General features: G+C 55.4%; 36 protein-coding genes and 1 tRNA gene. 27 read left to right on the top strand and 10 right to left on the bottom strand.

What is annotated here, in order from left to right:
- Positions 1-203 precede the first annotated feature (203 nt).
- The 10 genes from AAAU26_RS11360 to AAAU26_RS11315 all read left to right on the top strand — a co-directional run bounded on the left by AAAU26_RS11360 (position 204) and on the right by AAAU26_RS11315 (position 10,710).
- Positions 204-482 carry a hypothetical protein gene (locus AAAU26_RS11360; protein ID WP_055187087.1) on the top strand — a complete coding sequence of 93 codons (279 nt, stop codon included), beginning with the start codon at positions 204-206 and terminating at the stop codon, positions 480-482.
- Between the two features lie 61 nt (positions 483-543).
- Entirely contained in the window at positions 544-1,932 is a 1,389-nt protein-coding gene (locus tag AAAU26_RS11355; RefSeq protein WP_158400753.1) for a relaxase/mobilization nuclease domain-containing protein, read from the top strand.
- 337 nt (positions 1,933-2,269) lie between these two features.
- Positions 2,270-3,235, top strand: coding sequence for a helix-turn-helix domain-containing protein (locus AAAU26_RS11350; protein WP_158400752.1), 966 nt, complete (start codon positions 2,270-2,272; stop codon positions 3,233-3,235).
- 141 nt (positions 3,236-3,376) lie between these two features.
- The gene (locus AAAU26_RS11345; protein ID WP_097776306.1) at positions 3,377-3,973 is read left to right on the top strand and encodes an MptD family putative ECF transporter S component; all 597 of its coding nucleotides are present in this window, start codon (positions 3,377-3,379) and stop codon (positions 3,971-3,973) included.
- Positions 3,937-4,725 (top strand): energy-coupling factor transporter transmembrane component T, encoded by a 789-nt coding sequence (locus AAAU26_RS11340; protein WP_431834293.1) that lies wholly within the window; start codon positions 3,937-3,939, stop codon positions 4,723-4,725. The genes AAAU26_RS11345 and AAAU26_RS11340 overlap by 37 nt, the downstream gene beginning before the upstream one ends.
- Complete coding sequence (locus AAAU26_RS11335; protein ID WP_097776308.1) at positions 4,722-6,188, top strand: ABC transporter ATP-binding protein; 1,467 nt, start codon at positions 4,722-4,724, stop codon at positions 6,186-6,188. Before AAAU26_RS11340 ends, AAAU26_RS11335 begins: the two co-directional genes overlap by 4 nt.
- Positions 6,189-6,314: 126 nt before the next feature.
- Positions 6,315-8,099 carry an ABC transporter ATP-binding protein gene (locus AAAU26_RS11330; protein ID WP_158400750.1) on the top strand — a complete coding sequence of 595 codons (1,785 nt, stop codon included), beginning with the start codon at positions 6,315-6,317 and terminating at the stop codon, positions 8,097-8,099.
- Complete coding sequence (locus AAAU26_RS11325) at positions 8,100-9,848, top strand: ABC transporter ATP-binding protein (RefSeq protein ID WP_098923950.1); 1,749 nt, start codon at positions 8,100-8,102, stop codon at positions 9,846-9,848.
- 75 nt (positions 9,849-9,923) lie between these two features.
- Positions 9,924-10,349 carry a winged helix-turn-helix domain-containing protein gene (locus AAAU26_RS11320; RefSeq protein ID WP_097793460.1) on the top strand — a complete coding sequence of 142 codons (426 nt, stop codon included), beginning with the start codon at positions 9,924-9,926 and terminating at the stop codon, positions 10,347-10,349.
- A 139-nt stretch (positions 10,350-10,488) separates the two neighbouring features.
- Positions 10,489-10,710 carry a hypothetical protein gene (locus AAAU26_RS11315; protein ID WP_015564162.1) on the top strand — a complete coding sequence of 74 codons (222 nt, stop codon included), beginning with the start codon at positions 10,489-10,491 and terminating at the stop codon, positions 10,708-10,710.
- Between the two features lie 122 nt (positions 10,711-10,832).
- Here AAAU26_RS11315 and AAAU26_RS11310 read toward each other — a convergent pair whose 3' ends face one another.
- On the bottom strand, positions 10,833-11,189 hold the full coding sequence (locus AAAU26_RS11310; protein WP_227619303.1) for a helix-turn-helix domain-containing protein: 357 nt from the start codon (positions 11,187-11,189) through the stop codon (positions 10,833-10,835).
- A gap of 426 nt (positions 11,190-11,615) precedes the next feature.
- Between AAAU26_RS11310 and AAAU26_RS11305 the strand changes: the two genes are divergently transcribed.
- The 8 genes from AAAU26_RS11305 to AAAU26_RS11270 all read left to right on the top strand — a co-directional run bounded on the left by AAAU26_RS11305 (position 11,616) and on the right by AAAU26_RS11270 (position 16,857).
- Complete coding sequence (locus tag AAAU26_RS11305; protein ID WP_005939514.1) at positions 11,616-11,840, top strand: hypothetical protein; 225 nt, start codon at positions 11,616-11,618, stop codon at positions 11,838-11,840.
- Entirely contained in the window at positions 11,830-12,156 is a 327-nt protein-coding gene (locus AAAU26_RS11300) for a helix-turn-helix domain-containing protein (RefSeq protein WP_187156305.1), read from the top strand. The genes AAAU26_RS11305 and AAAU26_RS11300 overlap by 11 nt, the downstream gene beginning before the upstream one ends.
- A gap of 414 nt (positions 12,157-12,570) precedes the next feature.
- Positions 12,571-12,816: a hypothetical protein gene (locus tag AAAU26_RS11295; RefSeq protein WP_097783479.1), complete on the top strand. Its 246-nt coding sequence runs from the start codon at positions 12,571-12,573 to the stop codon at positions 12,814-12,816.
- Positions 12,794-13,783: a ParB N-terminal domain-containing protein gene (locus AAAU26_RS11290; RefSeq protein ID WP_158400747.1), complete on the top strand. Its 990-nt coding sequence runs from the start codon at positions 12,794-12,796 to the stop codon at positions 13,781-13,783. Before AAAU26_RS11295 ends, AAAU26_RS11290 begins: the two co-directional genes overlap by 23 nt.
- A complete protein-coding gene (locus AAAU26_RS11285) occupies positions 13,780-14,577 on the top strand; it encodes a DUF6551 family protein (RefSeq protein WP_097781979.1) in 798 nt (265 codons plus the stop codon). The genes AAAU26_RS11290 and AAAU26_RS11285 overlap by 4 nt, the downstream gene beginning before the upstream one ends.
- Positions 14,577-14,993, top strand: a complete 417-nt coding sequence (locus tag AAAU26_RS11280) for a type II toxin-antitoxin system PemK/MazF family toxin (RefSeq protein WP_227619302.1) — start codon at positions 14,577-14,579, stop codon at positions 14,991-14,993. The genes AAAU26_RS11285 and AAAU26_RS11280 overlap by 1 nt, the downstream gene beginning before the upstream one ends.
- A complete protein-coding gene (locus AAAU26_RS11275) occupies positions 14,965-15,126 on the top strand; it encodes a hypothetical protein (RefSeq protein ID WP_158577575.1) in 162 nt (53 codons plus the stop codon). Before AAAU26_RS11280 ends, AAAU26_RS11275 begins: the two co-directional genes overlap by 29 nt.
- A 117-nt stretch (positions 15,127-15,243) precedes the next feature.
- The gene (locus tag AAAU26_RS11270) at positions 15,244-16,857 is read left to right on the top strand and encodes a recombinase family protein (protein ID WP_158400746.1); all 1,614 of its coding nucleotides are present in this window, start codon (positions 15,244-15,246) and stop codon (positions 16,855-16,857) included.
- 188 nt (positions 16,858-17,045) lie between these two features.
- Here AAAU26_RS11270 and AAAU26_RS11265 read toward each other — a convergent pair.
- Positions 17,046-17,121 (bottom strand) — tRNA-Ala (locus AAAU26_RS11265).
- 349 nt (positions 17,122-17,470) lie between these two features.
- Between AAAU26_RS11265 and AAAU26_RS11260 the strand changes: the two genes are divergently transcribed.
- Positions 17,471-17,983 (top strand): nitroreductase family protein, encoded by a 513-nt coding sequence (locus AAAU26_RS11260; RefSeq protein WP_227619301.1) that lies wholly within the window; start codon positions 17,471-17,473, stop codon positions 17,981-17,983.
- Between the two features lie 41 nt (positions 17,984-18,024).
- Here AAAU26_RS11260 and AAAU26_RS11255 read toward each other — a convergent pair whose 3' ends face one another.
- Entirely contained in the window at positions 18,025-18,399 is a 375-nt protein-coding gene (locus AAAU26_RS11255) for a TIM-barrel domain-containing protein (RefSeq protein ID WP_227619300.1), read from the bottom strand.
- Between the two features lie 98 nt (positions 18,400-18,497).
- On the opposite strand from AAAU26_RS11255, the gene AAAU26_RS11250 reads away from it, so the two are divergent.
- From AAAU26_RS11250 to aspS, 4 genes are all read left to right on the top strand, one after another.
- Entirely contained in the window at positions 18,498-19,121 is a 624-nt protein-coding gene (locus AAAU26_RS11250; RefSeq protein WP_227619299.1) for a sugar transferase, read from the top strand.
- Positions 19,122-19,133: 12 nt separating this feature from the next.
- Positions 19,134-20,066, top strand: a complete 933-nt coding sequence (locus tag AAAU26_RS11245) for a glycosyltransferase (RefSeq protein WP_227619298.1) — start codon at positions 19,134-19,136, stop codon at positions 20,064-20,066.
- Positions 20,067-20,069: 3 nt separating this feature from the next.
- The gene (locus AAAU26_RS11240) at positions 20,070-21,077 is read left to right on the top strand and encodes a glycosyltransferase family 2 protein (protein WP_227619297.1); all 1,008 of its coding nucleotides are present in this window, start codon (positions 20,070-20,072) and stop codon (positions 21,075-21,077) included.
- 96 nt (positions 21,078-21,173) lie between these two features.
- A complete protein-coding gene (aspS, locus tag AAAU26_RS11235) occupies positions 21,174-22,508 on the top strand; it encodes an aspartate--tRNA(Asn) ligase (RefSeq protein WP_158397149.1) in 1,335 nt (444 codons plus the stop codon).
- A gap of 302 nt (positions 22,509-22,810) precedes the next feature.
- Here the strand turns inward: aspS and AAAU26_RS11230 are convergent, their stop codons facing one another.
- From AAAU26_RS11230 to AAAU26_RS11200, 7 genes are all read right to left on the bottom strand, one after another.
- A complete protein-coding gene (locus AAAU26_RS11230) occupies positions 22,811-25,387 on the bottom strand; it encodes a heavy metal translocating P-type ATPase (RefSeq protein WP_227619296.1) in 2,577 nt (858 codons plus the stop codon).
- Positions 25,388-25,427: 40 nt separating this feature from the next.
- On the bottom strand, positions 25,428-25,778 hold the full coding sequence (locus AAAU26_RS11225) for a metal-sensing transcriptional repressor (protein ID WP_227619295.1): 351 nt from the start codon (positions 25,776-25,778) through the stop codon (positions 25,428-25,430).
- 237 nt (positions 25,779-26,015) lie between these two features.
- Positions 26,016-27,494, bottom strand: coding sequence for a glutamate synthase subunit beta (locus AAAU26_RS11220; RefSeq protein ID WP_227619294.1), 1,479 nt, complete (start codon positions 27,492-27,494; stop codon positions 26,016-26,018).
- A 13-nt stretch (positions 27,495-27,507) separates the two neighbouring features.
- Positions 27,508-32,043 (bottom strand): glutamate synthase large subunit, encoded by a 4,536-nt coding sequence (gltB, locus tag AAAU26_RS11215; protein ID WP_227619293.1) that lies wholly within the window; start codon positions 32,041-32,043, stop codon positions 27,508-27,510.
- Positions 32,044-32,318: 275 nt separating this feature from the next.
- Positions 32,319-33,920: a hydroxylamine reductase gene (gene hcp / locus AAAU26_RS11210; RefSeq protein WP_227619292.1), complete on the bottom strand. Its 1,602-nt coding sequence runs from the start codon at positions 33,918-33,920 to the stop codon at positions 32,319-32,321.
- Positions 33,921-34,045: 125 nt separating this feature from the next.
- Positions 34,046-35,398, bottom strand: coding sequence for an NADP-specific glutamate dehydrogenase (gene gdhA / locus AAAU26_RS11205; protein WP_217209519.1), 1,353 nt, complete (start codon positions 35,396-35,398; stop codon positions 34,046-34,048).
- Positions 35,399-35,692: 294 nt separating this feature from the next.
- A complete protein-coding gene (locus AAAU26_RS11200) occupies positions 35,693-36,523 on the bottom strand; it encodes an Mrp/NBP35 family ATP-binding protein (RefSeq protein ID WP_174235897.1) in 831 nt (276 codons plus the stop codon).
- Positions 36,524-36,724: 201 nt separating this feature from the next.
- Between AAAU26_RS11200 and AAAU26_RS11195 the strand changes: the two genes are divergently transcribed.
- From AAAU26_RS11195 to AAAU26_RS11180, 4 genes are all read left to right on the top strand, one after another.
- Complete coding sequence (locus tag AAAU26_RS11195) at positions 36,725-38,305, top strand: oligosaccharide flippase family protein (protein WP_227619291.1); 1,581 nt, start codon at positions 36,725-36,727, stop codon at positions 38,303-38,305.
- Positions 38,306-38,427: 122 nt separating this feature from the next.
- The gene (locus AAAU26_RS11190) at positions 38,428-40,326 is read left to right on the top strand and encodes a nucleoside-diphosphate sugar epimerase/dehydratase (protein ID WP_158403716.1); all 1,899 of its coding nucleotides are present in this window, start codon (positions 38,428-38,430) and stop codon (positions 40,324-40,326) included.
- Positions 40,327-40,384: 58 nt separating this feature from the next.
- Positions 40,385-41,683, top strand: coding sequence for a diaminopimelate decarboxylase (locus tag AAAU26_RS11185; protein WP_227619290.1), 1,299 nt, complete (start codon positions 40,385-40,387; stop codon positions 41,681-41,683).
- A gap of 48 nt (positions 41,684-41,731) precedes the next feature.
- On the top strand, positions 41,732-42,127 hold the full coding sequence (locus AAAU26_RS11180; RefSeq protein ID WP_158400733.1) for a hypothetical protein: 396 nt from the start codon (positions 41,732-41,734) through the stop codon (positions 42,125-42,127).
- Positions 42,128-42,292: the final 165 nt, after the last annotated feature.

The raw sequence follows: 42,292 nt of genomic DNA, 5'->3' as shown, positions 1-42,292 counted from the left end.
AGGTCTACGCCGCCGACATGGAAGATCTGCGGCAGCGTCTGGATGAACTGATTGACATTGGCAAGCAAATTCTTTCCCAGCTGGCAGAGCTATAAAAATTCCCGCAGTTGGAGGACTGCGGGTGTACATATAATGTTTGACATCCTTGCAAGGTAGTAGTCGATACCTTTATAATAAGGGTGAACAGAAAGGAAGTGCCCGATATGATGTCTATGCTGAAGAAAATTGTTCTTTTCCCGATTTCTCTCTTTGTGGCGTTTCTAGCTCTGATGGCAAGGTGGCTGCTAACCCTGTCCAGCTATGTAGTTGCTCCGCTGATGCTCTACATCTTCGGCTGCGGCATCTACACTGCTTACCGTCAGACTTGGAATCAGTTCTTTATCCTGCTGGTGGCCGAGTTCATCTGCTTCATCCTCTTTTTCGGTGCAACTGCCATCACCGAGGGCATCGGGCGGTTCAGTGAGTGGTTGGCCGAACTGTAAGGAGCATTTTCAACCTTTTGCCGCCTTCGGGCGGCTTTTTCTTTTATGGGGGTGATTTAGCATGGCCGCAACACGGCTGATCGCGCTGCACAAAAACAAAGGCAAGTCGGTTGCGGCCTGTCTGAAAAGCCGTACAGACTATGTACAGAATCCCGACAAGACTGAGCATGGCGAACTGATTAGCAGCTACGAATGCAGTCCTTTGACGGTGGATGAAGAATTTATGCTGTCCAAACGGCAGTATGAACTTGTCACTGGGCGCAGACAAAAAAGTGACGTGATTGCCTATCAGATCCGGCAGTCGTTCAAACCCGGCGAGATCACCGCCGAAGAAGCCAACAAGGTGGGTTATGAGCTGGCAATGCGTTTCACCAAAGGCAAGTATGCGTTTATCGTTGCAACCCACACGGACCGGGAACACATTCATAATCACATTATCTACAACTCCACTGCGTTGGACAGCACCCGGAAATTCCGGGATTTTTTATTGTCCGGGCTGGCTGTGCAACGGTTGAGCGATCTGATCTGCTTAGAGCATCAGCTTTCCGTCATTGAGATAAAACCCTATCGGGAGCGGCAGAAGCGCACACTTTATTCGCCCAAAGAAAGCAATCGTGACTGTCTATGCGGCGTGATCGACAACATTCTGGCGGAAAAACCCAAAGACTACGAAGATTTTCTGCAAAAGCTGGAGCAGCAGGGATACGAGGTCAAGCGAGGGAAATACACCTCCGTCAAAGGCACACGGCAGAAACGATTCATCCGGTTCCGCACTTTGGGTGCAGGATACAGCGAAGAAGAACTGAAAGTGGTTATCTCTGGAGAAGTCGAACACCATCCCCGGCAAAAGCAGAACCGCATCGTACCGGAACAAAAGTTTCAGATGCTGGTGGACATTCAGGCAAAGCTGGCCGAGGGAAAGAGCATGGGGTATGCTCGCTGGGCAAAGCGATATAATCTGAAAGAAATGTCCAAGACGCTGATTTTCTTACAGGAGCATAAAATCGGCAGCATTAAAGAAATGCAAGAACGTGTAGATGCAGCAACTGCTCGCTATCACGAGTTGGGCGATTCCATTAAAGCTGCAGAAGCGCGCATGGCCGAGATTGCCGTGCTGCGGACGCACATCGTCAATTACGCCCGGACACGTCCGGTTTATGATGCCTACCGCAAAGCCGGGTACAGTAAGAGATTTCTGGAAGCCCACCGGGAAGAAATCACGCTGCACAAGGCGGCGAAGGCAGCATTTGATGAATCCAATTTGAGAACGCTTCCCAAGGTCAAAGAGTTAGACGCGGATTATTCCAACCTGCTGACAGAAAAGAAAGCACGCTACCCGGACTATCGAAAAGCGAAAGAAGAAATGCAGGAGCTTCTTCGTGCAAAGAGAAATGTAGAACTGTTCTTTGCAGAGGAAAAGAGCAGCGCAGAAAAAACGAAGTCCCGATAAATGAAGATAGCCTAGGATTCTTCCCTCGTGGAAGAGCCCTAGGCTATCTTTTTTGTTATAAAAGTGTTTAGAACAAACGCGCAGCCTGCATCGGCACGATGCAGAACAAATGGGGTTTGGGCACAGCCCAACAAGCATTTTGCAAAGCAAAATAGCATTTGTATAGACGAATGCCCTGCTTGCTATCGAAAACCTACCTTAAAAGGCCACGGCTGAACCTCCATTCATGGTGTGATCCATCATGGCTCTGGCTACACAAGGAATACAAATTGACTTTTCCGGGTTGGTGTTGTAAACTGTTATTAGCTTTAGCTAACCATAAGGAGGGCGCTCATACATGACAAATCAATACATGAATAATCTTTATCGTGATCTGCTCTCTAATTCACCGCAGACGATCACCATAGATATTCCGACAGACATGGGAACCGGTCAGATTTCGCAGATCGTCACGAAACAGGGAGCAGTTGTTTCAGACTGGAGAATGAATTACTTTTCGGATATGAACGTGCAGGGAGTGAGCAGTGAAGAATACATACAAATGCTGTTCTGCTTCAATGACGGTGTTTCCTGGAATATTGCAGACAACCGGCAAAGTGCCAGCATACAAAAGGGTGAATCCTGTATTTATCGCGGCCACGGGAAAATGGAATATCTGTGCTATTCTAAAAAGAGCGATTTCCTTTTCAAAAATGTGAAAATACCTCTATCCTATTTCTATAAGATTCTGAATGACTACTTTGAGGCTGGTGAGATCGAGGTCTATCAGAAAAAATTATTGGACGGCATATCAAAGGTGAATATCACGCCCTATATGGAACACATTTTTGCGGAGCTGCAAGACTTCACGCAATATCGCGGCGGGTTGGGATACCTGTTTCTGGAAAGCAAGGTCTTTGAGCTGCTATCGGTATATTTGAGCGAGGTCCTGGAGCTGAGTATTCTCGCGTCAACCTACGTTGCAATTTCCAGAAGTGACCGGGATTCCATCATAGAGGCAAAGCGAATTATTGACAGCCAGCTTGCCCTGGCTCCGAGCTGCGAGGAATTGGCGCGGCAGGTCAATATCAGCACTTCAAAATTGACGAAGGGCTTTTCCTCCCTGTTCGGAACATCGGTTCATGCGTATGTCATCGACCAGCGGTTAGAAAAGGCAGCAAGCCTGCTGTTAGAAAGTAATTTGAATGTCAGCCAGGTGGCTATACTGGTGGGATATTCAAAAGCGAGCAATTTCGCAGCGGCGTTCAAAAGGAAATACGGAGTGAATCCGAAAAACTATAAAGCAAAAGCTACGATTGGATAAATGCAAAAATACTGATTTTGGGTAGAATAAAATTGGTTTTGGGTTGGAATCGTGGGCGCAAATTGCTATTATATGTGGTGTGATTAGAGGAAGCTAACCACACCACATTTTCATTTTCTCAGAGATAAGGAGGATACTGGTATGAGTTCCCAGAAAAAAAGTTCCCGGCTTGAGGGAAAAGATTTAATTACTATCGGCATCTACACCGTCATCTATGTCGTGATTGTTATGCTGGTGGCGATGCTTGGCTTTATCCCCGTTTTTATTCCGCTGATGGCGGTGCTGTGCCCTTTGATTGGCGGCATCCCCTATATGCTGTATGTTACAAAGGCTAAAAAATTCGGGATGACTGCAATCATGGGTTTCCTGATTGGCCTAATCATGGTGTTCTTCGGCAACGGCTATCTTACTATGGTAACTGGTCTTGTTGGCGGCCTGTTGGCCGACGTGATTCTGAAAAAGGCGGACTACAAAAGTGCAAAGAGTACAGTTCTTTCCTGCGGCGTGTTCAGCATCTGGGTGTTTGGCAACTTTGCTCCCATTTTCCTGAACCGTGAAAGCTATATGGTAATGTTGACTGAAGGATACGGCGCTGAATATGCAGCTACCCTTAATACATATATGCCTATGTGGATTGCGCCTATTCTGCTGGTTGCCTGCTTTGTGTTTGGCCTTGTCGGAGGTATGATTGGGAAAGCCATTTGCAAAAAGCACTTCCAGCGTGCCGGTATTGCATAATGGCGCGGGAAATTCTGCTCAGCAAAAAAACAGAACAAGGGCTACGGCTCGATCCGCGTACAAAACTGTTGCTCATCTTCATCATAAGCATTTTTGTCATGGGTGGAACAGGCGGAGAAGCTATGGGGCTGATCCGCCTTGTTCTTTGTACGGTTCCGGCTATATTGCTGCTTACCTCGAAACAATGTGCAAAAGCTGTGGGCTATATTGCTATGTTTTCTGCTTTTTATGCTGTTCAAATTTATGTTTTGCCGCACCTTACGGGAATATTGAATTTCCTCGTTCTGTTTACAACAGGATTCTTCTGCCGAATCCTTCCCAGTGTTGCGATTGCTGCCTATGCAGTGAAAACAACAACGGTCAGTGAATTGATTTCCGGCATGGAAAGAATCCATATGCCTAAAGAAGTGACGATCCCCTTAACGGTCATGTTCCGCTTCTTTCCAACTGTCATTCAGGAGTCAGAAGCAATCAGTGACGCTATGAAAATGCGTGGGATTAAACTTGGAGGGAAAAAACCTTCAAAAATATTGGAGTATAAGCTGATCCCGATGATTACCTGCTCCGTGAAAATCGGTGAGGAACTTTCCGCCGCGGCAATTACCCGTGGCCTCGGCGCTCCTGTCAAACGCACAAACATTTGCCAGCTTAAATTCAGTTTTGCCGATGTGGTGCTGATCTTGTTTTGTTGCTTTGTAGTGGTTTGGGCGATTGCTTCCCCGATAATTTCCGCAGGAGGGATTTTGCCATGATAGATTTTCAAAATGTTTCTTTTTCTTATGGTGAAGAGTCCAGCGGCGGAGGGATTAGAAATGTCAATCTCACCATAAACACAGGGGAATTTGTTTTACTCACGGGAGAATCCGGCTGCGGGAAAACAACGATTACCCGTTTGGTAAACGGGCTGGTGCCTCATTATTACGAAGGTAATTTAGAGGGCGATGTCCTTCTGGACGGAAAAAGCGTATCAGATACGCCGCTTTATGACTTGGCTGCTATGGTGGGATCTGTATTCCAGAATCCCAAAAGTCAGTTTTTCAACGTGGATACGGATAGTGAATTAGCCTTTGCCTGTGAAAATTTAGGCTATCCCCAGGAAGATATCCTGAAAAGGATTGACCGTACAGTTTCCGATTATCATATTGAAGATTTGATGGGGCGGAGCGTGTTTGCTCTGTCCGGGGGCGAAAAGCAAAAAATAGCCTGTGCTTCATCAAGTGTATTGCTACCGGGAATTATGGTCCTTGACGAACCATCTTCTAATCTGGATATGGCTGCTATTGATGACCTGCGGCAGGTCTTGAGCCTCTGGAAAAAGCAGGGCAAAACAATTCTGATTGCAGAACACCGCCTTTACTACCTTCACGATCTTGCAGATCGTGTGCTGTATGTAAAAGATGGGGAGATTGAACGGGAATACACGCCTGCTGAATTTGACAGTTTATCGGATAGCACTCGAAAAGAAATGGGGCTGCGGCCGTTTTCTCTCTCGAAGTTGAAACCCGCGAATCAGTATCAGGCGCATACAGCTAAACTGATGGAATTTCAAAATTTCTGCTTTGCGTATAAAAAGCGGGAACCGGAAAGCCTCCATATTCCGAGTGCTGAACTGCCTGTTGGAGAAACGATTGCCATTATCGGCCTGAATGGCGCTGGAAAATCTACTCTGGCCCGCTGTATTTGCGGACTGGAAAAGAAGTGTGGCCTTTTGCAGGTTGACGGGAAAACCCTTGATTGGAAAGCCCGGCTCAAACATTGCTACATGGTAATGCAGGATACCAGCCATCAGCTATTTACCGAAAGCGTGACGGATGAAGTGCTTCTGAGCATGGACAACGAGGATGAAACTGTTGCAGATGAAATCCTTAAACAGTTTGATCTGCTGGAATATAAAGACAGGCACCCGCTTTCTCTTTCCGGCGGGCAAAAACAGCGGGTAGCGATCGCATCTGCCATTGTGAGTAACCGGGAGATCATTGTGTTTGACGAACCAACCAGCGGGCTTGATCTCAAACATATGCGGGAAGTTGCGCGGAGTTTGAAGTCACTCGCGGATCAGGGCAAAACGCTTCTTGTTATTACGCATGATCCGGAGTTGGTGATGGCGGGATGTTCGTATGTAGTCCATATGGAAAAAGGGCAAATAAAAGAAAGCTATCCATTGGACGAATCCGGCAGTAAAAAGGTTTTGGATTTTTTTCGAATCCGCCAGTGAATTTTAGAAATTATGAATGTCAGGGCCGCCTTGACTGGACAGAAAGATAATGATAAGAGGCCGCTTTACTTTGGCGGCCTCTTGTTTTTGAAGCACAGACAGTACGGCTTAATATAAGGAGGGCTTATGTTCAAAAAAATCTTTGAGTACGCAGGGCCATATAAGAAAAATATGTATGTGGCCACGGTCGTTGTACTGGTCAGTGTTCTGCTGGGTGTTTTTCCCTTTGTGCTGGCATATCAGGTAATTGCACCGCTGGTCATGGGGGAGGCAATCACTGCTTCCTTTATCATCCAGCATGTCATACTGGTCTTGGTATGTCTGGTGCTGCAAGCTCTTTTCTATGGCTGGGGCCTGAATCTCTCTCATAAAGCAGCTTATGACACGCTGCTCCGCCTGCGGACGGCTCTGCAAAAACGGTTTGAAAAACTGCCGCTGGGTGTTATTCAGGACAAAGGCACTGGCACCGTGAAAAAGCTGTTCGTGGACGATGTAGACAGTCTGGAAGTTCTGCTGGCACACTCTATGCCGGAGGGCATCGCCAACCTGATGGCTCCCATTGCAGTTTATGTGGCAATGTTCTTTGTAGACTGGAAGCTGGCACTGTTATCTTTGGCATCCATTCCACTTAGCTTAGTTGCCATGATGACGATGTATTCCGTTGGTATGAAGAAAATGGGACCTTACTATATGGCCGGGCAAAAGATGAACAATACCATTATTGAGTACATCAACGGTATGGAAGTCGTCAAGGTTTTCAATAAAGACGCAGATTCTTACGAACGGTTCCGCAAAGATATATCAGATTATCGGAACTATACACTGGCATGGTATAGGGCGGCATGGCCGTGGATGGCGATTTACAGCAGCCTGCTTCCTTGTACCATCATCCTGACCCTGCCTGTGGGTGCATGGTTTGTCCTCTGCGGCTGGTCGACTCTGCCCAATTTGATTTTGGTGCTGTGTCTTTCTTTGAGTATCGGTATGCCGCTGCTGAAATCTCTTGGCTTTCTGCCAACCATGCCCCAGCTCAACTATAAAATCTCCGCATTGGAGCAGGTGTTGGATGCGCCGGAACTTCAGCAGACGGATGATAGATTCCATGGAATAGATGACACCGTTACTTACGACCATGTTTCTTTCGCTTACCAGACAACACAGCCCGGCCCGGATGGAAAGCCCGCAGTGGTTGAGGATGAAGTTCTCCATGATATTTCCTTTACGGCAAAGGCTGGACAAAAAACTGCTCTTGTCGGTGAATCTGGCTCCGGCAAGAGTACCTTGGCAAAACTGCTGATTCACTATTATGACCCGCAAAAGGGCAGCATTTCCATCGGCGGACAGAAACTTTGCGATATGAGCCTTGAAGCATTGAACAGTCGTATCTCCTATGTGGCGCAGGATCAGTATTTGTTTAATACTTCTCTACTGGAAAACATCCGGCTCGGTCGGTTGACTGCAACGGATGAAGAAGTAATAGAGGCCGCAAAGAAAGCTCAGTGCATGGAGTTCATTGAAAAACTTCCGCAGGGCATTCACTCCATGGCAGGCGATGCGGGAAAAATGCTCTCCGGCGGTCAGCGTCAGCGTATTTCTCTGGCGCGAGCAATCTTAAAGGATGCCCCCATTGTAGTTCTTGATGAAGCAACAGCCTATGCTGACCCCGAAAATGAAGAAAAGATGGAAGCAGCCATTGCAGAACTTGTAAAAGGCAAGACCCTCGTGGTGATTGCTCACAAACTGCCCGCCATTATGAATGCCGATCAAATTTGTGTCATCGACCACGGAAAATTGGTAGCAGCGGGTAAGCATCAGGATTTGATTCGCTCCTGCCCTGAATATCAGAAATTGTGGAAAGCCGCACAGGACAGTGCCGAATGGAAAGTACACACTGCAAAGGAGGGAGCCTAAATGTTTGCGATGTTTTCAAGAATTTTGAAACTCTCCGGCCGTTATAAAGGCCGTATTCAAGGTGCATTCGTTTGTGCGTTTTTGGAATCCATTTTGTCAAAAATGCCAATCGTTCTTGCCTTTGTAGTTTTAAGCCGCTTTGCAGCTGACACACTGACCAGCCAGACTTGCCTTTATATCGGCCTTGGACTTGCCGCAGCAGTGTTGGTGCAAATCCTTGTTCATTACCTCAGCGACAGCCTGCAAAGTGCCGCAGGATATTTGATGTTTGCGGATAAACGCATGGAACTGGGCAGCCATCTGCGGAAACTTCCGATGGGCTATTTTACTTCCGGCAACATTGGCAAAATCAGCTCTGTTCTTAGCACGGATATGGTATTCATTGAAGAAGTCGCTATGAGTACGCTGGGCAACATGATGGGCTATCTGCTGTCCTCCTTGATTCTGCTGGTATTCATGTTTTATTTGAACGTACAGCTTGGTTTGATTGCTGCCGCCGTCACGGTTCTGGCATGGCTGGTGTCAAAAGGAATGAACAAGGTTTCCCTGCGGGAAGCCGCAGAGCGGCAGGAGCAGAGCGAACGGCTGACCGATGCGGTTCTATCCTTTGTGGAGGGCATTGGCGTCATCAAGAGCTACAACCTGCTGGGCGAAAAATCAGAAGAATTGACTGACAATTTCCAGCGTTCCAGAAACACCTCCCTTGCTTTTGAGCAGAAAATGACACCATGGACAATGAGTCTGAATATCCTTTACGGCATTGGTATTGCGGCGATTTTCGGCTTGTCGATTGTATTGGAACAGCGCGGCGCACTTCCGCTGGCCTATGTGCTTGGTGTTCTGCTGTTTGTGTTTGACCTCTTTGGACCGCTGAAAGCTCTTTATGGGGAAGCATCTCGCCTTACCGTTATGAATGCAGCTCTTGACCGCATTGAAGCAGTCCTGAATGAGCCTGAACTTCCCGACACGGGCAAGCAGCATCTTCCTGCACAGGCACAGCCGGGACAGCCAGAAGTTCAGTTTAACGATGTTGTATTTGCTTATCAGGACAAAGAAGTTCTGCATCATATCAGCTTTGCCATGAAGAAAGATTCTATGACTGCTTTAGTCGGACCTTCTGGCAGCGGAAAGTCTACTATTGCCAATTTGCTGGCTCGGCTTTGGGATGTAAAATCTGGCAGCATAATAATAAGAGGTATGGACATTCGGAACGTGCCTTTGGCAGAGCTGATGGAGCAGATCAGCATGGTATTCCAGCGAGTGTACTTATTCCAAGATACCATTTACAACAATATCAGCATAGGCAAACCGGACGCCACAGAGGAAGAAGTCTATGCAGCTGCTAAGAAGGCCCGCTGCTATGATTTCATCATGGCGTTGCCTGATGGATTCCAGACCGTAGTTGGTGAAGGCGGTGCTACACTCTCCGGCGGTGAAAAGCAGCGCATCTCGATTGCACGCTGCATCTTGAAAGATGCCCCTATCATCATTTTGGATGAAGCTACCGCAAGCGTAGATACTGATAACGAAAGCTATATTCAGGAGGCTATCTCGGAACTGGTAAAGGGCAAGACACTTCTCGTAATCGCCCACCGTCTGAATACCATCCAGAATGCCGATCAGATTTTGGTCATTGACAACGGCCAGATTGCACAGCAGGGCACGCACGAAGAACTTTTGAAGCAGCCCGGCATTTATCAGGAGTTTGTCAACATCCGAAAGAATGCGGCTGGATGGAGCCTTGCTTAACAAAATTCAGCGTATGCGATGCGGAGCATTAAATGTCTGTGAGAAGTTGTTCACCAAAGATTCTAGAAGAATTCTATGCAAAAAATTGAAGTTATTGTTCGTATCACGAAGGGCCACTGCCCTCCCCAAGAGCAGACGATTTTTGAGTGGATTGAAATGAACCGTGCTGCGCCAGACACTTTGAATTATCCCGGTCTGGAAATAAACTTAGAACACCGTCGTGTTTTCAAAAACGGACAGGAAGTGTACATGAGCCGTTACGAATATGGCGTTTTAAGTTTAATGGCACGGCATCCGGGGCAATTGTTTACAAAAGAGCAGATATTTGAAGCCGTGTGGCATCAGGATAGTGAAAGCTGCCTGACTGCTGTTACCAATACAATTGGACGCATCCGGCAAAAAATCGAGGATGATAGAGCTGCACCTGTCTATATCCGAACGATCTCCAACCTCGGCTACCAATTTATGCCGAACATTTCAGTGAAAAAAGATTCCTTATAACGATAAAAGCCATACTCAATGGGTAACTTAAACCTTGAGTATGGCTTTTATCGTTAGCTGGATAGATAAAAATTGACATCCTTGCAATCGGAAATAATCTTTTCTAAAATATAGAAAAAAGATTTTAGGAGGCGGTAAGATGCAATCCTTCGAAGATGTTCTGAGAGAGTTTGAAGATTTTTTGCAAACGGCATCCTATTTAGAGGTTCTCCCATGTCGATGGGGGTATGTACGGCTTTTTAATGAGGGTGCTCCTATCAACTTCTACGCAGTCTTATGCCGTACCCCACAAGAACTATATGATACGCTAGAAAATGATCTTGCCATTGAAAAAGAGGTTCAAAATCCACAACGAGACTGATTACGAGAAAATTATTGTGTAATTCGTTTGCTTTTCACGTGATTTTATTGAATGACCTGTTAGAATATTGCGTATTCAGACAAAAGAACGCCAGAGAGAAGCGTAACGTCCACTCTGGCAGCTTAGGTGTTTTTGTTCTGTTCTGAAAGTTCTGTCAAATGGATTGCGAGTGACCTTGTGGCATCCAACAGCGTTTTTCGCATTTCTGGCGGACAAGCAAAATAAATCGATTCTAACTCTCGACATTCGCGCTCTGCTTCTGATAAGTTCGGGTTGATAACCGAATCCAGGGAAAGTGGCAGGACATGGAGAATGGCACTTAAAATGTCAAAAGAAGGATTCTGCTTTCCGTTTTCAATATTGGCGATATACTTCACCGAAACATTACTTTTCAGTGCCAGTTGATCTTGTGTCATTTTCATCGCTTTTCGGACAGCTTTTATCTGCTTTCCCAGAGCGATTGCATCTGCATTCGGCATTATCATCACCTCAATAGTATTGTATCGTTCTTACAGAAAGAACGGTATAACATCATCGTTCGGGTGATTTTGTCCTATTGTGCTGATTTATGCCTTTTCCCGGTCGAGTTATAAAAAAACGGTAACTCGTCCGGGAGATTTCACGCGCTATTCGATCACAGTTGCCGTTTGTGGAGGTAACTGTGATTTTTTATTGGGGTAACGCATCAAAAAAAGCCTGTCTGCTGCCGTAGACCAGAATGCCAACAAACCGGCACAATCGTTCTGCTTCACCACCCATAATCATGCCAATGTGCAATATTGCGCCAGCTTCCCACTGTGGGAGGCTGGCGTTTTTGCGCTTTTAAGGGCAAGGTGTCGTGGGCCACCACGATCCTTTTTGTCCGAATGCTCACATTCCGTAAAATAACTGGAGGATTATTGATAATGAAATCGACCTATTTGCTTCCGTGGTTCAAGATGACCACATGGTACTTCCGACTGTCTCGATTGCTGGAAGTTTCCAACGTCAAAAAGCGCACCAAAAATCATAGTGCTGATGCCGACCGTATTTTCATGTTGGTGAAAAATCATGTGCTGGCCGTATCCGGCATGGGAGATGAAGCTCCGCCCACTCCCGGCGGAAGAAACGGAGGGAGTGATGTATTATGATCCTACTGCAACGGGTGAACGAATCCAAAACCTCCGAAAAGACCGTGAAGTGACACAAGAACAGCTTGCCATCGACCTGAACATCAGTGACCGCTACATGAGAAATCTGGAGAAGGGTGAGAAAGTTCCGTCTGTCGACCTCTTTGTGGAGCTGCGGGAGCGATTTGGCTCCTCGCTGGACTACATCGTTTTGGGCGTGTCTGCATCCCAGCGGGAGCAGGAACTGCAAGATCAGCTGCAAATGCTCCGCAAAGAACTGAAAGAAATGCAGCGGCGGATTCTTGTTATGCTGGAAATGCTGGGCGAATCTGCTTGATCAAACGCTTTACTGTTGTAAACCGGAACGATTGGTTCCGGTGAAAATGGCAAAACCGGAACTACTGGTTCCTAACGAGAACTTCAGTTTTCAAGTACACTATGGTCACAGCAAGGGCAGCCCCCCAACAGGGGACGACAAACCCGAAACTGTACCGTGTACCTTGAAAATTGAAGAAGCAGCTTTTCGGCACTTCCAGACAATGATACTTCCGTAATTCGCGGCCCGGTCAGAAAGCAGACGGGGTGGCTGAGATGCCAATGGAGCGGTGCAAATCCGCCGCCGAAAAGTTCCCACCTCCGGGGTGTCGAGGACAAATAGGAGAAAAACAGTATTTTTCAAACCACCAGTTGAGGATTTCTCGGCTGGTGGTTTTACATTTCCCATCAAAATACCGATATGGAGGAAATCTATATGAGTCGATTTTATAACAACTGCGTAGACGAAGCCAGCTTGACTACCCTCTGCCCGATTTGTCTGGATTCCTTTCAGGGGGCAAAGGGCGTTCGCGTCCGGCGCGCAGACCCTAAGCAGAAGATCAAGGATGTCTGCACCTACTGCCAGATTCGCTATGGTTTCGATTATTATGTACAGCCCGATAAGAACGCTGGGCAGTATGTGAAGCGAGGCCATTTCGATGATGAATCTGAATGCGCTTAAAATCGACCCGGAATTTCAGGGCAAGATCCCGCCCCTGAATTTTGAAGAAGAACAACAGCTTGAGCAGAACATTCTCCACGAAGGGCGGCTGCTGAATCCCATTATCATCTGGAATGGCTTTATTCTGGACGGGCATACCCGCTACCGCATCCTGCGGAAGCATCCGTTCATTGTCTACCAGATACAGGAGATCGAACTGGATAACCGTTACGCAGCTCTCTCATGGATCTGCCAGAACCAGCTTGGACGCAGAAATCTCGACCCGGAACGGAAGAAGTTTCTGATGGGCAAGCTGTATGAATCCGAAAAGCTGGCACGGGGCGGCTCCAAAGAGCGGGCACACGATGAGAACGGACGGTTCACCTCAATGGTTCAAAATGATCCATTGAGGGCAAAGCAGCTCTCCACCTGTGAGCGCATTGCCGCACAAAACGGCGTTGGGGCGGCTACCGTAAAGAGAGCAGAGAAGTATGCCAAAGGCGTAGACGCTGCGGAAGATGCAGTCCCCGGTGCAAGAGAAGAAATCCTAACCGGGCGCATCAAGGCAACGGATGCAGAAATCACCGCCTTGGCAAAAACGCCAAAAGCAGAAATCCCTGCGGCTCTCGCAGAATTGCGGAAGCCAAAGCAGGAACGTCAGCCCCGAAAAGCCGAAACATCTTCTTCAAAACAAACGCTTTCTGAAATCAGCAAAAGCATCCAAGGACATCAACGCCAGCTTACTACTGAAGAAAGAACCTTTCTGAAAGCATCCATTGACAACCGCTATCAGGAACGAGCCGTTGCAAACGGCTCCCTGATGATGTGCGAGGTACAGGGTGCCAAAGAGGACTTTATTCGCCGCTGGAATACGATTTTCAAAGAATACCCGGATGTTTTTGAAGATTCGGACTGCCGCAAGATCATTCATGACTTGACCGAAGATGCCGTACAGTATCTTCTGAAAATAAAGGAGAAAACGCTATGATGCTTTCTAACCTGAATCTTTCCAGCCTGCCGGAGTGCAACTTCGAGGTGCGGTACGTTGACAGCGTTCTGCTGAACCCCTGCGCCGAATATCAGCGGCTGCTCCGTATGGGCAAGGTTGCACGAATCGCAGCAAACTTTTCGGAGTACATCGCCAATGAGCCGAAGGTCAGCTACCGGGATGGCCGCTACTTCGTCTTTGATGGTCAGAACACCATTGAGGCACGGAAAACGTGCAACGGTGGGCGTGACCTCCCGATTCGCTGCAAGGTATTCTACGGCCTTTCTAAAGAGCATGAAGCTCTGCTGTTTGCTGTGCAGACAGGCATTTCCAGCGAACTGACCGCTGGTGAACAGCTTCGTGCCAAACTGGTGGCACACGAAGAAAACGCCTGCGATTTTGTTTCGGTAACGGAGGACACAGGCGTTCGGTTTGCACTGGATGGGATTCGTGCCCCGTGGAAAATCTACTGCATCCGCTCGGCTTACTACATCTACAAGAGCTACGGTGCATCACTTTACCGTGAAATGCTGAGCGTTCTCGTAGACGCTTGGGGTGGCGATTCGGATTCGTTCCTGTCTGGCATCCTGCACGGCATGGCTCGTTTTCTGGCTCTGTATCAGGGCGAATATAGCCGGGAACGGCTAATTCTCCGGCTGCGCACAGTGCATCCCAAGACCATCACCCGGTTGGCACAAAACGACACTGGCAATGTGGCAGACCGCCACATGAAACAGATCCTGTCCATCTACAACGGTGCTGGCCGTGCCCACAGTCTGCCTTGCAAGCGGTGATGAGCATGATTCCAGTCAACCGAAAGTTTCTGCGCGGTGATATTTACTACGCCAATCTGGAGCCGCACCTTGGCTCCGAGCAGGGCGGTATCCGCCCTGTGGTCGTGGTGCAGAACAACACCGCAAACTGCTATTCGCCCAACCTCATTGTTGCGCCTGTCACATCCAATACTGCAAAGAAGCCCGATCACCAAGCCCACGTTCTTGTGGACGGTAATCGGGCTTTTTTGCAGCCCTCTATGATCTTGGCAGAATCTGTTCAGACCATCAGCAAGGGACGGCTGATCCGCCCGATGGGGCGGTTGAGCATCCCGGAACTCATTCGGCTTAATTATGCGCTGCTGTATCAGCTCGATTTGAACGAATGGGTATGGAGAAAGGAGGCCTATGAACGCTATCTGCGATACCACCGCTAAATCTGAAACTCTTTCCGTCAAAGGCTGCAAAGTCAAGATCACTTATGCGCCTGCGGATACGGACTGTCTGGATGCCATCCAGAAACTATTGCAGACCACCATTCTGCGGACGGCAGGACACACTGCTGCCTGACATCCTTGTATTCCTTAACTGCGTGAGATAAGATAAAATCGAACTGAACCTTGAAAACCTGATATGGACAATATCCGTTTGATTTTGCTTTTCTCGCCAAAAGAAAGTGAGAATGCAATGAAAAAACGCGTTTATACCTTATACCGTGTTTCGACAAAGGGACAGGTCGAGAAAGACGACATCCCCATGCAGAAAGAAGCCTGCCGCAACTTTGCAGAAAGTCAGGGCTGGGAGATCGTCAAGGAATTTTCCGAAAAAGGCGTTTCCGGCTTTAAGAAGTCTGCCAAAGAGCGTGACGAACTCCAGAAAATTCAACAGGCCGCGATGGAGGGCAAGTTTGACATTCTGCTGGTGTTCATGTTTGACCGTCTCGGTCGCCGTGATGATGAAACGCCCTTTATCGTGGAATGGTTCACGAAGCAGGGCATCGAGGTCTGGAGCGTGAACGAGGGACAGCAGCGGTTCGACACCCATGTGGACAAGCTGATGAACTACATCCGCTACTGGCAGGCATCCGGCGAGAGTCTGAAAACCTCTGTCCGTACCCGGACAAGGCTGGAACAGCTCACCGGGGAAGGTCACTACACGGGCGGCACCGTGGCTTTTGGCTACAAGCGTGTCCGCCTTGGTCGGGTGAACAAGAAAAATCAAGAGGTCTGTGACCTTGTGATCGACGAAGCGGAAGCTGAGATCGTCCGGCTGATTTTCCACAAGTACGTTTACGAGGGCTACGGCGCACAGAAGTTGAGCCACTATCTTTATGAACAGGGAGTCGTAGGACGGAACAACAAAAATATCCCCAACACCAGCATCGTTCGGATGATCAAGAACAAAGGATACACGGGCTACCTTATCAATGGTGCAGTGGAAGCCGAGTGCCCACAGCTCCGCATCATTGAACCAGAATTGTTCGAGCAGGCACAGGAACTGCGGCAGGCACGCACTTGTGAGCGTGGCGGCACTTCACTGGGCACCAGCTCCAAAGCCCTTTTGACCGGGCTGGTTTACTGCGGTCACTGCGGCAACCGCTTGAGCCTGACCAGCAGCGGACGGACACACACCTACGCCGATGGGCATACGGTGAAAGAAGTCCGGCCCCGGTATAGCTGCTTTTATAAGATCCGGCATCCGGGTGACTGCGATGGGCAGTCTGGCTACGGTGTTTCCAAGCTGGATTCCATCGTGGAAGAAGTTGTCCGGCAGATCTTCGCACAGTTCCGGGAAGTTTCCCGGAAGAAGCTGCTGGAATCGGTCAAGACCAACGATGCCGCCCGCATCCAGAAGAAGGTCAAGAAAATCCAGAAAGACTTGGAAAGCAAGCAGAAAGAACTGGACGACCTGAAAGCCGAAACCATTCTGGTCATCCGGGGCGTAAGTGCCTTGGACAAAGAACTGCTGGGTACACTGGTAGCCGAGGCAAGAGAGGCTTTGGAAACTCTGGAAAAGCAGCTTGTTCAGGCGCAGGAAGAATACGAAGAAGCCACCAAAACGGCAAAGCGCAGCAACTACATCTGCAACGAGCTGTTTACATGGGCGGATGTGTACGACACCGCCAACCACGATGAACGCCGCGCTATCTTGCAGCAGTTCATTGCGGAGATTCGTGTCCGAAAAGACTACGAAATCTCGATCACCCTGAACGCCAGCTTCAACCAAGTGGAACAGCTCAAGGCTGTGTCAACCTACGATGGTGCGGAAATTTTTGAAGGAATTTCCGAGAAGGGAGCATAAAAGCGATGCACTTGCCCGCAGAACTCTGCAAAATGCAAAGAAAGAAGCGTGAAACCGATGGATTTTCAAAAAGTACATGGATGACCCCACCCGGTTCGCATCCGACTTCAGGGTTCGGAGCCCGGCACGGTCCGCCAAAGTTTTTTAGGCATAAAAAACGCCGCATCGTACAAAACGATGCGGCAGATTGGTGGACCTAGAGGGATTCGAACCCTTGACCTCTCGGATGCGAACCGAACGCTCTCCCAGCTGAGCTATAGGCCCATATTTAGGGGCGTGACGCGGTTGGGCGACCAACCGACATACTCCCCATTTGAATGCCCACAACTCCGTGGGGCACAAAAGCGATACGCTTGCACTCCCAGCTGAGCTATAGGCCCATATTTGTTTTTCAGAACGAGAACAGTGTAACTCTTTTAGAAGGATTTGTCAAGGACTTTTCACCCGGGCGGCCTGCGGGGAATGGCCGGCTGAATCGGACGCGCCGTTTCTTAAAAAACGACAGATCCTTTAGTAAAAATAACAGTGGCTCTCAGAGAAAAAGCGTGCTACAATAATGCTGAGACTTCTGTACATGAAAAGTCTATCACCCAAAGTCAGGAGGACAACGGTTATGGAATTTACTAAGGTCGTTGCAGAGCGTTATTCCTGCAAGAATTTCAGCACACGTAAGGTAGAAGCCGAGAAGTTGACGGAGATCCTAGAAGCGGGGCGGCTGGCCCCGACCGCCAAGAATTTTCAGGAGCAGCGCATCTATGTGCTGCAGTCGGAAGAAAGCCTGGCAAAGCTCGACAAGGTGACGCCCTGCCGCTATGGCGCACCTACCTGCCTTGTTGTGGCCTTCGATAAAAACAGCGTCTTTACTTATCCCGGCGGAAAGCGGGACTCCGGCATGGAGGATGCCGCCATCGTGGCGACCCACCTGATGCTGGCCGCCGCCAACGCAGGTGTGGACAGCTGTTGGCTCAACTTCTTCGACCCGGATGAGCTAGCCAAGGAGCTGGGCCTGCCGGAAAATGAAGAGGTCCTGATGATCCTCGACCTCGGCTATGCCGCAGAAGGCGCAGGGCCGCTGGCAAACCACGGCTCGAGAAAGCCCTTGTCCGCGACGGTCGCATACCTGTAATACCAAAAAAACACCCGGAGATGCTTCCGGGTGTTTTTGCGTTATTGTCCGACGATGCGCCAGTGTTCGGGCTTGTTGTGATCGGTGGTCACGCCGTCGTCGGTATACATTCGGTAGGGCGCAGGCTGGCCGTCGGGCGCGAAGCGCCAGAAGGTGAGGGCCGTATCGTTCAGCTGGGCGGTGTTGGCGACGGGCTGTGCCACCTCCCGGATGTCGGCCTCCGTCTTGTAGCCGAAGCGGCTCTGGGCCAGACCAAACGCCCACTTGGGCGGGATATAGCTGGGGCCGATGAGCTGCCGGAATTCCTTTGCGACCTCTGCCGCTGTAGGGGCTGTGATGAGGTAGAGCGCATAGTTCGGCTCTGCCGTGGCGAAGCGGAGGGTGTCGTGGCGGGTATGGTATAGCCGATACAACAAAACCGGCATTTTCGGCAGAACAGGCGGCCCGGGGCTTGTTTGGGCAGGGGAAAATGGTATATAATAAGTATATTCTAGGAATAAAAGGGAGAACCATCATGTATCAAAAAGGAATCAAGCGGCTGCTGGACGTGGTACTGTCGGCCTGCGGGCTGCTGGTGCTGTCACCGCTGCTGCTTTTGCTCTGCCTTGCCATCAAGCTGGACTCGCCGGGGCCGGTGTTTTTCAAGCAGAAGCGGGTGGGCATTCATAAGAGCTATTTCAACATCCTGAAATTCCGCACCATGCGCATCGACACCCCCCACGACATGCCCACCCATCTGCTCCACGACCCGGAGCAATATATCACCCGGGTGGGCCGTTTCCTGCGCAAGACCAGCCTGGACGAGCTGCCCCAGCTGTGGAATATCCTTGTGGGCGATATGGCAGTCATCGGTCCGCGCCCGGCCCTTTGGAACCAGTACGACCTGTTGGCCGAACGGGACAAGTACGGCGCAAACGACGTCCGCCCCGGCCTGACCGGCTGGGCGCAGATCCATGGCCGCGACGAGTTGGAGATCACGGAGAAAGCGAAGCTCGACGGCTGGTATGTGGAGCATATGAGCTTCTGGCTGGACGTCAAATGCTTCTTCGGCACCATCAAGGCTGTGGCCGACCACGACGGCGTGGTGGAGGGCGGCACCGGGACGCTGCACGAAGAAGAGAAAAATGACCATAAATAAGGGAAACATAACATGCTGAATGCACTGTATCACTTTGCGACTCCATGGGCAAAGGCAACGAAACGCCAGATCAATGTGAACCGGATGCTTGGAGTGGCGGCGAATGCTCTTTATCCGATATATTGTGCATGGAGTCCGCTCCCGAAGCAGAGAACAACGCAGGGCGAAAGGATGGTGGTATCTCTGACCACCTTCCCGCTCCGAATCGGGAAAGTCCATCTGACGATCCAGAGCATCCTGCGGCAGAGCCGTCCGACGGATCGTATCCTGCTCTGGTTGTCCAAGGAGGAATTTCCGGAGGAAGCACAGCTCCCGGCAAATCTGCTCCGCCTGAAAGAAAAGGGACTGGATATCCGCTTCTGCGACAATATCCGCTCCTTTAAAAAGGTGTTCTACACCGCGCAGGAATTTGAAAATGATGTGATCGTTACGGCGGATGATGATGCGCTCTACCCGGAAAACTGGCTGGAAGGGCTGTGGGATACCCACGAAAAGTATCCGGGCTGCGTGTGCTGTTACCGCGCGCATGAAATCACGTTTGAAGGCGGAAGGGTGGCGCCTTATCAGGAGTGGTACGGCTTGTCGCCAGACAAAAAAGGACCTTCGGAAGCACTTTTCCCGGTGGGCGTTGGAGGGGTGTTGTATCCTGCAGGCTATTTCAGCGGCATCGAGTTCGACAGCGGGAAGATTATGAAGCTGTGCCCGACGGCGGACGATATGTGGCTCAAGATCGTGGGAGCGCAGAAAAGGATCCCGGCAGTGAAGGTGAGCACCAACTCGAAGGAGTGGTTCACCATCCGGAACAGCCAGCGCCAGTGCCTGATGTCGGTCAACACCGCCGGAAGGATGCGGAACGATGAAGCACTTCAGAACCTGATGGAATATTATCACGTTACAGCGGAGATGCTGGGCGGCACATCAACAGAGCAGAAAGGCAAAGGATAAAAGATGGCGGGCAGAACAGATGTGAAGATCAGCGTGATCGTACCGGTCTATAATGTAGAAAAAGAACTCCCCCGCTGCATCGAGAGCCTCCTGACACAGACGTATTCGAATTTTGAGCTGCTCCTGATAAACGATGGCTCATCGGATGGCAGCCCTGAGATCATGGAGAGATACGCGGAGAAGGACCCGCGCATCCGCACCCTACATAAGAAAAATGGCGGGGTGTCCTCGGCACGCAACAGGGGACTGGAACAGGCAAAAGGCGAATATGTGTGCTTTGTGGATGCGGACGATGTGGTGGCTTCGCAATATATGGAATGGTTGTATCTGGCCCTCCGGCAGAGCGGAGAGGCGGTTGCGATCTGCAGGGATGTGCGGGTGAATGATTTTGAAAAAGAGGTCCCTTTCAAGGCCCTCCCGGAAAAAATGCCGAAAACAGAGCGGATGAATCTGAGGCAATATACATTCTGGGATGAAAATGGGTGCCTGTGGTGCTGTAGAGGGATGATGAAGACTGAATTTCTTCGTGATATTCGGTTCGATGAGGAGCTTTCGATCGGAGAAGATGCGCTGTTTATGGCAAAGGCACTTCTGAAGGCGGGAGGATACATTTATCTGCCGTGCGGCCTGTACGCATACTATATGCGGGATGGCTCGGCGCTCCATCAGGAGACATTCAAGCCAAAGCAGTTCAGCGAGATAACGGCATGGGAAAGAATTTATGCACTGATCCGGGAGCAGAGGAGACCCGGGGAAGAAAGCATGGAACGAACAGCCGAGGAACGGCTGGCGGTGGTCTGCGCCCATGTATATTACCGGATGGCGGGCAGCGACCATGCCGATCCGGAGCTGCAAGCCAAGATCGTGCGGATGGCGCGAGAGCACTGGCGGGCGGCCTTGCGCGTCCCGAACAGCAAGAAGCGTGAAAAGAGCAAGCTCTGGATGCTGATCTGCTGCCCGGCGGCGGGACGCTGGATGTGGAGGCTGGGAAAAAAGCTGAAACAGGGATGAGCCGGAGCATCTTGAGAAACGAAGTGGTTTTGTCTTGATTTATGTCGGAAATGTTATATAATAAAACAGTATACAAGACACAGAAGGAGGATTTCCATGGAACGCACCTATATCAATGAGGTACAAAAGGAAATTGGCAGCACGGTCAAGGTGCAGGGCTTTATCGAGAACCTGCGCAACAGCAAATATATGGCCTTCATCGTGCTGAAGGATATTACCGGCAAACTTCAGATCACCGTCGAGAAGGAGGACCACCCTGAGCTGGTGGACACCATCGACAAGCTGACCCCGGACTCTGTCATCACCGTCACCGGCAAAGTGATGGAGAACGACTACGTCAAGATGGGCGGCATCGAGATGATCCCCGAGGCCATCGAGATCGAGAGCATCGCCAACGCGCTGCCCATCGTCCGCAAGGAGATCGCCGCCACCAAGAAGAAGAAGGCTGTGGAGCGTTCCAGCATCGACCAGCGCATCGACTACCGCTGGATCGACCTGCGCACCGATGAGAACCAGCTGATGTTCAAGGCACAGAGCTGCTTCGTCAACGCCATGCGTCAGTTCCTGCTCGAGCGCAGCTTCATCGAGATCCACACCCCGAAGCTCATCGCTGCTGCCAGCGAGAGCGGCTCTGAGGTGTTCAAGGTGGACTACTTCGACCGCAACGCCTATCTGGCCCAGAGCCCTCAGTTCTATAAGCAGATGGCCATGGCCGCCGGCTTCGAGCGCATCTTTGAGACCGGCCCCGTCTTCCGCGCGGAGAAGAGCTACACCAACAAGCACTCCACCGAGTTCTCCGGCTTCGACCTTGAGTTCAGCTACATCACCTCTTACAAGGACGTCATGAAGATGGAGGAAGAGCTTCTGACTGCCGGCCTGAAGGCCGTCAAGGAGCAGTACGGTGAGCAGATCAAGGAGCTGTTTGGTCTGGAAGTCGTCGTCCCCACCACGCCGTTCCCCGTGGTCAAGCTGGCCGACCTGTACAAGGCTCTGGAAGAGGAGTTCGGTTACACTGTCGATGAGAGCGAGAAGGGCGACCTGACCACCGAGGCCGAGCGCCTGAGCTACGACTGGGTCAAGAAGCACTACGGCCACGAGTTCCTGTTCATCACCGACTACTCCGCCGAGAAGCGTGCTTTCTACCACATGCGCGACGAGAACGGCGTGCCGCAGGGCTACGACCTCATCTGGCGCGGCGTGGAGATCACCACCGGCGCACAGCGTGAGCATCGCTACGATGTGCTGAAGAAGCAGGCAGAGGAGAAGGGCCTGGCCGATGACGTCAAGTTTTATCTGGAGTTCTTCCAGTACGGCTGCCCCCCGCACGGCGGCTTCGGTCTGGGCATCGACCGTCTGACCATGCTGCTCTGCGGCCAGTCTATCAAGGACGCCGAGTTCCTGTTCCGCGGCCCCAACCGTCTGACTCCGTAAGGAATGAAACCTCTCCGTCAATGCTTCGCATTGCCACCTCTCCTATCGAGGAGAGGCCATTTCGTAAAGCTTTGTCTCTTCGCCAGAGGCTCCCCTCGGTAGGGGCAACAACGACGACCGCCGCCAGTGGCGGAAACAGGGAGTCGTTGTTGGGGCAGCGGCCAGTAAGACGCGCGCAATGCGCAGCGGATGCTGGGTGCCGCAACCCGGCCTTGTCGAGCGATAGCGAGGCTGAGAGGTTATGACCTATAACAAAAGCCAGCGCACATTTCTCGTGCGCTGGCTTTTCTGCATTTTACAGCTTACTGGATGCCGGTGACCTTGTAGTCCTGTGCCTCGACGGCGTTCTTGAGCACGTCGTCGGCGACCTCGGCGTTCAGGGTGACGATGGCGGTGCCGGCCTCGTGGCTCACGACAGCCTCGTCCACCTCGGGCAGGGCTTCCAGAGCCTTCTTCACGCGGGCTTCGCAGTGGCCGCACATCATGCCTTCCACTTTCAGGGTCTTCTTCATGGTATGATCCTTCGTTTTGACTTCGGGCGCTTCGGCGTCCGATTTTTTGTTATTTTCAGCCGCAGACTGCACCGGGGCAGCAGCGGGAGAAGCGGTTTTGTGGTCGTGCCTGGTGCTGTGCAAATCGAACAGGTTCAGCCGCAGGGCGTTGCTCACGACGCAGAAGCTGGACAGGCTCATGGCAGCAGCACCGAACATGGGATTCAGCGTCAGGCCGAAGGGGATGAACAGACCAGCCGCCAGCGGGATGCCGATGATGTTGTAGATGAACGCCCAGAACAGATTCTCGTGGATGTTCCGCAGGGTGGCGCGGCTGAGGCGGATGGCCGCAGGCACGTCCGAGAGCTTCGAGTTCATCAGCACGACGTCGGCGGCGTCAATGGCCACGTCGGTGCCTGCGCCGATGGCAATGCCGGTGTCGGCACGGGTGAGGGCGGGAGCGTCGTTGATGCCGTCACCCACCATGGCCACCTTGCCGCTGGTCTGCAGCTGGCAGATGACGGCCTCCTTGCCGTCGGGCAGGACGCCCGCGATGACCTCGTCCACGCCCGCCTGCCTGCCGATGGCGTCGGCGGTGCGCTGGTTGTCGCCGGTGAGCATCACGACCCGGATGCCCATGTTCTGCAGCTGACGGATGGCTTCGGGGCTGTCCTCCTTGATGGTGTCGGCCACGGCGATAACGCCCAGCAGACGGCCTGCGCCGCCGAAGAAGAGGGGAGTCTTGCCCTCAGAGGCCAGCTTTTCAGCCTGCTGTGCCAGTGCGGCGGGCAGGGTGAGCTTGGTCTGGATGAAGGCGGCATTGCCGGCATAGATGCCCATGCCGTTCAGCTTAGCCGCCAGACCATTGCCCGGCAGGGCCGCGAAGTCAGTGACTTCCGGGGGAGTGATGGCCTTTGCCTCGGCGTCGGCCAGAACTGCCTTTGCCAGAGGGTGCTCGCTGCGGCTTTCCAGCGCTGCGGCCAGCGTCAGAAGCTCCGTCTCGGAGACACCCTCAGCGGGCAGCAGGTCGGTGACGCGGGGTGCGCCCTCGGTGATGGTGCCGGTCTTGTCCAGCGCCACGATCTGGGTGCGGCCTGCGGCTTCCAGCGAGGCGGCAGTCTTGAAGAGGATGCCGTTTTTTGCGCCGAGACCATTGCCGACCATAATAGCCACAGGTGTTGCAAGGCCCAGTGCGCAGGGGCAGCTGATGACCAGAACGGAGATGCCGCGTGCCAGCGCATAGCCCAGCTCATGGCCCAGCAGCAGCCAGACGATGGTGGTCACGACGGCGATGGAGATGACCGCCGGGACGAAGAAGCCCGACACGGTGTCGGCGATTTTGGCGATAGGAGCTTTGGTGGCGGCGGCATCGCTGACCATCTTGATGATCTGAGCCAGCGTGGTATCCTCGCCCACGCGGGTAGCCTCACAGCGGAGGAAGCCCGACTGATTGGTGGTGGCAGCACTGACTTTGTCGCCGACGGCCTTGTCCACTGGGATGCTCTCGCCGGTCAGGGCGCTCTCGTTGACTGCACTGGTGCCTTCCAGCACCACGCCGTCCACCGGGATATTCTCGCCGGGGCGGACCACAAAGACGTCGCCCTTCTGCACGTCGGCGATGGCCACGGTCACTTCCGCGCCGTCCCGCACCAGCGTGGCGGTCTTGGGGGCCAGCTTCATCAGGCTCTTGAGGGCGTCGGTGGTCTTGCCCTTGGAGCGGGCTTCCAGCATCTTGCCCACCGTGATGAGAGTCAGGATCATGGCGGCAGACTCGAAGTAGAACTCCATCATATAGTGCATGACGAGCTCGTCGTTGCCATCCACCTGGGCACGGGTCATGGCGAAGAGGGCGTAAGTGCTCCACACGAAGCTTGCCATGGAGCCGAGGGCCACCAGCGTATCCATGTTGGGTGCGCCGTGGATGAGGCCCTTGAAGCCGTTGATGAAGAACTTCTGGTTGATGACCATGACGATGCCCGCCAGCAGCAGCTGGACGAGGCCCATGGCGACGTGGTTGCCGTCGAACCAGTGGGGCAGGGGCCAGCCCCACATCATGTGGCCCATGGAGAAGTACATCAGCACCAGCAGGAAGCCCAGCGAGGCGATGAGACGGCGCTTGAGCTTCGGTGTCTCGTGGTCGGCCAGTGCGTCGAGGTCGGCGCTGGCGTCCGAAGTCTTACTGGCAGAGGCATTCTTCGGGCTTGCGCCATAGCCTGCCTCCTGCACAGCCGAGAGGATGGCGGCAGGAGAGGCTGTGCCTTCCACGCCCATGGAGTTTGTCAGAAGGCTCACCGAGCAGCTCGTGACGCCCGGCACCTTCTTCACGGCCTTTTCCACCCGGGCAGAGCAGGCCGCGCAGCTCATGCCCGTGACATTGTATTGTTCCATTGCGGATTCCTTTCCCTCTTATAGGATGCCCGGAACGGGGTCATTTCATGAGCCGGGGCAGCAGCTGCAGCAGTTCGTCCAGCTTCTGCGTCTCGCCGGCTTTCAAATCGTCGGCCACGCAGGTGCGGATATGCTGGCCCAGCAGCTCTTTGGAAAAGCCGTTCAGTGCAGCGTTCACCGCAGCTACCTGCACCAGAATATCGGCGCAGTAGACGTCCTTGTCCAGCATCGCGCGGATGCCGCGCACCTGGCCCTCAATGCGGCTCAGCCGGTTGGCAAGGGCGCGGTACTCCTCAGGGGTACGGTCCTTGTGGCGGCAGCAGGAGGGGGCAGTGTCCTCTTCGGCAGGCTCAGCGGCGCAGCAGCAGGGCTTTTTTTCAGCATCAGTCATAGCAGATAACTCCTTTCCGGGTGTATCGGTGTGAAAAGGAAATGTACCCTGTGGGGGTAAATCTCCCGACACTCTGATTTTACCACTTGGGGGTATCTGTTTCAAGTGGGTAGGAAATACTAGCTGTGAAAACTTTGTGAAAATAAAAGCCCCGAAATGCAGAAACGGGAGCCTCCCGGTGAAGGAAAGCTCCCGTTTCTGTTTAGGATAGGAAAGAGAATGTCATAAATAGGGGGGTCACAGATTGGTGTAACCCATCAGATAGCGGTCCACCTCGGCGGCGCAGTCGCGGCCCTCCCGCAGGCCCCAGACCACGAGGCTCTGGCCCCGGCGCATATCGCCGCAGACAAAGACCTTGTCTACATTGGTGTGGAAGCCATGGTCGGCCACATTGCCCCGGGCGTTCCGCTCCACGCCGAACGCCTCGGCCACATAGTCCTCGCAGCCCACGAAACCGGCGGCGATAAAGGCCAGCTGGCAGTCGTAGGTGAACTCTTCGCCGGTGGGTACCATGCTGGTACGGCCGGTGTCAGGGTCACGCTGGGGCTTGAGATAGGAGATGACCGCGCCGGTCAGATTGCCGGCGTCATCCTTCAGAAACTCTTTGACGGTGGTCTGGTAGACGCGGGGGTCTTTGCCGAACTTGGCAAGGCACTCAGTCTGGCCGTAGTCCACCTTCAGCACCTTGGGCCACTCGGGCCAGGGGTTATTCGCGGCCCGTTCTTTCGGGGGCTGGGGCATCATTTCCAGTGCCACGAGGTCGGTGCAGCCCTGCCGCAGGGCGGTACCCTGACAGTCGTTGCCGGTGTCGCCGCCGCCGATGACGAGGACATTCCTGCCTGCCGCGTTGATGGCCCTGCCGTCGGCAAACTTGCTGTCCAGCAGACTCCTGGTCACGCTGGTGAGGTAGTCCACTGCGAGGTACACGCCCTTCGCGTCGCGGCCGGGGACGTTCAAATCGCGGGCTTTCTTGGCACCGCAGCAGAGCACGATGGCGTCATAGCTGTTCAAAATCTCAGCGGTATCCACAGCCCCGCCCACATCCATGTTGGTGCGGAACTCGACGCCCTCAGCCTGCATAATTTTGATGCGGCGCTCGATGACGGATTTGTCCAGCTTCATGTTGGGGATGCCGTACATCAGCAGACCGCCCACACGGTCAGCACGCTCGAAGACGGTGACGGCATGGCCCCGGATGTTGAGGTATTCGGCCACCGACAGGCCCGAAGGGCCGCTGCCGATGACGGCCACGCTCTTGCCGGTGCGGGCCGGAGGCGGGGCGGCATGGAGCCAGCCCTTGGCGTAGCCCGTCTCCACGATGGCGTGTTCGTTCTCCCGGACAGTGACGCTGCTGCCAGTGACGTCGCCGCAGGTGCAGGCGGCCTCACACAGGGCAGGGCAGACCCGGCTCGTGAACTCCGGGAAACGGTTGGTGGTGCGCAGGCGGCGGAGTGCCAGCTCCCACTTGCCCTGATAGACCAAATCATTCCACTCGGGGATGAGGTTGTTCAGCGGGCAGCCGGAGGCCATGCCGCCGATCATCATGCCCGCCTGGCAGAAGGGAACGCCGCAGTCCATGCAGCGGGCTGCCTGGGTCTGCTGCTCCTCCCGGGAGAGCCAGATGTGAAATTCGTTAAAGTTTTCAATGCGCTCCAGCGGCGGAACATCCGTGCTGGTCTTGCGCGTGTAATCCATAAAACCAGTGAGTTTTGCCATGATGTTCCCCTCCTTACTTGTTCTTCTGCACGGCGTAGAATGCTTCGATCTGCGCCTGCTCGCCGTCGAGGCCGCGCTCTTCCATGGAGGCGATGACCCGCAGCATATGGTCGTAATCGTAGGGGAGGACTTTCTTAAATTTGGGCAGGAACTCGCTGAAATTGTCCAGGATCTCCTTGCCGCGGGGCGAGCCGGTCAGCTCGACGTGCTCACGGATGAGCTCTTTCAGGGTGGCGACGTCGTACTTGTGCTCCACCGGCTCGAGGCTGACGGTCTCCTTGTTCACCCGCTGGTAGAAGTCCCAGTTCTCATCCAGAACATAGGCGATGCCGCCGGTCATGCCGGCTGCAAAGTTCTTGCCGGTCTGGCCCAGAACGACGACGGTGCCGCCGGTCATGTACTCGCAGCCGTGGTCGCCCACGCCCTCGACGACGGCCACAGCGCCCGAGTTGCGGACGCAGAAGCGCTCACCGGCCACACCGGAAACAAAGGCTTTGCCGCTGGTGGCACCGTAGAGTGCCACATTGCCGATGATGATGTTCTCCTCGGGCTTGAAGGTGATGCCCTCGGGCGGGCGGACGACGAGCTTGCCGCCGGAGAGGCCCTTGCCCATGTAGTCGTTGCAGTCGCCGGTCAGTTCCAGCGTCAGGCCCTTGGGAATGAATGCGCCGAAGCTCTGGCCGCCTGCACCGGTGCAGTGGACGGTGTAGACGTCATCGGGCAGGTCGCTGCCGTACTTGCGGGTGATCTCGCTGCCGAAGATGGCACCAAAGGCGCGGTCGGTGTTGGAGACATCCAGCTTCACGCTCTGAGGGGTCTTGCTGCTGAGCTTGAATTTCTTCATCAGCACCTTCATGTCCAGAGTGTCTTCCAGATGGAAGTCGTAGGTGTCTTCCTTCTGGAAGTGGACATTGCTGTTGACGATGGCGGGGTTGTGCAGGATGCAGTCGAGGTCCATCTTGGACATCCGGCTGTCGGCAGGGGCAGACTTGACATGGAGCAGGTCGGTGCGGCCCACCAGCTCGTCGATGGTACGGATGCCCAGCTTTGCCATGTATTCGCGCAGCTCCTGCGCCACGAAGGTCAGGTAGTTGATGATATACTCGGGCTTGCCGCGGAAGTGCTTGCGCAGCTCGGGGTTCTGGGTGCAGATGCCCATGGGGCAGGTGTCGAGGTTGCAGACACGCATCATGACGCAGCCCATGGTCATCAGCAGAGAGGTGCCGAAGCCGAACTCCTCAGCGCCCAGCATACAGCTGATGGCCACATCGCGGCCGGAGAGCAGCTTGGAATCGCTCTCGATGCGCACACGGGTGCGCAGGCCGTTGAGGATAAGGGTCTGGTGGGTCTCGGCGATGCCAAGCTCCCAGGGCAGACCGGCATCTTTGATGGAGTTGCGGGGCGCTGCGCCCGTGCCGCCGTCGTAGCCGGAAACAAGGATGACCTGTGCGCCGCCCTTGGCGACACCGGCAGCGATCGTGCCGACGCCGGCCTCACTGACCAGCTTGACGTTGATGTTGGCGTGGCGGTTGGCATTCTTGAGGTCGTAGATAAGCTCTGCAAGGTCTTCGATGGAGTAGATATCGTGGTGCGGCGGGGGAGAGATGAGGCCGACACCGGTAGTGCTGTGACGGGTCTTGGCGATCCACGGGTACACTTTTGCGCCGGGCAGATTGCCGCCCTCGCCGGGCTTTGCGCCCTGTGCCAGCTTGATTTGGATCTCCTCTGCCGAGACAAGATACTTGCTGGTGACGCCGAAGCGGGCGGAAGCCACCTGCTTTATCTTGGAATTGCTCTCGCTGTGGTAGCGCTCTTCGGGCTCACCGCCCTCGCCGGTGTTGCTCCGGCCGCCGAGGCGGTTCAGCGCGATGGCGATGGTCTCGTGGGCCTCGCTGCTCAGTGCGCCGTAGCTCATGGCAGCGGCCTTGAACCGCTTGACGATGGAGCTCACCGGCTCCACCTCGTCCAGCGGGATGCCGCCGTCGGGGGCATAGTTGAAGTCCAGCAGACTGCGCAGATGGACGCCGTTCTGGCCCATGTTGTCCACGGTGTGGGTGAACTGCTTGAAGGTGTCGTAGTCACCGGTGAAGCAGGCTTTCTGGAACAGGTGGATGGTCTGGGGGTTGAAGAGGTGCTCTTCCTTGCCGCTGCGGAACTTGTGGGCGCCGCCGTCTTCCAGCTGCATGTTGATGTCAAGGCCCAGCGGGTCGAAGGCTGCGTTGTGCAGGGCCTCCACGTCAGCCTGAATGTCCTCGAGGCCGATGCCGCCCACACGGCTCACCGTGCCGGTGAAATACTTGTCGATGACGTCCCTGGAGATGCCGACGGCCTCGAAGATCTGGCTGCTCTGGTAGCTCTGGATGGTGGAGATGCCCATCTTGGAGGCGATCTTCACGATGCCGCCCAGCACAGCCTTGTTGTAGTCGTCCACGGCGGCGTAATAATCTTTGTCCAGCAGGCCGTCGTCGATGAGCTGGCCGATGGTCTCATGGGCCAGATAGGGGTTGACGGCACAGGCACCGTAGCCCAGCAGAGCGGCAAAGTGATGCACTTCATGAGGCTCTGCGCTCTCGAGGATGAGAGCCAGTGCGGTGCTCTTCTTGGTGCGGATGAGGTACTGGGACACGGCAGAAACCGCCAGCAGGCTGGGGATGGCCACATGGTATTCGTCAATGTCCCGGTCGGACAGGATGATGATGTTCGCACCCTCTTTATAAGCGCGGTCTACCTCCAGGAAAACGCGGTCGATGGCCTTTTCGAGGCTGGTGTTCTTGTAGTAGTTGATGGAGACAGTGGAGACTTTGAAGCCCGGGACGTTCATGTACTTGATGCGGAGAAGGTCAGTGGACGTGAGGATGGGATTGTTGACCTTGAGCACCTTGCAGTTTTCGGGCTTGTCTTCCAGCAGGTTGCCGTGTGCGCCCACATAGACGCTGGTGGAGGTGACGATCTTCTCGCGGATGGCGTCGATGGGCGGGTTCGTGACCTGTGCAAAACGCTGCTTGAAATAATTGAAGAGCGGCGGGTGCTGGCCGCTGAGGACGGCAAGCGGGGTATCGGTACCCATTGCGCCGGAAGGCTCTGCGCCCTGACGTGCCATGGGCAGGATGAGGGTGCTGATGTCCTCATACTTGTAGCCGAACACCTTCTGCAGGCGCAGCAGGTCGTCGCCGGTGTAGCTGGGGGTCTTGATGTTGGGGATCTTGAGGTCCTTCAGCTGGACGAGGTTGCGGTCGATCCACTCGCCGTACGGCTCACGGCTGGCGTAGTATTCCTTCAGCTTCTCGTCGTCCACGACTTCGCCCTTGACGGTGTCCACCAGCAGCATCTTGCCGGGGCGGAGACGGTCTTTGACCAGAATGTTCTCCGGCTCACAGGGCAGCACGCCCACCTCGGAAGAGAGGATCATCCTGCCGTCTTTGGTGATGTAGTAGCGGCTGGGGCGCAGACCGTTGCGGTCCAGCACAGCGCCCACCACGTCGCCGTCGGAGAAGAGGATGGCCGCAGGGCCGTCCCAGGGCTCCAGCATGGTGGCGTAATACTGGTAGAAGTCCCGCTTTTTCTGGCTGATGTTCTTGTTGTTCTCCCAGGGCTCCGGGATGGTGATCATAACGGCCAGCGGCAGGTCCATGCCGTTCATCACCATGAACTCGAGGGCGTTGTCCAGCATGGCGGAGTCGGAGCCGGAGGTGTTGATGATGGGCAGGATCTTGTTCATGTCCTCCTTCATGATGGGGGAGGAGATGGTCTCTTCACGGGCCAGCATGGCGTCGGTGTTGCCCTTGATGGTGTTGATCTCGCCGTTGTGGAGGATGAAGCGGTTGGGGTGGGCGCGCATCCAGCTGGGGTTGGTGTTGGTGGAGAAGCGGCTGTGGACCATGCCGATGGCGGATTCATAGTCCTCGTCCTGCAGATCGAGGTAGAACTGGCGCAGGTCGTGGACGAGGAACATGCCCTTGTACACGATGGTGCGGCTGGACAGGCTGGGGACATAGGTGCCGTTGCTGGCCTGCTCGAAGACCCGGCGGACGATGTAGAGCTTGCGGTCAAAGTCGATGCCCTTGCTCACCTTGGCGGGCTTTTTGATGAAGCACTGCCAGATGGCGGGCATGCAGTCGCGGGCTTTCTGGCCCACGGCGTCGGGGTCTACAGGCACTTCGCGCCATGTCAGAAACTCGAGGCCCTCTTTGCGGGTGACAAGCTCAAAAAGCTTCATGGCCTGGGCGCGCAGGTGTTCGTTCTGGGGAAAGAAGAACATACCTACGCCGTATTCGCGCTCGTTGCCAAGGCTGATGTTCAGCTCGTCGGCTACCTTGGCAAAGAAGCGGTGGCTAATCTGTAGCATGATGCCCACGCCGTCGCCGGTCTTGCCCTCGGCGTCCTTGCCGGCGCGGTGTTCAAGGCGCTCCACGATGGACAGCGCGTCGCTGACGGTCTGGTGGCTCTTACGGCCCTTGATGTCCACGACGGCACCGATGCCGCAGGCGTCGTGCTCGAACTGGGGGTCATAGAGGCCCAGAGGCCCTTTTTGCTCCGTGAAATTTTCCATAGACTTTCCCATCCTTTTTTCGATTTTCCGGAGAATATCCTGGCAATGCTGCGGCACATTCCGCAGAGTCCCTCTTAATGCCGGTAAAAAGAAAAGGCGTCCCAGATGGGTCGGCAAAGACTCATCTGGAACGCCCTTGTTCCGGATAACAAGAATATTATACAAAGGTGCTGAAAAAGATTCAAGTGACAGCTGCACCAAATGTGGGTACACGGCGACGGTTCTTCTTGTGAAAAACAGACACGCAGAGTAGGAAATAGTATGCCTTTTCCGGCTCAGTGCCGGCCCAGACAGGCGGCAAGATCGTCCTCCGGCGTGGTGATGGGCCGGAGGTCATACTTCTCCTGCAAAACAGCGGCCACCCCGGGGGAGAGGAAGGCGGGCAGGGTGGGGCCGAGACGGATGCCCCGGATGCCCAGCGCCAGCAGGGCCATCAGCACACAGACCGCCTTCTGCTCGAACCAGCAGAGGATGATGGAGAGGGGCAGCTCGTTGACCGAGCAGTCAAAAGCTTCGGCCAGACCCAGCGCGATCCGGATGGCACTGTAGGCGTCGTTGCACTGGCCCACGTCGAGGATGCGGGGCAGACCCGCCACCGTACCCAGCGGCAGGTCGTTGAGCCGGAACTTGCCGCAGGCCAGCGTCAGGATGACGGTGTCGGGCGGGGTCAGCTTGGCAAAATCCGTGTAGTACCGGCGGGAGGGGCGGGTGCCGTCGCAGCCGCCGATGAGGAAAAAGTGCCGGATGGCACCCTCGTGGACGGCTTGGACGATCTCCTCCGCATGGCTCAGTACGGCATGGTGGGCAAAGCCGGTGGCGACCACACTGCCGCCGTTCATGCCCGGGATGAGGGTGTCCTCCGGGTAGCCGCCCAGCTCAAGCGCCTTGGCGATGACCGGTGAAAAATCTCGGTCCTCCCCGATGTGGGTGACGCCGGGATAGGAGACGACAGACGTGGTGAATACCCGGTCGGCATAGCTGGGCCGGAGGGGCATGATGCAGTTGGTGGTGAAGAGCACCGGTGCAGGGATGTCCTCAAACTCCCGCTGCTGGTTCTGCCATGCGGTGCCAAAGTTGCCTTTCAGATGAGGAAAGCGCTTTTTCAGCTCCGGGTAGCCGTGGGCAGGCAGCATCTCGGAGTGGGTGTAGACATTGATGCCCTTGCCCTCGGTCTGCTCCAACAGGCACTTGGCGTCGTAGAGGTCGTGGCCGGAGATGACGATGAAAGGCCCTTTCTCGATGGTCAGGGACACCTCCACCGGCTCCGGGTCGCCAAACGCGCCGGTGTTGGCCTTGTCCAGCTCAGCCATGACCCGGTAGGCCATCCGCCCGGTGTCCTCCACCAGCTGGAAGAGCTTGTCCTTGTCCCGCTCCTGTGCGATGGCCCGCAGCGCCGTGCAGAAAAACAGGTCGATCTCGCCATCGGTATAGCCCAGCACCCGCGCGTGGTAGGAGTAAGCTGCCATGCCGCGCAGCCCAAAGAGGACAAAGGAGCACAGGCTCTTCCGGTCGGGGTCCGGCTCCTGCCACAGCTTCTGCATATCGTAGTCGGACACTGGTGCAGGTGCAGGGCTGGCCGAGGCAAAGGCTTCCTGCTTGGCCTTCCAGACCTTATCGGTCAGCTGCGCCACCGTCTGGGGGTCGAAATCAACATTGGTGATGGTGGTGAACAATCCTTCCGTCAGCAGGAGTGCCTGCGGGGGCTGGATGGGTCTGCCGATGTCCAGCAGCAGGGTGGCAAAGCCGATGAGTGCCCCGGTGAGCTTGTCCTGCGCGTCGGCTGTCTCGGCTGATTTGCCGCAGACACCCGCTTTTCCGGTGCAGGCCGTGCAGTTTGCCGCCTGCTCGCATTGATAACAGAACATCATTTCGTCCATGCAAAAACCTCTTTTCGTTTGATGAAAGGAGTATGAGCGGGGCGGCAGACGGTTATGCAGGCAGGCGGGGCAAACCAAAAAAAGCCGCACCCTCGCGGATGCGGCCCTTGTAGATCAGGAAAAGCTTAGTAGGTGATGCCCTGAGCCATCATGGCAGTAGCGACCTTCAGGAAGCCGGCGCAGTTTGCACCGACCATCAGGTTGCCCTCGGAGCCAGCGGCCACGGATGCATCGTAGGAAGCGTGGAAGATGCCCTCCATGATGCCCTTCAGCTTTGCATCGACCTCTTCGAAGCTCCAGCTCAGACGCTCGGAGTTCTGGCTCATCTCCAGACCGGAGGTAGCCACGCCGCCGGCGTTGGAAGCCTTTGCGGGTCCGTACAGGATGCCGTTGGACAGGTAGACCTCGATGGCCTCGGGAGTGCTGGGCATGTTAGCGCCCTCGCAGACCACGGTGCAACCGCCCTTCACCAGAGCCTCTGCGGACTCCTTGTTGATCTCGTTCTGGGTAGCGCAGGGCAGGGCGATGTCGCAGGGGACAGTCCAGACCTTGGTGCAGTCAGCAACGTAGGTCGCATCCTTGTGGGTCTCAGCATACTCCTTGATGCGGCCGCGGCGGACTTCCTTCAGGTCCTTGACGTAGGCCAGGTCGATGCCGTTGGGGTCGTAGACATAGCCGTTGGAGTCGGACATGGTGACGACCTTGGCACCCAGCTGGGTAGCCTTCTCACAGGCGTAGATAGCGACATTGCCGGAGCCGGAGATGACCACGGTCTTGCCCTCGAAGCTGTCGTTGCGCATGCACTTCAGAGCCTCAGCGGTGAAGTAGCACAGGCCATAGCCGGTAGCCTCGGTACGGGCCAGGGAACCGCCGAAGGTCAGGCCCTTGCCGGTGAGCATACCGCCCTGGAAGCTGTTGGTCAGACGCTTGTACTGACCGAACATATAGCCGACCTCGCGGCCGCCGACGCCAATATCACCGGCAGGGCAGTCCACGAACTGGCCGATGTGGCGGTACAGCTCGGTCATGAAGCTCTGGCAGAAGCGCATGACTTCCATGTCGCTCTTGCCGTGGGGGTCGAAGTCAGAGCCGCCCTTGCCGCCGCCCATGGGCAGGGTGGTCAGGCTGTTCTTGAAGGTCTGCTCGAAGCCGAGGAACTTCAGGATGCCCTGATTGACAGAAGGATGGAAGCGCAGGCCGCCCTTGTAGGGGCCGATGGCGCTGTTGAACTGGACGCGGTAGCCGCGGTTCACCTGGACCTTGCCCTGGTCATCGACCCAAGGCACACGGAAGGTGATGATGCGCTCAGGCTCGACCAGACGCTCGATGAGGGCGGCCTTCTCGTACTCGGGATGCTTCTCCACGACGGGCTGGATGCTCTCCAGAACCTCGCGGACAGCCTGCAGGAATTCGGGCTCGTTGGCATTGCGCTTTTCCAGGCCCTCGTAGACACGCTTCAGATATTCATTCGTCAGCATAATGATATACTCCTTTTCCCTTAACTCTATTGTGTGGAGGCTTCGGCTTTCCCGTTTCCCACGGCGGGTGCGATAAGCCTCTGACCACTTTGCTATTATAAAGCTTTATCTGCCGATTTACAAGATGGCCCGCCCCGCAAAAAACCGGAAAATCTTTCAAAATACAATGGAAAAGATGAATGCACTTCACGAAAAAGACGGGACACATCAAAAAATTGCGATAAAACCTGCTTTTATAAAGAAACAAAAAATCCCTGCACCGGCCCGGAACAGGCAGTGCAGGGAGGAAAAGTCTTACTTCAGCAGCTTCTCGCAGGCGTCAGCGGCACCCTCGAGGAACTGTCCGCCGTAGGTCTCGATCATGCCGGCGTCGGACAGCGCAGCCAGCTGCGGGTCGATGGGGCATTTGGCCAGAACGGGCAGGTGATGCTTTGCGGCCACCTCGTCCACATGGCTGTCGCCGAACACATTGATGTGCTTGCCGCAGTCGGGGCAGACGATATAGCTCATGTTCTCGACGATGCCCAGCATCGGCACCTTCATCATCTCGGCCATGTTCACGGCCTTGGCCACGATCATGCTCACCAGCTCCTGCGGGCTTGCCACGACGACGATGCCGTCCACGGGCAGACTCTGGAAGACGGTCAGGGGGACGTCACCGGTTCCCGGAGGCATATCCACGAACAGGAAATCGACGTCTTTCCAGACCACATCGGTCCAGAACTGCTTGACCGCACCGGCGATGACGGGGCCGCGCCAGACGACGGGGTCTTCCTCGTTCTCCACCAGCAGGTTGATGCTCATCACGTCGATGCCCATCCGGCTCTGGATGGGCCAGCAGCCCTTGTCGTCAGCCATGGCACGGCCATGGATGCCGAACAGCTTGGGGATGGACGGGCCGGTGATGTCGGCGTCGAGGATGCCGCAGTGGTAGCCGCGGCGTGCCATTGCACAGGCCAGCAGGGCGCTGGTCATGCTCTTGCCGACGCCGCCCTTGCCGGATACGACGCCGATGACCTTCTTGACGCTGCTATTGGGGTTGGGTGCGTCATGCTGGGGCGCAGCATTGCGGGAAGAACACGCTGCCCCGCAGTTGGAGCAGTCATGGGTACATTCTTCGCTCATTGTCTCGTTGCGCACGGCCGTGGTACCGGGGTGCGCTTCCTCCTTGCATTCTTAGATCCGGTCTGGCGGAACATTCCCGCCAGATACAATATATATCATATCATAAAACTGGGAAAGAAACAACCCACGGCCCCGCTCATATTTCCCAGAGCAGTTTACATATTTATAAAAAGATACACTGGGGAAAGGGAGGGGTGCGCTGTGCGGCAGAGCTATCTGAAAAACGCAGCCCTGATGACCGGAGCGGACGTCCTGCTCCGCCTGGCGGGCATGGGGCTGCGCATCTGGCTGGCGAACGCTCTGGGCGGCGAGGGGATGGGGCTGTACCAGCTGGTGCTGGCGGTCTATTCGCTCTTCGTCACGCTGGCGACGGCGGGCGTCTCGGTGGCGGCCACCCGCCTGATGGCTGAAGAGCTGGCCCGCAGCCCGGCGGAGGCCCGGGGGATGCTTCACTGTCTCCTGCTGGCGGGGGCCGGGCTGGGCATGCTGGCGCTGGCGGCGCAGTTCGGGCTGGCGGGCCTCGCCGCAAAATGGTGGCTGGGCGATGTCCGGGCAGCGGGGGCGCTGCGTGTCTCGTCGCTGGGCCTGCCGTGGATGGCGGTGTCGTCGGTGCTGCGGGGCTTTTTCATCGCCCGGCGGCAGGTGGAGCCAAACGTCCTGAGCCAGCTGGCCGAGCAGACCGTCCGCATCGGCATCGTATGGGCTGCGCTGGAGCGGGCCGACACCCTCGGCTGGGACGTGGGCGGGCGCTGCACGGCAGTGCTGGGCGCAACGGCGGTCAGCGAGGCCGTCAGCACTGGGCTGATGGCACTTTTTTACCGTAAAGAGGCCCGCCGCTGCTTCGGTGCGCGGCCTGCCTGCCGCCCGCAGGAGCCGGGAAAGCGCCTCTGGGACATTCTCTGGCCGGTGGAGGGAGGACGTTGTCTCGCCAGCGCTCTCCACACCGCGGAGAATATGCTGGTGCCGGCCTGCCTGGCAGTCTATCTGCAGTTTTCCGGCGGGCGTGCCGAAGCCGTGGCCCAGTACGGCAACCTCAAAGGGATGGCCCTGCCTCTGCTGACCTTTCCCTTCGGACTGCTGGGGAGCCTTTCCGTTCTGCTGATGCCCGAGATCACTCAGGCCCACCTCCGGGGCCAGAACGGGCGGCTGGCGGCTCTTATCGACAGGATGCTCCGGCTCACCGGCTATTTCTCGGCGCTGGCGGGAGCGGCGTTCTGGGTGTGGGGTCAGCCGCTGGCCGAAGCCCTCTACGGCAGTGCCGAGGCGGGCAGCTACCTCGTCATCCTCGGCCCGGCCATGCCGCTGATGTATCTCGAGAGCATGGTGGACGGTGCCATGAAGGGGGTAGGAGAACAGAAAGCCGTTTTCCGCTACAGCATGTGGGACTCCTGTCTCCGCATTGTGGGCGTGCTGCTCCTGCTGCCCCGCTTCGGGATGAAGGGCTTTCTTTTTGTGATCTTGCTGTCCAGCTTCTACACCTGCACCGCCAACACGGGGCGGCTGCTGTCCAGCTGCGGCCTTCCGCTGCGTCTGTGGCGGTGGCTGGGCGCACCGGGCTTTGCGGGGGCCGTCAGCGCCGGGGCCGGGCTGGCCTTGCGGCATCTTTTAGCGGACTGGCTCACCGGCGGAGTCCTCTTGCAGCTGGCGGCGGTAGCGCTGGGCGGCGCGGGGATGGCAGTGGTCTGCTTTGCGGCGGCGTGGCCGCTGGGCCTCGGCGAAGAGCTGCGGGCCGTGGCGGCAGGGGAGAGGCGGCATAAGAAAAATGTCCAAAAAGTGAAATAGCTGGACACGGGGAAGAGAATCGAGTATAATACTAAAGATATTATGGGGTGATAGGCCCTTGAAATGAAAAACGGCAGCTGACATCTTCGGATGCCAGCCCCCGATGAAAAAGAGGATATGCTGTGAAGGAAAAGAAAACAAATCTGCTGCAGGTACTGGCCCGCCGGGCTCTGCTGGTGGCGCTGGACGGAGCCATCGTAGCCTTCAGCTTTTATTTCGCCCTGCTGCTGCGCGCAGACGGTGCTGTCGAGGCCTCCTGGTGGCCCCACAACCGCGCCCTGCTCTACGCGAATCTGCCCTGGATCGTGGCAGTCTACCTGCTCAGCTTTCTGGCCGGGCGGCTCTACACCATCCTTTGGAAGTACGCTGGGGAGCGTGACCTCATCCGTCTGGCCGGGATGATCGCCGTCCCGACGGGCATCGTCTATCTGGTCAACCGCTGCTTCATCCACGGTGTGCTCTTCAACTCGGCCAACGCCATGGCGGCGGTGCTCATTTTCCTGTTCATCGGCGGGAGCCGTCTGGCATGGCGGCTCTTCCTGAACCACCCGCTGGGCGAGCGTCTGCGCGGCAACACCAGCAAGGACCCCAACCGCCCCGTCATGATCGTGGGTGCGGGCGAGGCTGGTGCGTGGGCCATCAATGTCTGCAAGACCAACACCAGCTACGGCCATGTCATCGTGGCCGTGGATGATGACCCCAATAAGCTGGGCCAGACCATCCACGGTGTCCCGGTGCGCGGCACACTGGAAGAAATTCCTGACCTGTGTACCCGCTACAACATCCACACCATCATCGTGGCGATCCCGACCCTGAAGGGAAACCGCCTGAACCACGTCATCGACCTCTGCGTCTCCACCCACTGCGCCGTGCAGATGCTCAGCGACCCCCAGCTGGTGGGTGCAGGCACACCTCAGCAGGGTGCGTTCCGTGAGCTGAACACCGCCGATTTCCTCTCCCGTGAGGAAGTCACACTGGACACGGAGAAAATTTCCGGCTACCTCACCGGCAAGACCGTTCTGGTGACGGGCGGCGGTGGCAGCATCGGCAGCGAGCTCTGCCGTCAGGTCATGCGCTTCAAGCCTGCAAAACTGCTTATCTTCGATATTTATGAGAATTGTGCCTATGAACTGCTGATGGAATTGCAGCAGAAGTATGGCCGTGATGTGCCGGTCACGGTGCTGGTCGGCTCCATCCGGGACAAGGCCCGTCTGGACGAGGTATTTGAGACGTACCACCCGACGGTGGTGTTCCATGCTGCCGCCCACAAGCATGTCCCGCTGATGGAGATCAGCCCCGCCGAGGCCGTCAAGAATAATGTCTTTGGCACCAAGAACCTGCTCACCAGTGCCAGTGAACACGGCGTGGAGCGGCTGGTGCAGCTCTCCACCGATAAGGCCGTCAACCCCACCAGCGTCATGGGCTGCACCAAGCGCCTGTGTGAGATGCTTATCCAGACCTTCGCAGGCAACACCGACATGAAGTGCGTCGCCGTCCGCTTCGGTAATGTGCTGGGCAGCCACGGCAGTGTCATCCCGCTGTTTGAGGCGCAGATCAAAAAGGGCGGCCCCGTCACCCTCACCGATGCCAACATCGAGCGCTACTTTATGACCATCCCGGAGGCGGCACAGCTGGTGCTGCAGGCCGGTGCGCTGGCCGAGAGCGGCAGCATCTATGTGCTGGACATGGGCGAGCCGGTCAAGATCATGGACCTTGCAAAACAGCTCATCCGCTTCTACGGCTATGAGCCGGGCGTGAACATGGATATTAAGATCGTGGGTCTGCGCCCCGGCGAAAAACTCTACGAAGAACTGATGATGGACGAGGAGCAGGACAAGATGCGCCGCACCGTCCACAATAAGATCTTCGTGGCTCCGCCTCGGAACATCGACCTGGGCGAGTTCTACCAGCAGCTTCAGGAGCTGGCCGTCGCCGCCGAACATAACGACGACAGCGTGGTGGAGCAGTTGGCCAAAATGGTGCCTACCTTTACCCCCACCCGTGAGAACCTCAAACTGTAAAACCGCTGGCTGCACGGCACCTTTGCTGTGTAAAAATATATGAGAGGGATGTACAATCATGGAAAAGAAACCGTTTTTGACTGAGTCGATGGCTCAGGACATCATTCAGGACGTACCCACCCCCTTCCACGTCTATGACGAGAAGGGCATTCGCGAGAACGCCCGCCGCATCAACAAGGCATTCAGCTGGAACAAGGGCTTCCGCGAGTATTTTGCGGTCAAGGCTCTGCCGAACCCCGTCATCCTCCAGATCCTGAAGGAAGAGGGCTGCGGCGTGGACTGCTCCTCTCTGACCGAGCTGATGCTCAGCGAAGTGTGCGGCTTCAGCGGCAGCGACATCATGTTCTCCTCCAACCAGACCCCTGTGGAGGACATGAAGAAGGCTTACGAGCTGGGCGCTTATATCAACCTCGATGACGCCACGATGGTGGACTTCCTCGACCGGGTGGCCGGTGTGCCGGAGAACATCTTCTGCCGCTACAATCCGGGCGGCACCTTCCAGCTGGGCGAGAGCAAAGAGGGCTTCCAGGTCATGGACAAGCCCGGCGACGCCAAGTACGGCATGACCGAGGAGCAGATGATCGACAGCTACAAGAAGCTGGCTGCAAAGGGTGCCAAAAACTTTGGCATCCACGCCTTCCTCGCCTCCAACACCATCTCTGACGCCTATTATCCTGAGCTGGCAGGCATCCTCTTCCAGCTGGCTGTCCGCGTCCAGAAGGCCACCGGCGTGCATATCGCCTACATCAACCTGTCCGGCGGTGTCGGCATCCCGTACCGCCCCGAGCAGACGGAGAACAACATCATGGCCATCGGCGAGGGTGTTCGCAAGAAGTTTGAAGAAATTCTGGTCCCCGCCGGCATGGGCGATGTCTCCATCTTCACCGAGATGGGCCGCTTCACCACCGGCCCCTACGGCGCTCTGGTGGCTACTGCCATCCACGAGAAGCACATCTATAAGGAATACATCGGTCTGGATGCCTGCGCGGCCAATCTGATGCGCCCCGCCATGTACGGCGCTTACCACCACATCACCGTGCTGGGCAAGGAAGACGCACCCCACGACCACAAGTACGACGTGGTCGGCGGTCTGTGCGAGAACAACGACAAGTTTGCCATCGACCGTATGCTGCCCAAAATCGACATCGGCGACATCGTGTATATCCACGACACCGGTGCGCACGGCTCTGCCATGGGCTACAACTACAACGGCAAGCTGCGCAGCGCCGAGGTCCTGCTCTGCGAGGACGGCTCTCACCGCCTCATCCGCCGTGCTGAGACTCCCCGTGACTACTTTGCAACGCTGGACTTCCTGCCCTTCATGAAGCCGCTGCTGGGCGAGTACAACGACGACTGAGCACGCTTCTGACTCCATCACACCAGAATAAAGCGAGGAACGACGCAGATGTTTTTTGGATTCCAACTCACCTGTGGCCTGATGCTGGTCTTTTACGGCTATTCGGTCATGAAAAATCCACGGGTCTGGGGCGACCAGGGCCGTCAGGCCGTCAAGGCCGAAAATTTCCCCGAGTACTGCCGCCAGAACGGCCTGTTTTTCCTGAAAGCTGGCTTCATCATGGCGCTCATTGGTGCGCTGGACGCACTGGTAACGCTTTCGGGTCTGCTGTACGTCCTGTTGTACCTGTTCGGGCTGGCGTTTGCGTTCTACCCGCTGACCCGCTGGTGCAAGGAGAACGAGGGCTTCTCGTGGCCCTGGCCCCGCGTCGAAAGCGAGAAAAAGCGCATCAAGAAACTGCGCCAGCAGCAGGAGGCCGAAAAGGCGGAACGAGAAGAAAAGTAAATAGCAAAAAATAAGAGGCCGCTGTAAAAGCAACCTCTCAGTCTCACTTCGTTCGACAGCTCCCCCTACCGAGGGGAGCCTCTGGCGAAGAGATTGGGCTTTCTGCCATGCCAAAGCCTCCCCTCGATAGGGGAGGCGGCACGGCGCAGCCGGGACGGAGAGGTT

Source organism: Faecalibacterium longum (genome assembly GCF_040094125.1).
In the GTDB taxonomy this organism is placed as follows: Bacteria; Bacillota; Clostridia; order Oscillospirales; family Ruminococcaceae; genus Faecalibacterium; species Faecalibacterium longum.
Note: the sequence above shows the minus strand (reverse complement) of the source record. Positions and strands in the feature narration are given on the sequence as shown.

Bases quoted from the DNA above. Each gene is read 5' to 3' on its own strand.
- AAAU26_RS11360 (WP_055187087.1), top strand. From the start codon at position 204: ATGATGTCTATGCTGAAGAAAATTGTTCTTTTCCCGATTTCTCTCTTT.
- AAAU26_RS11355 (WP_158400753.1), top strand. From the start codon at position 544: ATGGCCGCAACACGGCTGATCGCGCTGCACAAAAACAAAGGCAAGTCG.
- AAAU26_RS11350 (WP_158400752.1), top strand. From the start codon at position 2,270: ATGACAAATCAATACATGAATAATCTTTATCGTGATCTGCTCTCTAAT.
- AAAU26_RS11345 (WP_097776306.1), top strand. From the start codon at position 3,377: ATGAGTTCCCAGAAAAAAAGTTCCCGGCTTGAGGGAAAAGATTTAATT.
- AAAU26_RS11335 (WP_097776308.1), top strand. From the start codon at position 4,722: ATGATAGATTTTCAAAATGTTTCTTTTTCTTATGGTGAAGAGTCCAGC.
- AAAU26_RS11330 (WP_158400750.1), top strand. From the start codon at position 6,315: ATGTTCAAAAAAATCTTTGAGTACGCAGGGCCATATAAGAAAAATATG.
- AAAU26_RS11325 (WP_098923950.1), top strand. From the start codon at position 8,100: ATGTTTGCGATGTTTTCAAGAATTTTGAAACTCTCCGGCCGTTATAAA.
- AAAU26_RS11320 (WP_097793460.1), top strand. From the start codon at position 9,924: ATGCAAAAAATTGAAGTTATTGTTCGTATCACGAAGGGCCACTGCCCT.
- AAAU26_RS11315 (WP_015564162.1), top strand. From the start codon at position 10,489: ATGCAATCCTTCGAAGATGTTCTGAGAGAGTTTGAAGATTTTTTGCAA.
- AAAU26_RS11310 (WP_227619303.1), bottom strand. From the start codon at position 11,189: ATGCCGAATGCAGATGCAATCGCTCTGGGAAAGCAGATAAAAGCTGTC.
- AAAU26_RS11305 (WP_005939514.1), top strand. From the start codon at position 11,616: ATGAAATCGACCTATTTGCTTCCGTGGTTCAAGATGACCACATGGTAC.
- AAAU26_RS11300 (WP_187156305.1), top strand. From the start codon at position 11,830: ATGTATTATGATCCTACTGCAACGGGTGAACGAATCCAAAACCTCCGA.
- AAAU26_RS11295 (WP_097783479.1), top strand. From the start codon at position 12,571: ATGAGTCGATTTTATAACAACTGCGTAGACGAAGCCAGCTTGACTACC.
- AAAU26_RS11290 (WP_158400747.1), top strand. From the start codon at position 12,794: ATGATGAATCTGAATGCGCTTAAAATCGACCCGGAATTTCAGGGCAAG.
- AAAU26_RS11285 (WP_097781979.1), top strand. From the start codon at position 13,780: ATGATGCTTTCTAACCTGAATCTTTCCAGCCTGCCGGAGTGCAACTTC.
- AAAU26_RS11280 (WP_227619302.1), top strand. From the start codon at position 14,577: ATGAGCATGATTCCAGTCAACCGAAAGTTTCTGCGCGGTGATATTTAC.
- AAAU26_RS11275 (WP_158577575.1), top strand. From the start codon at position 14,965: ATGAACGCTATCTGCGATACCACCGCTAAATCTGAAACTCTTTCCGTC.
- AAAU26_RS11270 (WP_158400746.1), top strand. From the start codon at position 15,244: ATGAAAAAACGCGTTTATACCTTATACCGTGTTTCGACAAAGGGACAG.
- AAAU26_RS11260 (WP_227619301.1), top strand. From the start codon at position 17,471: ATGGAATTTACTAAGGTCGTTGCAGAGCGTTATTCCTGCAAGAATTTC.
- AAAU26_RS11250 (WP_227619299.1), top strand. From the start codon at position 18,498: ATGTATCAAAAAGGAATCAAGCGGCTGCTGGACGTGGTACTGTCGGCC.
- AAAU26_RS11245 (WP_227619298.1), top strand. From the start codon at position 19,134: ATGCTGAATGCACTGTATCACTTTGCGACTCCATGGGCAAAGGCAACG.
- AAAU26_RS11240 (WP_227619297.1), top strand. From the start codon at position 20,070: ATGGCGGGCAGAACAGATGTGAAGATCAGCGTGATCGTACCGGTCTAT.
- aspS (WP_158397149.1), top strand. From the start codon at position 21,174: ATGGAACGCACCTATATCAATGAGGTACAAAAGGAAATTGGCAGCACG.
- AAAU26_RS11230 (WP_227619296.1), bottom strand. From the start codon at position 25,387: ATGGAACAATACAATGTCACGGGCATGAGCTGCGCGGCCTGCTCTGCC.
- AAAU26_RS11225 (WP_227619295.1), bottom strand. From the start codon at position 25,778: ATGACTGATGCTGAAAAAAAGCCCTGCTGCTGCGCCGCTGAGCCTGCC.
- AAAU26_RS11220 (WP_227619294.1), bottom strand. From the start codon at position 27,494: ATGGCAAAACTCACTGGTTTTATGGATTACACGCGCAAGACCAGCACG.
- gltB (WP_227619293.1), bottom strand. From the start codon at position 32,043: ATGGAAAATTTCACGGAGCAAAAAGGGCCTCTGGGCCTCTATGACCCC.
- hcp (WP_227619292.1), bottom strand. From the start codon at position 33,920: ATGGACGAAATGATGTTCTGTTATCAATGCGAGCAGGCGGCAAACTGC.
- gdhA (WP_217209519.1), bottom strand. From the start codon at position 35,398: ATGCTGACGAATGAATATCTGAAGCGTGTCTACGAGGGCCTGGAAAAG.
- AAAU26_RS11200 (WP_174235897.1), bottom strand. From the start codon at position 36,523: ATGAGCGAAGAATGTACCCATGACTGCTCCAACTGCGGGGCAGCGTGT.
- AAAU26_RS11185 (WP_227619290.1), top strand. From the start codon at position 40,385: ATGGAAAAGAAACCGTTTTTGACTGAGTCGATGGCTCAGGACATCATT.
- AAAU26_RS11180 (WP_158400733.1), top strand. From the start codon at position 41,732: ATGTTTTTTGGATTCCAACTCACCTGTGGCCTGATGCTGGTCTTTTAC.